At 47.9% G+C, this 46,550-nt stretch carries 35 protein-coding genes; 14 read left to right on the plus strand and 21 right to left on the minus strand.

What is annotated here, in order from left to right:
* The 3 genes from KDD36_04345 to KDD36_04355 form a co-directional block, all read right to left on the minus strand.
* Positions 1 to 686 (minus strand): DEAD/DEAH box helicase (locus KDD36_04345; protein ID MCB0395854.1); only part of this gene is annotated, 686 nt, incomplete at its 3' end.
* Positions 683 to 1,525, minus strand: a complete 843-nt coding sequence (locus KDD36_04350) for a DUF1837 domain-containing protein (GenBank protein MCB0395855.1) — start codon at positions 1,523 to 1,525, stop codon at positions 683 to 685. The genes KDD36_04350 and KDD36_04345, both read right to left, overlap by 4 nt.
* A gap of 151 nt (positions 1,526 to 1,676) precedes the next feature.
* Positions 1,677 to 1,943, minus strand: coding sequence for a hypothetical protein (locus KDD36_04355; protein MCB0395856.1), 267 nt, complete (start codon positions 1,941 to 1,943; stop codon positions 1,677 to 1,679).
* A gap of 215 nt (positions 1,944 to 2,158) precedes the next feature.
* Here KDD36_04355 and KDD36_04360 point away from each other — a divergent pair, with 215 nt between their 5' ends.
* Complete coding sequence (locus tag KDD36_04360; GenBank protein MCB0395857.1) at positions 2,159 to 2,476, plus strand: hypothetical protein; 318 nt, start codon at positions 2,159 to 2,161, stop codon at positions 2,474 to 2,476.
* Here KDD36_04360 and KDD36_04365 read toward each other — a convergent pair.
* The 5 genes from KDD36_04365 to KDD36_04385 are packed head-to-tail and all read right to left on the minus strand — an operon-like array spanning position 2,473 to position 5,052.
* The gene (locus tag KDD36_04365) at positions 2,473 to 3,780 is read right to left on the minus strand and encodes a hypothetical protein (protein MCB0395858.1); all 1,308 of its coding nucleotides are present in this window, start codon (positions 3,778 to 3,780) and stop codon (positions 2,473 to 2,475) included. The genes KDD36_04360 and KDD36_04365 overlap by 4 nt on opposite strands.
* A complete protein-coding gene (locus KDD36_04370) occupies positions 3,743 to 4,255 on the minus strand; it encodes a hypothetical protein (protein ID MCB0395859.1) in 513 nt (170 codons plus the stop codon). The genes KDD36_04365 and KDD36_04370 overlap by 38 nt, the downstream gene beginning before the upstream one ends.
* Positions 4,255 to 4,455, minus strand: a complete 201-nt coding sequence (locus KDD36_04375) for a hypothetical protein (protein ID MCB0395860.1) — start codon at positions 4,453 to 4,455, stop codon at positions 4,255 to 4,257. The genes KDD36_04370 and KDD36_04375 overlap by 1 nt, the downstream gene beginning before the upstream one ends.
* Positions 4,455 to 4,751, minus strand: a complete 297-nt coding sequence (locus KDD36_04380; GenBank protein MCB0395861.1) for a helix-turn-helix domain-containing protein — start codon at positions 4,749 to 4,751, stop codon at positions 4,455 to 4,457. The genes KDD36_04375 and KDD36_04380 overlap by 1 nt, the downstream gene beginning before the upstream one ends.
* A gap of 10 nt (positions 4,752 to 4,761) precedes the next feature.
* Entirely contained in the window at positions 4,762 to 5,052 is a 291-nt protein-coding gene (locus tag KDD36_04385) for a hypothetical protein (protein ID MCB0395862.1), read from the minus strand.
* A 145-nt stretch (positions 5,053 to 5,197) separates the two neighbouring features.
* Here KDD36_04385 and KDD36_04390 point away from each other — a divergent pair, with 145 nt between their 5' ends.
* Together KDD36_04390 and KDD36_04395 are read left to right on the plus strand one after the other, a co-directional pair.
* Complete coding sequence (locus KDD36_04390) at positions 5,198 to 5,989, plus strand: LexA family transcriptional regulator (GenBank protein MCB0395863.1); 792 nt, start codon at positions 5,198 to 5,200, stop codon at positions 5,987 to 5,989.
* 14 nt (positions 5,990 to 6,003) lie between these two features.
* A complete protein-coding gene (locus KDD36_04395) occupies positions 6,004 to 7,842 on the plus strand; it encodes a hypothetical protein (protein MCB0395864.1) in 1,839 nt (612 codons plus the stop codon).
* A gap of 7 nt (positions 7,843 to 7,849) precedes the next feature.
* On the opposite strand, the gene KDD36_04400 is transcribed toward KDD36_04395, so the two are convergent.
* The gene (locus KDD36_04400) at positions 7,850 to 8,572 is read right to left on the minus strand and encodes a hypothetical protein (protein MCB0395865.1); all 723 of its coding nucleotides are present in this window, start codon (positions 8,570 to 8,572) and stop codon (positions 7,850 to 7,852) included.
* A gap of 713 nt (positions 8,573 to 9,285) precedes the next feature.
* Between KDD36_04400 and KDD36_04405 the strand changes: the two genes are divergently transcribed.
* The gene (locus tag KDD36_04405) at positions 9,286 to 10,137 is read left to right on the plus strand and encodes a universal stress protein (protein MCB0395866.1); all 852 of its coding nucleotides are present in this window, start codon (positions 9,286 to 9,288) and stop codon (positions 10,135 to 10,137) included.
* 69 nt (positions 10,138 to 10,206) lie between these two features.
* Here KDD36_04405 and KDD36_04410 read toward each other — a convergent pair whose 3' ends face one another.
* The 4 genes from KDD36_04410 to KDD36_04425 form a co-directional block, all read right to left on the minus strand.
* Positions 10,207 to 11,244, minus strand: a complete 1,038-nt coding sequence (locus KDD36_04410) for an aldo/keto reductase (GenBank protein ID MCB0395867.1) — start codon at positions 11,242 to 11,244, stop codon at positions 10,207 to 10,209.
* A gap of 5 nt (positions 11,245 to 11,249) precedes the next feature.
* Positions 11,250 to 12,209, minus strand: a complete 960-nt coding sequence (locus KDD36_04415) for a type IX secretion system membrane protein PorP/SprF (GenBank protein ID MCB0395868.1) — start codon at positions 12,207 to 12,209, stop codon at positions 11,250 to 11,252.
* 37 nt (positions 12,210 to 12,246) lie between these two features.
* Positions 12,247 to 13,545 (minus strand): gliding motility-associated C-terminal domain-containing protein, encoded by a 1,299-nt coding sequence (locus KDD36_04420; protein ID MCB0395869.1) that lies wholly within the window; start codon positions 13,543 to 13,545, stop codon positions 12,247 to 12,249.
* A 428-nt stretch (positions 13,546 to 13,973) separates the two neighbouring features.
* A complete protein-coding gene (locus KDD36_04425) occupies positions 13,974 to 15,551 on the minus strand; it encodes a mechanosensitive ion channel family protein (GenBank protein ID MCB0395870.1) in 1,578 nt (525 codons plus the stop codon).
* 181 nt (positions 15,552 to 15,732) lie between these two features.
* On the opposite strand from KDD36_04425, the gene KDD36_04430 reads away from it, so the two are divergent.
* Entirely contained in the window at positions 15,733 to 16,674 is a 942-nt protein-coding gene (locus KDD36_04430; GenBank protein ID MCB0395871.1) for a T9SS type A sorting domain-containing protein, read from the plus strand.
* A 191-nt stretch (positions 16,675 to 16,865) separates the two neighbouring features.
* Here the strand turns inward: KDD36_04430 and KDD36_04435 are convergent, their stop codons facing one another.
* On the minus strand, positions 16,866 to 17,723 hold the full coding sequence (locus tag KDD36_04435) for a DUF2911 domain-containing protein (GenBank protein ID MCB0395872.1): 858 nt from the start codon (positions 17,721 to 17,723) through the stop codon (positions 16,866 to 16,868).
* Positions 17,724 to 18,261: 538 nt separating this feature from the next.
* Between KDD36_04435 and KDD36_04440 the strand changes: the two genes are divergently transcribed.
* The 3 genes from KDD36_04440 (at position 18,262) to KDD36_04450 (ending at position 25,494) form a co-directional block, all read left to right on the plus strand.
* Complete coding sequence (locus KDD36_04440; protein ID MCB0395873.1) at positions 18,262 to 20,127, plus strand: T9SS type A sorting domain-containing protein; 1,866 nt, start codon at positions 18,262 to 18,264, stop codon at positions 20,125 to 20,127.
* 154 nt (positions 20,128 to 20,281) lie between these two features.
* The gene (locus tag KDD36_04445) at positions 20,282 to 23,611 is read left to right on the plus strand and encodes a SpoIIE family protein phosphatase (protein MCB0395874.1); all 3,330 of its coding nucleotides are present in this window, start codon (positions 20,282 to 20,284) and stop codon (positions 23,609 to 23,611) included.
* 5 nt (positions 23,612 to 23,616) lie between these two features.
* Positions 23,617 to 25,494, plus strand: coding sequence for a tetratricopeptide repeat protein (locus tag KDD36_04450; protein ID MCB0395875.1), 1,878 nt, complete (start codon positions 23,617 to 23,619; stop codon positions 25,492 to 25,494).
* 1 nt (position 25,495) lies between these two features.
* On the opposite strand, the gene KDD36_04455 is transcribed toward KDD36_04450, so the two are convergent.
* The 4 genes from KDD36_04455 to KDD36_04470 form a co-directional block, all read right to left on the minus strand.
* Complete coding sequence (locus KDD36_04455) at positions 25,496 to 26,161, minus strand: outer membrane lipoprotein carrier protein LolA (GenBank protein ID MCB0395876.1); 666 nt, start codon at positions 26,159 to 26,161, stop codon at positions 25,496 to 25,498.
* Positions 26,162 to 26,178: 17 nt separating this feature from the next.
* Positions 26,179 to 28,602 carry a DNA translocase FtsK 4TM domain-containing protein gene (locus KDD36_04460; protein ID MCB0395877.1) on the minus strand — a complete coding sequence of 808 codons (2,424 nt, stop codon included), beginning with the start codon at positions 28,600 to 28,602 and terminating at the stop codon, positions 26,179 to 26,181.
* 98 nt (positions 28,603 to 28,700) lie between these two features.
* The gene (locus KDD36_04465; protein MCB0395878.1) at positions 28,701 to 29,390 is read right to left on the minus strand and encodes a hypothetical protein; all 690 of its coding nucleotides are present in this window, start codon (positions 29,388 to 29,390) and stop codon (positions 28,701 to 28,703) included.
* Positions 29,391 to 29,514: 124 nt separating this feature from the next.
* The gene (locus KDD36_04470) at positions 29,515 to 30,906 is read right to left on the minus strand and encodes an arginine decarboxylase (GenBank protein MCB0395879.1); all 1,392 of its coding nucleotides are present in this window, start codon (positions 30,904 to 30,906) and stop codon (positions 29,515 to 29,517) included.
* A gap of 142 nt (positions 30,907 to 31,048) precedes the next feature.
* Between KDD36_04470 and KDD36_04475 the strand changes: the two genes are divergently transcribed.
* From KDD36_04475 to KDD36_04495, 5 genes are all read left to right on the plus strand, one after another.
* A complete protein-coding gene (locus tag KDD36_04475) occupies positions 31,049 to 32,002 on the plus strand; it encodes an arginase (GenBank protein MCB0395880.1) in 954 nt (317 codons plus the stop codon).
* The gene (locus KDD36_04480; GenBank protein MCB0395881.1) at positions 31,992 to 33,776 is read left to right on the plus strand and encodes an arginine--tRNA ligase; all 1,785 of its coding nucleotides are present in this window, start codon (positions 31,992 to 31,994) and stop codon (positions 33,774 to 33,776) included. The genes KDD36_04475 and KDD36_04480 overlap by 11 nt, the downstream gene beginning before the upstream one ends.
* A 44-nt stretch (positions 33,777 to 33,820) precedes the next feature.
* Positions 33,821 to 35,149: a signal recognition particle protein gene (gene ffh / locus KDD36_04485; protein MCB0395882.1), complete on the plus strand. Its 1,329-nt coding sequence runs from the start codon at positions 33,821 to 33,823 to the stop codon at positions 35,147 to 35,149.
* Between the two features lie 11 nt (positions 35,150 to 35,160).
* Positions 35,161 to 36,063: a bifunctional methylenetetrahydrofolate dehydrogenase/methenyltetrahydrofolate cyclohydrolase FolD gene (gene folD / locus KDD36_04490; GenBank protein MCB0395883.1), complete on the plus strand. Its 903-nt coding sequence runs from the start codon at positions 35,161 to 35,163 to the stop codon at positions 36,061 to 36,063.
* 71 nt (positions 36,064 to 36,134) lie between these two features.
* Positions 36,135 to 38,117, plus strand: coding sequence for a PD40 domain-containing protein (locus KDD36_04495; protein MCB0395884.1), 1,983 nt, complete (start codon positions 36,135 to 36,137; stop codon positions 38,115 to 38,117).
* On the opposite strand, the gene kdsA is transcribed toward KDD36_04495, so the two are convergent.
* Genes kdsA through KDD36_04510 form a run of 3 tightly spaced genes read right to left on the minus strand, consistent with a single transcriptional unit; the run spans position 38,118 to position 42,307 of the window.
* Entirely contained in the window at positions 38,118 to 38,936 is an 819-nt protein-coding gene (gene kdsA, locus KDD36_04500) for a 3-deoxy-8-phosphooctulonate synthase (protein MCB0395885.1), read from the minus strand.
* A 2-nt stretch (positions 38,937 to 38,938) separates the two neighbouring features.
* The gene (locus tag KDD36_04505; protein MCB0395886.1) at positions 38,939 to 40,201 is read right to left on the minus strand and encodes a hypothetical protein; all 1,263 of its coding nucleotides are present in this window, start codon (positions 40,199 to 40,201) and stop codon (positions 38,939 to 38,941) included.
* A 30-nt stretch (positions 40,202 to 40,231) separates the two neighbouring features.
* Positions 40,232 to 42,307 (minus strand): hypothetical protein, encoded by a 2,076-nt coding sequence (locus tag KDD36_04510; protein ID MCB0395887.1) that lies wholly within the window; start codon positions 42,305 to 42,307, stop codon positions 40,232 to 40,234.
* A 211-nt stretch (positions 42,308 to 42,518) separates the two neighbouring features.
* On the opposite strand from KDD36_04510, the gene KDD36_04515 reads away from it, so the two are divergent.
* Positions 42,519 to 46,355, plus strand: a complete 3,837-nt coding sequence (locus KDD36_04515; protein ID MCB0395888.1) for a S8 family serine peptidase — start codon at positions 42,519 to 42,521, stop codon at positions 46,353 to 46,355.
* Positions 46,356 to 46,550 lie beyond the last annotated feature (195 nt).

The raw sequence follows: 46,550 nt of genomic DNA on the forward strand, positions 1-46,550 counted from the left end.
AATATGACGGCACGCTCGTCATCTCTGTCCGGACTGAGTTTGTAAAACTCATCTATAACAAAAAAGTCAACAGTATTAAAATGTTTGTATTCAACAACCCGTTCACCTGTAAACAGAAATACATTGCCATCGGTCTCACTTGGTTCATGTGATGTGGACAGGATGATTTTGTATTTATCCCCATATTTTCTCAGCTTCTTACGGGTTTCATCAAGTAATGCTAAAGTAGGTTGTACAATTACAATGTTTTTGTATTTGCCACTTGCTACTATTTCCTGTATCAAAAGGCTTTTTCCAAAACTTGTCGGTGCACTCAGTACAACGCTCTCTTCCGAAAGCAGATTCATTGAAATTTGGTGTTGTTCTTCGTGGAGGAAGTAATCCTTTAAGAAGGGGGATCGATGTAATTCATAGCGTAACAACCCGGCTCCTTTGATAAATTCATCATTTACGTACGGGTAGAGGCCACTTGCCTCAATGAGGTCATTCCACATTGGTTTTGTTGCAGTATCAATTTTATCCCAAGCATCCAGAACTCGTATTATCAACTCTCTACCATTATCTTCAAGTGTTTTGTCTCTTAGCAAGCCTGCGCAATACTTGGCAAGTTCAAAGCTTTCACTGTGCTGTATCAGTTGAGCATTTTGCAGAAGCGAAACGGCTTCAGAAAAGCTTGAATAGCTCATATTTCCTGCATGTTTGTTAACCGTTTGTGTAATTCATCAACAAGTTCCGGCTTACTCTTGACGGGGAGTAGCAATAGAATAATATCAATATCTGTGGTGGTAACTTCGTTGTCGAATTCTTCCTTGAGTTGCTTGCATTCTTTTTCAAATTCAGCAAAGTATTCGGGAACCTCGCTATCGTACTTATTTATGGCATCACTTGAATATGTGCAAACAACAGGAATAGTAATACCTCGATATATGGTATCAAGTTTCTGATTGCCGTCCATTAGGTCGAGCCATTTCTGTCGTTCAGGGAAGTCTTGCGGCACTTTCCTGGAAATAAGTGTGAACTCCCTTCTTAGATAATCCTCTTTCAAATGTTGTCTGATATCTCCTGCAAGGGCCTTGACACCTGCTTTACCACTATCGTACAGTTTCGATTCTCCGAGCCATAGTTTAGCCTCGGCGCCATTTTCTACGACGTGTACACCATCAAACCCATGAACTGTGACATTGGCGGTATCTTTGAAGTATATCTTTGAGATCAAAGGCGTACTTCCATAAAAATCCCTCAGCAACAAATGAAGAATTAATTCTCCGAACTCACCACGTCGGCTATACTTATCAGTATTATAGATTGTCCTTGCAGCCTCCAGTAGTCTTTTTCTTATTTCTGTAATTGGGATGCTACCACCGGTGTGATGTCCCAATGCAAATTCAGGAATAACCTCTGCAATGACATTGGCTAATGGTTGCAGGCGAAATCGGTTCTGGTCATAGCCAACATGATAGGCACGTAAAGTGGCGTCGGATATTTGTTCCTCAATTACTTTCTCTGATTTGAATGGTCTGCTCAAAGCCGTGATTTTTATGCAAAATACGGAATTTCAGAGCGTTTATAGGACTGCTTACGGTTCTCCTACCTGCTGGTAAATAATCCGTACTTGATTGATTGTAAATACTTTGCCTCTGTAATCGCCGACTTCCTTACGAAATGGCTTTAGCCAACTATTCAACGTCTTCAAGCTCACACCATACGCCGCCGCCAACTGGCTTTTTGACTGTGCTTTTATTTTTGTTCTTGGCTCCATGACTGTCATACAAAACAACATTAGGAGCTGGGGAGCTGCAAGGAATTACCGGGGAAAGATCAACCGTTGTAAAAATCTCAACAACGGTTGTGTTAAATCTTACAACGGTTGTAAGTGAGACACGCTCAAACCTGTGATTTTTAGTCTGTCTTTTGTCCATCATTTGTGAAAATTTGTGAATCATCAGTGCGGGTTTTGTGCACATTTGTCTGATTTCACGTTTTTAACTTCCCGTTTTTTCAAATACTACCCGACTACGCTACTACAACTACTACTGCTACTACGGCGGGTTTTAGCTTAGTCTCTTATTATCAGTTATTTATATCTATGTAGTAGTGTAGTAGTTGTAGTATTTAAGTCTGTGCATGTCTGTTTTTTTATCTTTACAGACCCAAATCCATGAGCCAGGACACAGCCATATTGACCAGCGAACAACAGGATGCCATGCAGCTTGCCATTGAAGCACAGGTGAACCTGCTGAACATTGAGTTCAGAAAGTTCTACGACGGCCAGTATAATTATGAGTTCGAGAAAAGGGTGGGCGTGATCGAGGACGGACTGATCGAGCGATTTGTCAGCATCTGGGGCATGGAGGCCTCCGGCAATGGAGAGAAGCAATTCAACGAAATTGCCGGATACGACAGCCTGCAAAAGGCCATCAAGGAGTTTGTGAAAGGGAAGCTGAACGCTTACCGGGACAGCAAGAAGTCCGGTTAGTTGTTGAGCAAGTCCTTGACGTATGCCGGCACTTCCTCAGCGGCCTGTCCGAATGATCTCCTGACTTCATCCTGGTACTTGTCCTCATCCGAATCCGTCCGTTCTATCACCGCATAGACTTTCCTGGGACTACCGTTCACCCGTTTGGATACCGGGCTGCCAAAGCCTAACCGTTCCATTGCATAGGACAGCTTCTTGATCGAGAGCCGCATCCCGGAGAAAGCATTGATCCGGGTCAGCATTTCGGACGGCATAAGGAACCTGGCGTGGGCGTTGGTGGGTTCACACGGCTCGTACATCTTCATCAGCCATTCTTCCTCCGGTGGAACCTGCCGGTAGATTTCATTCACCTGGTTCAACTGGATCATTTCTTCCTGGGTGAACCAGTAGTTGTACTTGTTCTCAAGCAGGTGCAAGGCCTGCGCCCAGACCTTGCCCATATCAAGGTCGTGGTTGAAGGAAATGTCTTTGGTCGTAAACACCAGGTAACGGCGGTTCTCGTTATCGGTCAGGAACTTTGGGTTGTTCACGCTGCCCATGAACGAACAGATGCGTTGCCGCTTCCGGGCGAACCTGTGCCAGGTTTTCCGGTTGGTCACGAACGGGGCGGTGATGATGGCCTTCATGGAGTTGAAGTCCTTGCCGAAGATCGTTTCAAGCTGGTCGTCCACGTTCACGAACCATTTTTCAGCCAGGAAATTGGCCGTGTTCACGTCCGTAAGGGAAGGGTTGATGTGGGAGCATACCAGGAACTCGCGCATACTGGCCGGGCAAAGGTTGTTCAACCAGGTCGTCTTGCCGATGCCCTGGCCACCGACCAGGATGAGGCAAAGGTGGTTCACGCCTTGGCCAAGGGCAGTCGCTACGCTGGCCACCATCCATTTCTCCAGGTATGGCCGCCACAATTCGGTCAGCTTGACCTTTCCCACCTTGATGTCGGCAATGGTCACCGTCTCGGCGAGCTGGCCGATGTAGTCGGTTTGCCCGTCGTACTGCGGGAGTTTGTCAAAGTAGATTTGGAGCGGGTTGTACTCGTCGGTGAGCTTTGAGTTCAGGATTTTGGTCAGTACCGTATCGGATACCTTGAAGCCATCCAGTTGCAGGTCGATCCACAGGCTGTTTAGGTAGGCTTCATCCAGGACAACGAAATCGCCCTTGTCAATCGCCCGTATCTCGATCTCCAGGGTAAGCTGGTTGCGCCGGAATTCGTACTTGAAGTCCAGGTAATCCTTGATCTCCAGCAACGTGTGCTTCTTCTTTGGTTTCTTACCGGACTTCTTGATATTCTTTCGCTGTAATGTCATGCTTTCGGTTCTCGTCGTATTTCTTCCACAGCAACCGCATCATTATTTCGCGGTCAGTGGGATCCATTTCATTGATGTACGATGTAAGTCTTGACGGCAACTGGATAGTGTGCTGGCGGTTATTCTTGATCGTTTCGCTGATGAGGTAACGTTTGCCTTTTACCATCCATGCAGGAAGGTCCATGACGCCGTGAATAAAGCAAACCGCTTCCAGGCAGACCTTTTCATCGCGTAGCCTGGTGATCTGTTTCAATCTCCCGGAAGCCAGTTCCATGTTCTCCATTTCCAGCCCGGAGATGTAATGCTCGGTTTCATGGTGGTAGTCCACCAGGCAGTTGATGATCTCGTTTTGCATGGCCACGAACTTATCGCTCACCTTGCCCTGATCGGCCAGGTATTGCAGGTTGTCCTGCAATAAGGTGACGGCATGCACAAACCTGTCGTTGATCCGGTCGAAATCATAGGCAACCGGCATCAGCGGGAATTATTTCTATGCCTTTTTCGCCGGTCATACTCACCGGAAACGACGGCATAGATGGTTCGCTCTTTCAGGAAATAAGTTTGGGAAAGCTGGGCAAGGATGTAGTCGTTGCTGTATCCCTGGCTGCTCAGTTTGTTGTACTGCTCGGATATGGCCTTGTTCCGGGATTGGAACAATTCTTTGTCGGTAGGCATCAGACGGTGGTGTTTCGTTCCAGGAACTCATAGAGGCTGGGTTTGTAATAGCGTATTTTTCTTCCGTGCTGGCTGGATTTGACCTCATTGTTGTTGCGAAGCATCCGCAGCTTGTCCTGCTTCACATCCAGGATTTTCTGGGCCTCCTTGCCGGATACCCACAATTCTCCGTTGCTCCCCTGCTTCATGGATTTGGTGAGTTCCGTATTGGCATCCCGGATGCCTTGTCTGACTGTATGCTTGATCTCAGCAAGCATTTTATAGTAGGCCTCTTTTTCAAAGACGATGATCTCCATAGGTGCTGATTTATTCGGTTGCGGAAACTCGGTTGCCGTCCTTTCCTCCATTGTAGCTTTCTTGGTCCTCATTCAGGATCAACTGGCATTTGGCTTTTAATGTACCGGCTGTGATTTGCGCTTGCTCTACCAGAAGCAGGGCACTTTCAAAAATCCGTTGTGCACAATACGTCCGCACCTTACCACCATTGAAAAATTTATAAATGGTGGACCGGGAGATACCCGTCTGTTCCGAAATGTCGTATGCAGCCCTTGTCGGCAGTGCCTTTTTAAGGTTTTGGATTTCTTGCTCACTGAACATCTTTTGGGAATTTACCAGTGTAAATACTTATTTTGAGTACAAAATGTTTAATTTAGCACCAAAAATATACCTATAAAAAGTATATTCAAAGATTATATTTACTTTATTTGGTTAAATTTTAGTCAACTTTTAGTCTAACAAACCCATGAGTAAAGCGAAAAAGCAGATAAGTCAACGCTTCCTGGAAACTGTTGAATTGTTGAAAAAAAACGGACAAGTGAAAACGTACACCGAATTCTGCCAGGCGATCAACGTGCGCCAGCAGAATTTCAACGACATCAAATCCGGCAGACGCTATGTAACAACCGGCATGTTGCAGGATATGGCTGCCAGGTATCCCGTCAGCCTGGACTACATCATCACCGGAAAGAAATCCCCGGAAAGCAAACAGGAGATCGTCAAACCGGTTGTGGTTACCCTGGATCAATCCGGTCAGGATAATATCGCAATGGTGGACGCGAAAGCCGCAGCCGGTTACCTGGCCGGGCATACCGACCCGGAGTTCTTCCATGAATTACCGGTCTTTAACCTGCCGGATGCCAGATTCCGCAACGGTACGTTCCGATGCTTCCAGGTGGAGGGAGACAGTATGAACGATACCATCTATCACAATGATTGGGTGATCGCCCGGTATGTGGATGATCCCCGGAACACCAGGGATGGTTTCGTCCATGTGATTGTTACCAATGACGGCATTGTCGTGAAGCGGCTGTTCAATACGCTGACCAAAAATAGGAAGCTTACCCTGGTTAGCGACAACGATGAATTCCCGCCCTATGAAGTGCATGGCAAGGATGTAAAGGAAATATGGTACGTTGTGGCGAAACTGAGTTATTATCTTCCGACCAAGCCGAATGACCTCAAGGAGCAGGTGGAGGCGTTGCAGGCCAGCTTGGGTAAGTTGTCGGATGAGGTTAGGAAGTTGAAAAAGAAGTAATTTGCCACTTACTTATGAAAGCACTGATAAATAGAACTCTTTCTCACATTATTAAGAACCAAATCAAGTATGTTCCGATTCTTATTGGAACAATTTTTTTCTTTCTTTTTTACATTCCTTTGGGATGGCTCCCTGATTATGCTGGTTTAAGTAAAACTGAAGACCCTGGAAAGATAGCCGAGGTTATTATTTCTGTTCTTAGTTCTATTCTGGGGGTATCTATCGCGCTGGTTTTGATCGGTTTTGAGCTTTTCAGGACAAGGCTTGGCATAACAGGTGTTAGGCATTTCTTACGAAATCCCGAAGTGGTTTTCATCCTTGCTTTTCAGGTCAGTATCCTCTGCTACTCTTTTGTTTTTTTAATATTGAAAGGAGATGTAGTTGACTACGCGGAGTTAACAGCATTATATTTTCTCTGTTTCCTTTTTATATTTGGCATAGTCCTGCTTTGGCCTATCTCCAAAAGAGTGATTTCAGCGCCAGGATCACACAAAGCAATTCTGGCAGTTATAGCAGAGGAATGCAATAAGATAACAACTGATAATATTGCAACCCTCATTGGTTATAGTCATGGAATGCTGAATTACGACGATTTGGAAAAGCTTGATAATTCTCCGTTTCTGATACTCCGCGACTTGGGTGTTCGATATGCGCAGGAAGGGAATCAGCATATTCCTGCGCTCATTATTCAGGAATCTACCAAGAAATTTATTCCATTCGTGACCAATGATGTAGACAGGAGAGCACTTCGGGAAGGATACAATGTCTTATTTATAATTTGGAATGGCATCGTCAATGCGTCATTAAAGAATGAGGGATATATCGCATTGAAAAAAATATGGGGTGCTATTGAAGAAATTCATAAACACCACGCAAATAACTCGATAGAGCTGATAAGAACAGAATCTTTGGATGACTATTATGTCGATTTTGTTGAGCGCCTTTTAGCAAACGATCAGGATGAGATTATTTTCCAAGGAATGTTCGCGATAGAGAGAATATTTGGGCTGCACCTTGAAAAAAGCTTGCCTGAAGAAGATACAATTGATGACCTGAAGTTCATGTTTGGCCTTAAAGCAAACACCAGACATGACATAGATGCTGCCTTGCAGTGGAATTTTATTGTTCACAACATACCTTATATGCTCACTACCCTAATTGATAAAGCTATAGACCATAAGAAAGTCAGGGTGGTTGATTATGCATGTTCATCTTTGCAGCAATTGATTTCCACTGTTATCGGTACCGACATGGGTAAATACCAAGAAAATTATCTGGTAGTCGACTTATTCGGGTCTGTCCTTTACTCAATAAAGAGAGGAACAAAGGCGGGTGTGTTAGAAAGTGAGTCAACCTTCAGGATTATTGATTCAATGGTTCTTTCGGACATAATCCGTAAGAAGCCTCCTTATTTGAGTATTATTCTTCGATATGTAATCGATCATCTGAAGAACCTACATAGCCAAGGTAAGTTGATCTTGTTTGGATCAATGGCAAGATCGTTAGGTGGTCAGTTCAGATTAGTAATGCAGATTCATGAGAAAGGTGATGCTGAGACTGTAATGGTGGTAAATGACCTGCTTAAGTTTATTGACTGGCTACGAAGCCAATATGAGAAGGAAATCGAATCCAATTCTAAGAATTATATAGCTCTTTATGACATTGTCGAATCCCTTGCAAGCGATCATAAAAACACTCCTGAAATAGGAACTGTTAACGGCGTGATGGAGCGTGTTCCAAAGGAACAAGACAAAATCTCAAGCGAGCTACTCACTTCCTTGTCATCAACCCTAAATTCCTTTAAAAAGTTGACCGAAGCTAAAACTGTTGCAAAATCCGATCAGATATTCTGATAAGAACCTAATCTTCTTTTGTTCTTTCGGGCTGCGGAGTTGGCCTTGGTGCTACTGGTTCTGCACCTTCGGTTTGAATTTCATTGGGTGGTGGTGGTGGTGGTGGCGGTGGTTCGACAGGCTTGGAATCTTGGGAACCGCCATTTTGTTGATCTTCTTCCGGTGTCATTATCTCTGAGTTATGTGATTCGTTCGGCGCTTGAAAGAAGTTGCTAAGATAAACAATTGAGGTTGCCATTGTCAAGTAAACTGCAATAACAAGTCCTTGTTTTGCTCTAAATAGGTATTTGAATTTCAAATCATTGATTAATCGGTTCTTGTCAATACTTTCGGTGAATTTGTTTAGTACCCCTTGCTTGAAGGCTTCATTGATATCACTTATCGTTCCATTTCGCTCATTGTAATATTGCATAAGATCGCCATACCAATCCTGCAACTTCTTGGCACCAGCTACATAGGAATAATCATACCCAGTCCAGATACCTGTATATGATCGTGTGATGTGGATTATGCTAAACAGCAGGACTAATGCCGTTCCAATGCTCAGAATAACGAAGATAGCATTGAGACAATAACTATCCTTGCCATAGCTGAAGGTGGTAACGAAATAAAATAGAATTGAAACGATGGCAGTCACTGTAATGATTGGGATATTGAGTGCGTTTTGTAACTCAAGTTTCCTATCATTCTCTTTAAAATATAACTCTTTGAAGAACTCAAAAAGATTCATCCGGTAATTATTTATCTTCCTCAAGATGATAATGGTAGCGCGGGGGAGATTTGAACTCCCGACCTCCGGGTTCACCTAATCCATAATTTTCATTACGGGGCGGACTATATCACCGCCGTCAGCATAACCTGTTACGGCGGGGGGCGTTCGATGCTGGTTATTAAGGGGACTAAACCCCTCCAGTAGTCTCTGCACCTTCCGGGAGTGTACTCCCGGCTTGGCTCATGATTGCCATATCCATTTTCAGGATGAAGGTTTCCATGAGTTAACCCCCTGCTCACCATGCAGTTTCCCGCATGGGGCACAAGCTTAATTGCCTATGAATCCGACGCTCTAACCAACTGAGCTACCGCGCCATTTAATACGATGTGAAAGAACACTGTGTAAACTATGTGTAAACCAGTCGCACAATATACGGCCTAATTTACTATCCCTTAATTACTTCCGGCGGAGGCTATCCAGAGTTATGAATCCGACGCTCTAACCAACTGAGCTACCGCGCCATTTTTTTGTTAGTAGATAGTAGTTAGTAGATAGTCGCTAGTACTAACTACTAACTACTATCTACTAACTACTATCTACTATCTTCAAAACAGGTTGGCAAAAATAGTAAACTTTCGCTTATATGAAACATCCGGACATCAGGCATTTACGGTGATATGCATCATGTTTTTTTCCAGGATCGGATCATAACTTCGGAAAAAGACTGAATTATGAAGAAAATTCTGATCGCCATTGACGATGCACTGCTGCCGGAAAAGGCCGTGGATTGTGCACGATCTCTATCCCTGCCGGAGGAGGTGAGCCTCACGGGTATCTATGTTCCTAAGCTAAAGAAGATCCACGTTCTGGTCAAAGAACCGGAGAAAGTACTGGCCGGTACGTATCCCATTTCCTTTGCCTCCGAATCATCGGTTGACTATGAGGTTATCACCGGGGAAATTCCCAGTGAGCACAAAGAAAGGTTTGAAGAAAAATGCCGGCAGGAGGGAATCAACTTCGCCATGCATACCGATGATGGTGATCTTTCCGATGAGCTGATCAGGGAAAGTCTTTTTGCTGATCTATTGATTATTGGTGTGGATACCTATCAAGGACATATTGGCGGTAAAACACAGTCCCGGTTTCTGGCTCCGATTCTGAGAGCAGCGGCCTGTCCGGCATTGGTGACTCCCGGAGATTATACCGGTATCGAAAATGTGGTCGTAACCTATGACGGACGAAAAGAGTCGGTGTTTGCTATGAAACAGTTTACGCAAATGTTCCCGGACCTGGCGGCAAAGACCCATGTACACATTATTGAGGTAAACCCATCTTCAAAAAATCATATAGAGGACATCACCCTACTGGAAGAGTTTGCCAAACATCATTTTAGGAAGTACGATACCTACCACCGCGATGGAGACCCGGCACAAAAAATCATCTCCTTTGCATCCCAATGGTCTCAACCCCTTATCGTCATGGGGGCATTCGGGAAAAAGCCGTTCGGTGGATTTTTTCATCAAAGTGTCGGAATGGAAGTGATTGCGGAAGGTAGCTTTCCCGTATTCGTCGCCCACAGATGATAATGGTTGCAGGTTTAAGGTTTAAGGTTGACGAACTGCCTCCTGCCTACTATCTCCTGCCTCATACAACTACGGCGCCGGCTCCGGGAACATCGCATTGATCTTGCCAATTTCTTTGAGTACTTCATTGGATAGGGTCACATTCGCACTGCCAATGTTTTCCCTTAATTGATCCATCGTTGTGGCACCAATAATATTGCTCGTTACAAATGGCTGATGGTTTACAAAGGCCAGGGCCATTTGTGCGGGTGTGAGATCTGATGCTTCGGCAAGTTGAACATATTCTGCTACCGCCTCCCCGCATCGGGGACCATGATAACGCAGGAATTGTTTGAACTGGTTGAGCCTGTCCTCGGGCTTGTCCGTCTTTTTGTAATATTTTCCGGATAACAGCCCAAAACCCAATGGTGAATACGCAAGCAGACCAACATCTTCCCTGATGGATATTTCCGAAAGCCCATATTCAAACGTGCGGTTTAAAAGGCTGTAGGCATTTTGAATGCTTACCATCCGGGGGCGGTCAGCACTGCTTTCTCCCAGAAAACGCATGACACCCCAAGGGGTTTCGTTGGACAATCCCACATGGCGGATCTTCCCTTCTTTGATAAATCCCTGAAGGGTATCCAAAACGGATGCGAAGTTGTCTTTCCACTCACTGTTTTTGGTAGCAGGGAAATACCGGATGCCGAAGCGGTTATTCGGACGTTCCGGCCAGTGCAACTGGTACAGGTCTATGTAGTCTGTCTGCAGGCGTTTCAGACTTTTATCCAGGGCATCTTTTAACTGAACGGGGCCAAACCCCATTGGGTTACGGATGTGTAGCAGCGTGTCGTCAGGGCCTGCGATCTTGGTGGCAAGGACTACCTTATTGCGGTTGTTGCGTGCTTTCAGCCAGGTGCCGATATATTTCTCCGTGCTACCTTGCGTATCCGGATCACGTGGTACCGGGTACATTTCTGCGGTGTCGATGAAGTTTACCCCGTGATCAAGGGCATAATCCAGTTGTTCGTGGGCTTCTGCTTCCGTGTTTTGCTGGCCATAGGTCATGGTGCCCAGGCAAATCACACTGACATCTATGTCGGTTCTTCCAAGTTTACGATATTCCATTCGTTTTAATCTGTTGGCGCTATGGGCGCCACAATGTCGTCTTCTTTCTTTTTCCTCACTTTTCCTTGTCCACAAAGGGGAATGCGATACCGAAGCAGAATCTCATGGCTGCCGCCGCTGTTTTCACCTATGGTAGAAAGGGTATAATCATAGCTGTAGCCGATGCTATAAGGGCCGTGGTCCAGGCCAAACTGCATGAGCAATGCTTCTCCTTTGTCTTTCGCTGTGCTGGCCCGTCCTCCGAGTCCCAGCCATGCCGTTTCCTTATACACGCCACGAAGGGTGAGATCACCTTGTGCCGGGGCGCCGGGCGTGTAACGTCCGATAGCCAACGGGTTAAACCTCCAGGTGGCGTTCAGGGTATCGCTGTAAGAGGCGGTGAGGATGAAATGACGTGGCAACCGTTCGGTGGCAAGTGCGTCTCCGAAGAATACTTCACTTCTCAAAAGATTTGGTATGGAGAATCCTACAGCGATTTTTTCATCATAAAAATATACGCCAGCCAATACGTCGGCGGAAATGCTTTTCTCATTGACGCCAGTGAGTAAAGGATCTCCAGCCTGGTCGGTGGTGAGTTTCGATTTATCCAGGCTGAATTGATACAAGGCAGGTGCCAATCCGAAAGACAGTGTACGTGTATCTGTGAGTTTTACCTTCCATGCATAGGAAAGCTGTATGGAAAATGTTCCCGCCGGACCTGTCTGATCATTGATCATGGTAAGGCCAAGTCCCGCTTTTTTGGTGGCAGGACCGTGCACGGTAAATACTTGTGTTGAAGGAGCCCCTTCCAGTCCAACCCACTGGCTGCGATGGGTGAGTGCCAGAGGGATATGATCCTGCGTGCCGGCAATGGCTGGATTAAGTCCCAGTAACTGATTCCTGAATAAGGTGTGCTGAAAAGTTTGCTGCGCGATGGCGGCCTGACCGGTAATCACACTGAGAATGATGATCATTACACGTGTCATGCGAGTATGGGATAAGATGTTTTTCATAGACGTCATGTTAATAGATCACAGTTACATTTCCCTGAAACTCCTGACCGCTTTCCATCCGGATAAAGTAATAGTAGACACCGGGTGGCACCTTTGTATCACCGTAGCGTCCGTCCCATGGTTTGCTGTATCCGGTGGATCTGAATACCAATGACCCCCATCGGTTATATATTGCTACATTCACATCGGGGAATTCCTGGATACCGCGAATACGCCAGACATCGTTGATCCCATCTTCATTAGGCGTGAAGGCGGTGGGAAAGTTCAGGCAAGAGAGTTGGCTGACGGTGCTGAGTACAGTATCGGATGCCGTACGCACTTGTCCGTATGCATCTGTTACCGTTACAGAATATATGCCCTCACCAAGATCATAGATGGCAGGTGTTGTAGCACCGTTGGACCATTGATATGAATAAGGTGATTTTCCTGAACGGGCAATGACCTCGGCACTGCCATTCTCCTCGTAAGGACATGTGCGGTATGCATCTACTTCCACCTGGAATTCCATATATGAACTGTCCTGATAGATGACGTCAGTTACGGTTTGTATGCCACCACCCAGCAGTGATTCCGTTGTGTTAATCTGAAGTATGGGTACCTTTCCGCCCTTGGCAAGCCACTTGTATTCATGAACGATGGGCAACGGGATGTTGAATCCGAAGCCGAGGGTATCCAGAAATATGGAGTCAGTAACATACAGTGTAGAATGAACACGTACCGTCTCGAAAGTGCCGAAAGGAAGTTGAAGTGTACCCCATCCATCCACCTGGTTAACCCTCTTCTGTTTTTTTCCAAAATACCCCATGTTTGGTAATGACAGGGTGTAGCCGGAATTGGCGGAATCTTTGTTCCCGTAATTCAACGGGAACAGATAAACAAAATCAGGGGAGTTATAAAAAACGGGAAGTGCCTGTCCGCTTACGGTCAACCCTTCACCTACTACCTGAAAAGTGCTGGCATTCTCGCGGAAGAAGTAGTAGGCATTTTCAGGTGGTGTACCCAGTAGTGAAAACGGAAGGTCATCCGGATTGTAATTCCGCGTGCCATAATCGGAGATAAATGTAAAATAGAAGTAGGGGGTTGACGCAGCCAGGGGAAAGGTCTGATACCTCTGAGAGTCTGGCACCAGCGTGGTGTAATCCCACGTCATGCCTGCTCCTGTCAATTGCGGATTAAATCCTGACAGTTGTGTTTGAACACTTAACGTGACCTTATCGCCCGCATTGGGCATGTCATCTCGCGTAATCGTTATCTGTGCGACTGCTGAGCTTGCAATCAGCAAAGCCACTGCCGATAATAGTTTCTTCATGGGAGGACGATGTTAAGGCTCGGGCTCCATGCATTTCGCCCGGCATCCCGCAAGTTGTGGTTTTTTTTGTTGTGATGCAACCGAATGTTTGGTAGGCAGGAGGTAGTAGGCAGGTGGCAGTAGGCGACGCGTTGGGTTGCCGGGTAAAGGTTTGCATTTGGGTACGCGGGTGTGATGTATGATGTATGATGTATGATGTGTGATGTGTGATGTGTGATGTGAAAATTCACCAATTTGAAAACCTGCCAGCCGAAGCTTAGGACAGTGCAGGTTGGTGTGATGATAGAATTCCTGTCAGGAACTCCTAGCGTCCGGTTTCTCAAAGCCATTCCATCCATTAACAACCCTGACCAGTGACTTTTGTCCTATAACTAATTGCTTCGATATGTCACCGGGATCACGACTGCCTCCTGCCTCCTGCCTCCTGCCTACTTACCAACCTTCTCCCTATACGCCTTCAAATACCTCACCGCCTTATCCCGTATCTCGTCCGGGTTGGTCATGTATTTGGGGGAAAGAGATTCTTTGCCGGGGAAATTTTCCACGTGAAGGGTTTGGGTGGGGAAGGCGAATTGCACACCGAGGGTATCCGCCAGTTCTATGATGCCCAGTATGATCTCGTGACGGGCCTTGAGTTCTTCCGACCATGTGGGTACGTCGAAGAAAATGTAGAAAAGTATGTTGAGCGATGATCCGGCGAAGTCATTCAGGTGGATCTCCACATAGTCCTTTCGCGTACCCGGATGATTGGCCACGAGTTGTTTAAGTCCATCTGTGAATGCCTGAATCAGGGCAGGAGGTGTGTCATAGGTTACGCCGATGGTCGTCTTGAAACGCCGGTATACCCTGCGTCCCAGGTTATCTACCGTGCTATCTGCAATTTGTCCGTTTGGCACATACACCAGAGAATTAGCGAAGGTGCGCACACGCGTTGAGCGGAAACCTACTTCCTCTACGGTTCCATCTATGTCACCTGACTTGATCCAGTCGCCGATCTGAAACGGCCGGTCCAGGAAGATCATCAACGAGCCGAACAGGTTCTTGATGGTGTCCTGCGCTGCGAGCGCAAAGGCAAGTCCACCGATGGACAGTCCTGCCAGGATCGTGGTCACATTGAAGTTCAGCTGCTGAAGCACGAACAGCGATCCGGTGAGGATGATGAAGATCTTCAGCGACTTCTTGATAAGAGGGATCAGCTGATCATCAAGCGTGTTTTCCGTACGCTCTGCCATCTTCTCAAAATAGACAGCGACAAGATCCACCAGGCGGTACAGGAAAATGGTTCCGAAGAGGGGTGTCAGTGCATTGATGATGACCACCACGTACTTGTTCAGGGCAATGGGTAGTTGAAGAACCGGTACAAGAAATACCAGTAGCAGCGTAATCACCAGAAGACTTAGCGGACGCGCCGCAACCAGCGCCATTTTGAGATTCGTCTCGAGGTGATATGTTTTTCTTGCCACACGCACCAGAATGGCACGAATGAATAGGCTGAGCAGTTTATGGATAACCACACAAAGAATGATGAGCAAGAGGATTCCCAGGTGTTGCCAAACCTTCAGGCCCAGATAAACCTTATGGCTATGGTCGGGAAACAAGCGCATCAGGAAATCACTTCCGAAAGGATAGATACTCTTATGCAGTCCGGGTATCACTTCTACAGTACGCTGGCTATACAACCATTGGCCGTTCACTTTCTCTACAAAAATATCCGGATGCTCTTTGAAAAGTACATACCTGGAGAGTCCGGTAATGGAGTCAACATAATTAGGGTTTTTGGGAATCCGGTCAGGATCTACCCATAAGCCTTCGCCATCCAGCACTTGCTTGAGTTGAACGGCCAATCGTTCGGCATCAACCCCCTGGTCTGTATTAAGGGCCTTGGCTGCCAGGTTGGGTTGGTAGTTCTCCGGCTGAAGATAGGTCAGGTGGGTCAGGATGGTCTTGTACGGACTGGAAGTTTCCACCCTGGGTTCCGGCGACTGGGCATTTGTCGTATGAACCATTAGCAAGAGCAACCAGATGCATCCTTGCCATGTGATATGTTTAATTATTTTCACGAGGGTGCAAAAATAATGGTTTTGGCTGACACAGCGAATGACTTGTGCTTTGACCGATGTTTGTTACCTTTATAGGGTGTTGTTGATGTGAAGGAGAAGTTCGTTTGTACCAGAAAACCCCAATAGTATGCGCGATTATACCCGTAGAATTTTTGTGGCAGGATGTATCTCAGCCCTTTCATTCACATCCTTTGCTCAAAGCCAACCGCCTGCACCGGAATTATGCCTTGTGACGGTGGACCTGACCAACACCTGTATCGTGGTTTGGGAGAAGACCCCGGGCCTGGGCATAGACCGTTATGTGATTTGGAAGGACGACGGACAGGGTGTTTTTTCCAGGCTGGATTCCGTGGATTACGCAGAATACAGTGAGTACCGGGACCTCAAATCCACTCCCGACAAAGGCCCGGTATCTTATAAGTTGTCCTATATTGATAGTCTCGGGAATGAATCGGCGCAAAGTGCTGTTCATTCCACCATGCATCTGTCACTAAGCATTGGCACCAGCAATCAGATGCAATGCATGTGGATGCCATATGTAGGATTTAATTTTGAATTTTTCAGGCTTTGGGAAGGATCTACCTTGAATCCTATGGCGGTGTCAAAAGATTCAATTGATAGCAAAGACAGGATGATCGAGGACTGGACCCTGGATATGAATTCAACCATCCTGTATTATATGGTCGAGGTAGACCACCCGGTGGGATGCACCATTGAAAAGGGGAAGACAAAGAATTACAACAACTCCAGGTCTAATAAGAGCGGCATCGCCACACCACCGGATCCACCACAAGGGATATACGAATGGGAGGTAAATCAGCCAAGACTTTTTCCAAACCCGATCACCGGAACTACCATTAATCTGCAGGTTTCCGATGTGACTTATGCGCCGGAAACCGTCCGCATATTTGATCTGGAAGGAAAGACATTGGCCGTTTTTCGTCCGGCCGCCGGAACGCTAACGCAAACATTTGAGCTTCCGGAACAACTTCCGGCAGGTACGTACTTTATTATCATGGAAACGCCCGCCGGAGCCTTTACGGAGAAGGTTGCGGTTTCTAGTTTCTAGTTTCTAGTCTCTGGTTTCTAGTCTCTGGTTTCTAGTCTCTGGTTTCTAGTTTCTGGTGTCTAGTTTCTGGTGTCTGGTTTAAGGTTTAAGGTTTAAGGTTGGCATCCCGAAAGCAATTCTTCACACGATGAGCACCCCAATTTTCAAATCGTCACACCGGGATCTGTTGCTACCGTATCAACTGCCTTTCTCTACCGCCCTCTCAGCCTTGTAAGGAGTACAGTATTCAATTTGATATACTCTGTCTTTAATTCTTCCGGAGCTTTTTGAGCCTGTTCAAGCGAATGTTCTGAAGCCGCAATGGCCTCATTAACATCTCCTTTTCGTTCCAGTATCAACGCCTGCCGGTAAAGCATACCGATATGGTCAGGGTTTTCCTTGATCGCCATGGCCATCAGTTCGGCGGCCCTGTCGATACCCAGGTTATTCTCAAAGTAAAACATGGCGGCTTTGAAGTAGGGCTTTTTACCCTCCTTTTGCAGACTAACCTCCAATTGTGGAAGCACGGTCTCTTTCAGATCAACAGTGATCTTCACGGGAACCATGACATTTTCCCAGGACAATGCAAGAATGGCGCTGTTTGACATGATATCTCCGAATCCTATGGTGAAGGTCTCTACCATGTCGTGAAGAGCATTGGCTTTGACGGTTGTTCTGAGGACATCATTCTCCTGGTTGTAAGAGTAGGAACCCCACTGGGATTTGTTTTGCTGAAGGATGATGGTCCACTCATCCTTGCCTGGAATAGTGAAAAGTTCATACGTCCCTGAATTTACCTTCAACCCATTAAACCAAACACTGGTTGAAAAAGTGATTTTTGTGCTCGCATCAGATCCGGTTCGCCATACTTTACCATAAGGCACCAGATCTCCGAAAATCACACGCCCTTTGACATTGGGTCTGTTGTATGCAACTTCTATATCGGTGGCTGCCAGGCGTTGTGTAACGGTGCTGCGGCTGTTGGTAGCCGGGACTTCAAAGGTCTGTTCCTGTGCATAAACACCTTGTGCCAATGCGATTAACAGGATGAAAAGGTATCGGGTATTCATGTTGTAAGTATTGAGCTGATGTCAAGATAGGAAATAGATTGTAGAAAAGTAGACAGTAGGCGGTAGGCAGGAGGCAGTAGGCGACGCGTTGGGTTGCAGGGTAAGAGTTTGCATTTGGGTACGCGAGGGTAAGATGTATGATTTGGTGATGTGTGATTTGGTGATATGCCAGCCGAAGCTTAGGACAGTACAGTGCAGGCTGGTGTGACTATTGCGTTGACCAAACTAGCGGTATTTGACTTGCCTGGTTTTCGGGTTTAGAGATCCCGAAGCGCAGTGAGCCTGCCTCGCCGGACAGGCAGGGAATCTGGCTAAAGGCAGATTTGCCATTCGTTCAAAGCCAGTTTGGTTTCAAGCATTCTTAGGTGGTTAACGCGTTAGTGATAATTGTCTTTTGTCTTATAACTAATTGCTTCGACATGTCACCGGGATCACGACTGCCCACTGCCTACTGCCTACTGCCTACTACCTCCCGCCTCCTGAAATTTTGCATTCCCCCCGGATTGTCATAAATTGACATTTCCGTAACCCTACTGCTATGAAAAAACTCTACGCCCTCGCTACCGCTTCCTTTTTGGTGGTAGCTTCCTATGCACAGATTGGTGTGAATCTTGGCTTTCCCGAAAGGGGGGGCACATACATCGATGTGGTCAAAGAAAACTACCGCTGGACAGACCTTAACACAAACCAGGACCTTACCTCGGCCAATACCGATGCACAAGGCTGGCCGGAAGTTGATGCCCGCTACGTGATTGACTGGCGACCGGTAGCTGAATGGTCTTCATCCATTGATGACCCGGAAGTCTATCGGATTGATGTGAACGGAACCTATAAGTGTTCTTTTACCGGACAGGCTTCCGTAAATGGTACGGTGGGTGGACAGGTGCAGAACCTCGTTTATGACAGCAACAGCAATACCACGACGTTCGATTTTGTGATATCCGGCGCACAGGGAGCGAATTATGGCTTTGTTCTGATCGACTTTACCAATACCAAACGCACAGCCAGCTCCGCCACAAATACCGGTTTCACGGATTTCAAGATGTTGCGACCTGGTTATACGAATGACGATAACCTTTTCCTGGATGAGTTCCTGGCCATGTTGGATGATGTGAACTTCACATCCATTCGTTACATGAACTTTACCGGAACCAATGGCAGTGACCCGGATTATCCTGCCACTTCGGAATGGGTGGACCGCAAGCTTCCAACGGATGCTTCTCAGGTAGCGGTGTCTACCATCGGCAAACAGGTAGGGGCGTGCTGGGAGGATGTGATCCGCCTGGCTAACCGGACCCAAACGGATCCCTGGATCAATGTGCCGATTTCCGCATCTGCCGACTATATTACCAAACTGGCGCAATTGCTCAAGGATAGTCTCGACAGTGGGCTCAATATTTATGTGGAAAGCAGCAATGAAGTATGGAACACCGCACCGGGTTTCGAGCAGAGCTTATATAACCAGGCGTGGGCACAGGATCTCGGAATCGGAGAACAAGAGAATCATGCCAGACGTGCCGTTCAGCTGGCGCAGGCTTTTGAAGGTGTATTCGGTACCGGAAGTCTCAATAACCGCATCCGTGTTGTACTGTGTAGTCATGAACCCATGCTGAAGTGGTGGGTGGAGCCCATGTTGCAATACATCAATACCAACTTTGGAACACCCTCCGGTTACATTTATTCGATTGCCTGTCAAACATACTTCAGCGGCGGCGCCAATTCCGGAGAGGACACGACCAAGATCCTGGATGACTGCCACGCGAGTATCACAAGCCAGATAGATGATCAGGGGGTGAATGAAGCAGGCAGAATACAGTGGATCGCGAAAGCAGCAGCATGGAATCTTCCCGGTGGCTTCAGTTCATATGAGGGTGGCCCCGATCACGGTGGCGGGAGCACCACCAACATAGCCAATCGTATCCTGGCAGAACGGACCCTGCGCATGTGTGAGGAGATGCGCTACAATCTTGACGATGCATTTATTCAACTCGGCGGAAAACTGGCCATGCACTTTACCCTCACCAGCAGTTATAACAGGTATGGTTGCTGGGGACTGACCGATGACGTGAAGGTGCCTCACCGTAACTTCAAATACCAATGCATTAAAGATCTGCTAAATCCCACCTCGGTGGATGAAACGATAAGCCCCGACTTCCACATGGCCATCTTCCCAAATCCCGCATCCGGTGTGGTGAATATCCGACTGAGTGTTCCGGAAATGGCCTCAGTGAATCTGGTGCTCAATGACCTTGCCGGACATATCGTAAGACGGCTGACGGCTGTGCAGACTTCCGCCGGCCAACAGGTTTCCATGGATGTAAACGATCTTCCGGAGGGAATGTATTTCATCACATGTCAATCAGAAAATCAAATGGTGGTTGGTAAAATGGTAATACAACGGTAGGGCATCGGATTGGCGCACGATAAATCACCATAACATCCCCCTGGTTAAACCAGGTTACAGCAGGTAACATGAGCCCTTCGTCTAATGACCAATGACTTATGACTATGTGCTATCTACTTGCGACTAATTCTTACATTTGTTACCATTGGTCCTTATGGAAGCGTTCCGTTACAAAGAATTCATAAAGAATACGTGTTTTTTCCTCCTCCTGCTGTGCGGTTGTTTGTTGCCAACGGAGGGAAGGGCACAGTTTCACAATGAGTCCATACTCATGATCTCCAATTATTCGCCGGAGTTGATGCAGGTGGATTCTACAACAGGAACCAAATCCTACTACCCGGCGCTTGCCCAGAACCACAGTATTGTTCAGGATAATCGGGGTATCATGTATTTCGGAAATCAGGAAGGGGTACTCGAATACGATGGTTCGCGATGGAATAAAATCACTGTGGGTGATGATTACCTGGTCAAATCCCTGGCTAGGGATTCCTCCGGCCGTGTACTGGTGGGATCGTTGAGTGAGTTCGGTTACCTGAAGCCCGATGAAAAGGGCGACCTCCGGTATGAGTCGCTTCTTCCACTGCTAAAAAGCGAAGAGAAAGATTTCAGGGAAGTGTGGCGCATTATCTCCGTTAAAGAAGGCGCATGGTTTCAATCCAATGAACGGGTCTTCTTCTGGGATGGAAAAATTATCCGGTCATGGAAAGCAAACACGGAGTTCCATAAGATTTACGGCATAAAGGATCAGGTATTTGTTTATCAGGACACTCTGGGCCTTTACCAACTTACACCAAATGGCCCCGCACTTGTATGTGGCGATCCGATGGTAAAACAGAGCCTTGAAGCCATGGTGTCTCTGGATGACAAACGCATTCTGGCCGTTACCAAAACATCGGAGTTTTATTTGATCGATAAAAGCAAGTGGACCGTTAAGCCTTTTCCGTGTGAAGCATCCGGGCTGCTTAAAGACAGCCGTGTTTACAATATGATGTTGTTGAACGACCGGTACATTTCATTGGGAACCTGGGGTGATGGCATTGTTATTATTGACAAGGAAGGAAATGTTCTTAGCGTTCTCAGCAAAAAAGTGGGCTTGCAGGATGGAATTATCAACGGGCAATATCTTGGCAACAACGGCAATCTCTGGCTCGCCCTTTCAAAGGGGATCGCACGCATAGATATTAATTCACCGATCTCTGTTTTTGACGACCGCAATGGGCTGGAGGGAACCGTTCAGGATGTGACCAGATTCAGAGGCGCACTCTATGCCGGTACATTGTCTGGCGTATTCCGACTGGAGACCGCAGAGCAACAAATGTCAGGGGAAAAGCAGACTTTCAGTCAGGCACATTTTGTTCCCATCAAAGAGTTGAGAACGGAATGCTGGGGAATGATTACGCTGAATATCGATGGAAAGGAACGCATGCTGCTGGCGATGTATGATGGCATATATGAAATGGATCCGAAGGGTCAGGTTCATGTGCTGAATGAATCTGAACCCTGGAATTTCTGTCAGTCAAAATCAGATCCAAACCGGGTATTTGTCGGACTAAATGATGGTATATCATCTATCTATTGGAATGGTTCACAATGGGACGATGAGGGGCGAATCCCAGGTGTCACAGAAACCGTATTCAATATCTCGGTAGATAATAAAGGCAACCTGTGGCTGGGTACTATGGGGAGCGGGGTGATACGGATGAAGGATACAAAACCGTCATCCGTGACGGAATCAGAAATCTCACGTTTTGGGGTGAAGAACGGACTCGAGTATACCGGCGATCCATTTTATATCGAGGAGTTGAACGGCAGGATGTTATTCGGAACTTACTCCGGGTTGTTTGAGTTCAATGAAGCTTCGGAAATTTTTACGCGTTCAGAGACCCTGGGAATGCAGTTCTTCAAGCCATTGCATGGAGATACCATGGGTGTTCACCGGATGAAGATGGACCCTTTGAATAACATGTGGGTGGTGAGCGTGTATAAAAACAAAGCAAAAATTGAGATGGGCTTTGTGATTCCACGGGATGGTAAAAATGCCCAGTGGGTGAGCGGTCCGTTCAAATCCATTTCCAAGAAAATTAATCACGCTATTTACCACGACCCATACGGCGTTACCTGGATAGGGGGAGAGGGTGGACTTTACCGGTTCGATGGCAAGATGGAGAAGGATTACCATAGGCCATACTCGGCTTTCGTGCGGAAAGTATCCCTGATCAGCGGAGGTAATATTTTTCTGGGAGCCAACTATGATGAGGATGGACATGTGATCACGCAGCAACCCGAAGACCTGGTGCCGGTGCTGACTCCTGATCGTAATTCTTTGAAGTTCGAGTTTTCTGCGGCACAATTTGAGCAGGAGGAAGGACTTATGTTCAGTTACAAGCTGGATGGAATGGATAGTAAGTGGTCCGACTGGGTGACGGATCCATCCAAAGAGTATACATACATCCGGGAGGGGACATATACGTTCAGGGTCAAGGCGCGAAATATTTATGAGCAGGAAAGTGCAGAAGCGGTTTATAAATTTGAGATACTTCCGCCATGGTATCGCACGACCTGGGCATATACCGGATACGTTCTGGCATTCATTGCATTTGTTTATGGCGCCGTGACCGTCTCCACCAGAAGCCTGAAATCAGTGATCAGGGAGCGCACCGCGGAAGTTGTCAAGCAAAAGGAACTGGTGGAAGAAAAGAACCGCGATATCCTGGATAGCATTCGTTATGCGAAGAGAATACAGGAAGCTATTCTTCCGCCTCAGGATTGGGTGGCACGAAACATACCGGATACCTTTATACTCTACAAGCCGAAGGATATTGTCAGTGGAGATTTTTACTACATGAGAAAGGTGACCATGCGCGAAGCAGCCGGAGATAAGGATGTCTTCATGATTGCTGCCGTGGATTGTACCGGTCATGGGGTTCCCGGTGCATTTATGAGCATCGTCGGACACAACAGTCTGAACCAGGCGATTTCAGTGAAAGGAATTCACCGCCCGGCGGATGTGCTTGACTATATCAATCACTTCGTAACGGAATCCCTCAGTCAGGAGCGGGGAGAATCTACAGTACGCGATGGTATGGATATATCCCTCTGTATGCTGGACCTGAAGAACCGCCGGATGGAGTTTGCCGGCGCATTTAACCCGATCTATATTATCAGAAACGGAGAGCTGTTGGAGACCAAAGGAGATAAGCACCCGGTTGGAGGGTACGTGGATGATATGATGATGCACTTCACAAACCATTCCTTTGAATTGAAGAAGGGTGATTGCATTTACATTTTCTCGGACGGTTACGCCGATCAGTTTGGCGGCCCTGAGGGAAAGAAGTTCAAATACAAGGCGTTCAAAGAACTACTGCTCGATATCCGGGATCGCCCCATGCCGGAACAAGGAAAGGTGCTTGACGGGGTCATTACAGACTGGATGGGCGATCTGGAGCAGGTGGATGATATTTGCGTCATCGGCATCAGGGTCTGACAATTATGCAAAAGTACCGTATCGCACTTATCTTCCTGGCAGCTGTCATTCCGTATTTTATTACTTTATGGAATGGCTACGTACTCGATGACGATCTCTTTATTCTGAAGAACCGTTATGTGCAGCAGGGTGTCACATCCATCCCGGATCTTCTGACCACAAACTTCAGTCATGGTGCTGACGGTTTCAACGATGGACTGTACCGGCCACTGGCACCGATCACCTGGGCCATTGATCATTCAATCGCAGGAAACAATGCGTGGTTCGGACACGCCATGAATATCCTGATTTATGGCACCATTTGCGTGTTGCTTTATCTTCTTTTAGGGGAGATGATGGGAGATCGGAATACTCAGATGACCATGATCGTTGCTCTTTTATACGCTGTTCATCCCATTCATACGGAAGCGGTAGCCAATATCAAAGGGCGTGACGAGTTGCTGGCCATGCTGTTTTTTCTGATGGCTTCACGGGCCGCATTACAATATGCTACGAGCAGTCGTTGGACGACATTGCTGCTATGTGTCGGCTATTTTGGTTTAGCCTTTTTGTCGAAGGAAAGTGCAGTGACTGCCATAGCCGTGATCCCATTGTTGGTATTTGTCTCAAAGCCGGTGTCGCCAATAAGGACATGGCGTTTAACTTTCGCATTAACGTTAGCTGGAGTATTACTCTTTCTTTGGCGGTTCCATGTAATTCATTCTATGGACAGGACGGTGGATGGTGGTATTGTAAGCTTGTTGAATAACTCGGTCGTCGGAGCTGATGGCCTCAGTGGCCGTCTGGCATCTGCAATGTGGTTGCAATGTCACTACATCGGGTTGCTGATTTGGCCCTTTAACCTCAGCCATGACTATTCATACAATCAGATTCCGGCGGTGGATTGGGGGTTCTGGCCCCTGTGGCTCGCCGCACCCGTGCTGGCCACTTTGATTGGTTGGGCAGTTCTTGATATGAGGAAAAGGGGAGTGGGAGGGTATGCCATCCTGTTCTACTTTGTCACCATCTCCGTAGTTGCCAATCTCTTCTTCCTGATTGGTGCAACCCTGGCCGAGAGGTTCTTGTTCATGCCTTCGCTGGGCTTTTGTTTGCTTGTTGGATGGTTGGTCTCCCGGAAACCAAATATACCGGCGCCGTTAAGAGCATTGGGTGTATTGGTGCTGGTGGTATGGGGTGTGCAAACCGGTATGCGTGCACAAACATGGAAGGATAACATGACTTTGTTTGGCACCGATGTAAAACATACACCGGAGAGTGCAAGGGTGCAATACAATTATGGTACGGAACTTTACAGAGTGGGTGTGCAACATCAGGGGGAAGAGGTGTTAAAGTATAACCGCGATGCCGTTGAACATCTTTCTCACGCAGTAAATATCTATCCGGCCTACCTGGATGCCTGGAGTAACCTGGGAATATCTTATATGATGCTTTCTGAATTTGACTCCTCCCTGGCGTGTTTTCAGAAGGTGTTGGGTATTGAGGCGGGATACCGCAAAGCGTGGTATAATACGGCACTTGTTTATTTTCAAACGCGTCGTTACAAAGAAGCCATTCCGTGGTTGAGTCGTTATGTAGCGGATAAAGAGGATCCTCAGGCGCTGCATTACCTTGGACTGTCTTACGGTTACCTGGGAGATCCGGGGAGCGGATTGCCTTACCTGATGAGGTCATTGAATGTGCAACCCGTCAATGCGTCATTGTTAAAGGATATCGGTGTGGCCTATGGTTATTTGCAGGACTATCCCAGGGCATTGGAATATTCATTGAAGGCCTGGGCTTTGGATAACACCGATAAAAACCTGGCGATGAACATTGGCCTGACCTACCGTGCGCTTGGAGATCAGGCCAATGCTGAGAAATTCTTCAGGCTATCAGGAAAATGATCTATTCATCCGTCAGGTCAATGACATCCACACCGGGATGCGCAGCCGGGTCGAAAGAAAACACTTTGTCGGATATCTCCTGATCCGTTTTTATTTCTTTTAATTCATAAGTGTAGTAGGTGCCGTCCTTGCCAAAGAATCTGGCCATGACCACATGGTTCTTGGCTGCATCAATACTCAGTCTGACCCTCGAGAAATTCTTACCCGCATCCTTTGGTACCAGGTCAATGAGGTCTACGGATATCCCGTTTTCGGTGGTCTTCTTGATGTATTTGAATTTCCATCCTTCTTCATAGGACTTGAACATATCCACCGGGCTCATCGCATCCGGATCCGGAATGCTCTTTTGTACTTCGTCACTGGCCTTGAGGTAGGTCCACACGTACTTTCCGTCGTAAATGATCTCCTGTCCGGCGATCTTCAATACGTACTTATCTCCCTTGATACGAATATCCCCGTCCTGACTATCCTTAATGTCGTCAGATTTATTTTCCAGGGTATAGGTGAATTTAGCTGAGATGGTCTTGTATTTCTTTGTTTCAGCGCTTACCTGATCCAGTAGTTTTTTCGCTTTCGGGTCTCTTACGTCCGTATCATCATCCTGCGCCATGGCGCCACCTGTATAAAGAATGGCGAAGAAAGAGAGTGCTATGCTGAATTTTTTCATGATTCCGATGTATTAGATTATTGGTCTCCCTGTGGTGGATTCAAAAACTGTTCCAAAGCTGTTTCGTCGGGAATGAGAACCTGTCGTGCCTTGCTTCCCTCAAACGGTCCGATGATGCCGGCAGCCTCCAGTTGATCAATGATCCGACCTGCCCGGTTATAGCCAAGTTTTAATCTTCTTTGCAGGAGCGAGGCAGAACCTTGCTGGTGGATAACCACAATGCGTGCGGCATCTTCAAACATGGCATCCCGTTCGTCCGGAGAGATGCTTCCGGGGCCTTCGGCGGACTCATCTACAAACTCGGGAAGCAGGTGTGCATCGGCATATCCACGCTGGTTGCCGATGAACTCCGTGACATTCTCTACCTCCGGGGTGTCCAGGAAGGCACATTGTATCCTCAGGAGTTCACTGCCGGTGGAAAGCAGCATGTCCCCGCGTCCAATTAATTGCTCCGCTCCGCCATTGTCCAGGATGGTTCGGGAATCTATTTTGGAAGTGACCCGGAAAGCGATCCGTGATGGGAAGTTGGCTTTGATGGTACCCGTGATGATGTTCACCGAAGGGCGTTGTGTTGCGATGATCAGGTGAATTCCGATGGCCCGTGCTAATTGAGCAAGACGGGAAATGGGTGTTTCTATTTCCTTGCCGGCGGTCATAATGAGGTCCGCAAACTCATCAATTACCAAAACGATGTATGGAAGATAGCGATGACCTTCATTCGGATTCAGTTTCCGGGCAATGAACTTGGCATTGTATTCTTTGATCGTTCTTGCTCCGGCATTTTTAAGGAGGTCATAACGCTGGTCCATTTCTATGGTCATGGACTTAACCGTATGTATTACCTTGTTGGTGTCTGTGATGATGGCTTCTTCGGCATCGGGAAGTTTGGCCAGGAAGTGACGTTCAATTTTCCGGAACAAAGTCAGCTCCACTTTTTTGGGATCCACCAGCACAAATTTAACCTGAGACGGATGCTTCTTATATAGCAGCGAAGCAAGCATGGCATTGAGTCCGACTGACTTTCCCTGACCGGTAGCGCCGGCAACAAGCACGTGAGGCATTTTGGTCAGGTCCGCAATGTATATCTCATTGGAGATGGTGCGTCCGAGAACCATGGGCAGATCCATCTTTGTATTCCTGAACTTTTCAGATTCGATCAGCGATCGCATGGAAACCACCTGAGGGTTTTGGTTGGGAACCTCGATACCGATCGTACCCCGGCCCGGAATGGGCGCAATGATACGGATACCCAGGGCAGAAAGACTCAGTGCGATATCATCTTCAAGGTTCTTGATCTTGGAAATCCGCACACCGGCTTCCGGAATGATCTCATATAATGTAACGGTTGGCCCGATGGTTGCTTTGATCTTCGCGATCTTGATGTTGTAGTTGCCCAGTGTTTCTACGATCCGGTTTTTGTTGGCTTCGAGTTCTCCCTTGTCTACACTGATTTCACCTTGTCCGTGCTCTTCCAGCAGGTCTGCCGTTGGGAACTTATAACTGGACAGGTCCAGGGTCGGATCATATTCTTCCATGGGAGGATCGTCTCCGGCAATATCCTCTTCTCCATGTCCGTCCGAAGGCGGGGCTTCTTCGATCGAGAAATCGACACCTTCATCACCATTGTCTGATTCATCAAAACCTTCCGCCGGGATATCTGATTCAGTATCGAGTTCGATGGGGCCGGCCTGATCGGGATCAACCGTTGGCACACTTTCCTCAGTAACTTCTTCTTCCTCCTGATTCAGGACTGTATTTTTAAGTATAAGATCGTCGGTTTCTTCCGATATCTCTTCTTCCTCTGTTTTACTGCGAACGAAGGAGGGGAGCCGAAATGATAAATTATATGCCCCAACCAGGAAGCCCAGCATGGTAAACAAAAGCAACAGGTAAGTGCCGATCACACCAAGGAAGGCCTGGAGCCATTTGCCCAGGAAATAGCCAAAGCCGCCTCCCATGAACAAATACTGAGATTGAAAAATGCATCCCAGTGTAATGGAAAACCAGAATAGTCCGAATAAGCCGTAAAGTAAGCTACGTCTCAGCGGAAGCAGACTGACGTGAAACAACGCACGGACACCAAGCAGAATACTTATGAAAACAAAGTAGAAGGAAGCGATACCAAACCACCGGTGAATAAATACATAAGACAGGACAGCGCCGAATTTACCGATGCGGTTGTTAACCGGTTCGGTGATATCCCCTGATAAGTCGGACCATCCACCGGCGACCTTGTCTTGGTCTGCTTTCCATGTAAACAGAAAACTGGTAAACGCAATGAGCATATACAACCCGGCAAGCAACAGCACCAATCCTGTGATCTTGCGCACACGTTCATCCCTTACGAACCGCAGGCATTTGTCGTATGTCCTTCGGATCATTCCGGGCTTCCTGCTCTTTTTGCTATCGCTGTTTTTCAGTTTGTTTCCCTGGACGGCCATGGGCTGTCTGCATTATAAACTCGAAAATTAGTGGATTTTCTTCCTTGAAAAACGCGGGAAAGGCTAATTTATTAACAGGAAGGCGTGGATGAATGCAGTTAATCCAACTCGTTGAACGTGTCGGAAATCTCCTGCATTTTGGAGAGCACCTCTGCTTTGTTCACCGCTTTGTAATCGGATGGGATCCGGAAATCCTCGTCATTCACTTTGCTCATTAGAACTTTTTCAGCCACGAAGCGCATGTGAATGCCATTCTGAATAATCTCATATTGAAGAAGAACCCCGGGAATATCGTTGAATGGTGTTGCCCAATTGGGCGCTTCTATGTTGATATCGTCCGTGTAATATAGGGTGGCCTCTGGAATATTGGCGTCGGCAAATACCACCTTTACCTTGTTACACTTATAACCTGCAATTACCTTGCTTCCCTGCTCCCTGGTAACTTCAACCTTCCCCAGGTGATCATACAGTTCCGCAGCTTCATTTCCTTCAAAGGTGGAAGCGATACGGTCGTTAAAGAACTTTACAGCCACCTGCAACTCCTGGCTCTCATTGTCTGAGATGATGTATGTTTTCATTACACCCATCGACTTAAGCTCGGAGACTGTCAGATTATCTTTGAATGTATAGCGCATCTGGGTTGGCAGCAAATGGGCAAAAGCATGCTGTTTGGACATGGTCGGATAGGTGACCGAATAAAGAATAACACCTTCGGAGATACCTTCCTCCGTGGTAGAAGGAGTACAGGTCGACAGAGCCAACATAGCCGCCACACAAATACCTGTCAAGCGAAAGGTGATACGGTGGAAGCAGGAGAATGTCATTGCGGTAATGAAGGTCAATAGATCGCTTTATTCTGGTCGCGGGGCACGGCACGTCATCTTTCGCAATATACGAAAATGAATTGATGCCTCAATAACCTAACAATTTTAGCATGGTGTCCGGTTGTTGTTCGCCGGAAAAAAGCCATGATGTTAATTTTCCATTTTCATCCTTCTCTACAACCACATGTTGTGGGTTCGGGATCAGGCAATGCTGGATGCCGCCGTATCCGCCCAGCGATTCCTGGTATGCACCGGTATGAAAAAATCCGACATACAAAGATTCTCCCTCGCTGATCTTGGGGAGGAACACCTGGTTGTTATGAGATTCGGAATCATAATAGTCCAGGCTATCGCATGTTAATCCGCCCATGTTAACACTTCTGTATTCACTGCCCCAGTGATTTACGGCAAGCAATATAAAGCGTTGGTTTATGCCCCATGTGTCGGGTAGGGTTGTGATTAATGAGCTATCAATCATGTACCAAAGCTCCCTGTCGTTCTGTTGCTTTTGGTCCAGAACGGAATAGATCATCGCACCCGTTTCACCTACCGTATAGGATCCGAATTCGGAATACAGATTGGGTTCGTCGATACCCAGTTCATCGCACCGGCCCTTGATCTGATTCACGATCTCTTCCGCCATATAGGCATAATCATAGCTGAAATTAAGCGAAGTTTTGATGGGGAATCCACCGCCTATGCTTAATGAATCCAGGGAAGGGCAAACCTTTTTAAGTTCGCAATAGACATTGATGCATTTGCGGAGTTCGTTCCAGTAATAGCTATTGTCTTTTATACCTGTATTGATATGAAAATTCAACATCTTTAATTCAAAGAGATCGTGGGATTCGATTTCCTGTTTGTAAAATTTAACGATGTCTGTGTAACGGATGCCTAGCCTGGATGTGTAGAAAGAAAATGTAGGCTCTTCTTCCGTGGCAATCCGGATGCCCAGCTTGCATTTTTCCTTGACATGTTCCTTGTAATAAGTGATTTCACTCATGTTATCGAGCGAAGGCACCAGGTTTGTAAAACCATCATTGATCAGATCGCAGATCCATTCCTTATAAAGCTCCCTTTTGTATCCGTTGCAGTTTATAAAGGTGTCTTTGCTGATCTTTCCTTTATCATAAAGACTTTTTACGATCTGGATATCATAAGCCGAAGAAGTTTCCAAATGCACACCGTGTTTCAGGGCTTCTTCTATAACAAAAGAAAAATGTGAACTTTTTGTGCAATATGTATAGGTATAGTTACCTTTGTAGCCTGTTTTTTGAAAAGCCTGATTAAACATCTTTCGGGCCTTGGCAATCTGACTACCGATCTTAGGCAGGTAGGTGATTTTGAGTGGGGTTCCGTATTGTTCAATGAGATCCATCAGGGGGATATCATTAAATACCAATTCATCATTTTCAACTTTAAACTCTTCCTGAGGGAAATCGAAAGTTTGTTCGATCAGGTCAAGATAACGGTTTTTCATCCCTGCGGTACGTGGTTATGCCGACTTATCGTTGGCGTTAATATCATGTTTGAATTGTTTGGGTGTACTTTTTCTCACCTGGCAAGCTTCGGCTGAGGGCCGTAAAGGTAAAAATTTGCAGAAATTTCTGACGTAAATATTTATGAATCATATAGAAGGGTATGCACTCATTGAAGTTCGTTCTGATGTGGGTGCAGGTACGGAAGGTGCAGCGCTTGGCGCACAAGCCATCCGAGCGGTTGCCGAACAAAAGGGGGATACCCGTTTTTTGAATCTTGATCGTGTATCCCTGGAGTTTCCGAATGGCTCACCGCTTGAAGAAAACCAAACACCGTGGGCAAAACACATTGTTCCCCTCCTGAAGTTTCAGGAGAAGGTTGCAGATGAAGTCTATTCCGCGGTTCATCAGGGAAAGTTCCCGGTGCTCCTTACCGGTGATCATAGCAGTGCCATTGGAATAATCTCAGGATTCAAGAAGGCTTTTGCTGATAAGAACATAGGCGTGGTGTGGATCGACGCGCATGCCGATCTCCATTCGCCTTACACCACACCATCCGGAAATTTACACGGTATGCCCCTTGCCGCGTTGATCGGGGAGGATAATCTCGAGCATCAGATTCATCAGCCCAGTGAAACCACAGAGGTGTGCTGGAAACAAATGAAGAATCTGGCATTTCCCGCTCCGAAGTTCACAGGCAAAGACCTGGTCTTCGTTGGGGTGCGGAGCACAGAGACACCCGAAGATAAACTGATCGCCAGACACGGCATTCGGAAAATCACCGTAGATGACGTTCGCAAAAGCAACGGAGCATCCATTGCCCAGGAGGTTCTGGAAACGTTGTCTCACTGCGACGCCATCTTTGTTTCTTTTGATGTGGACAGCCTTGATCCTTCTATTTCTGCTGCTACAGGAACACCGGTTGACCACGGCCTGAATCTGGAAGAAGTTCATGATATGATGCGGGTATTACTTAAAGATTCCCGGGTGAAAGGCCTGGAAGTAACAGAGGTGAATCCCACCTTTGAAGAAGACCGGACCATGGCTACCGCTGCTTACGATGTGCTCCTAACTGCCCTGACCAACCATGAGCATTGAATCAATACTAGAAACCAAGGGCCGGGAGGCCCTGGTAAACCTCTTCGGTGAATCCGATACCCTCCCCGGCATTCAACTTCAACATACCCGCAGGGAGTTTGAAGGAGACTGGACCATTGTGGTCTTTCCTTTTCTTAAACTTTCCGGAAAAGGTCCGGAAGAAACAGCCCGCATGTTGGGGGATCAATTGGTTGAGATGACCAATGAGATCGCATCTTACAATGTTGTGAAAGGCTTCCTTAATCTTAGCCTTAAGGATGAGTTCTGGATCAATGAGGCCGGACATCTTGCTAATGCAGACTGGTGGCGGGGAACAAAGAAAAGTAAGTCCGTAATGGTGGAGTACTCTTCTCCCAATACCAACAAACCGCTGCACCTGGGGCATATCCGGAACAACCTTCTGGGATGGTCGGTTGCTGAAATTCTCAAAGCCAACGGCTACGATGTGAAAAAGGTGAACCTGGTCAATGACCGCGGAATCCATATATGTAAATCCATGCTGGCCTGGCAGCGATGGGGAAATAACGAAACGCCGGATTCAGTAAATCTTAAAGGAGATAAGCTGGTTGGTAATTACTACGTTCGCTTTGACCAGGAACTGAAGAAGGAGGTGGCAGACCGTATTGCCAGGGGAATAGAAGAAAAAGAAGCGGAACAGGAAGCGCCCCTGATGCAGGAAGCGAGAGAAATGTTGCGCAAATGGGAAGCGGGTGACGAAGAGGTTCGCAAACTGTGGGCAACCATGAATCAATGGGTATACGATGGCTTCGAGATCACCTACCAAAAGATGGGGGTTGATTTTGATGATACCTATTATGAGTCAAATACCTATCTCCTGGGAAAACAAAAGGTGGAAGAGGCATTGAAACGTGGAGAGCTTTATCAAAAGGAGGATGGATCCGTTTGGGTGGATCTTGAAGCCGATGGCCTTGATCAAAAGTTGTTGTTGCGGTCCGACGGTACTTCGGTATATATGACCCAGGATATCGGGACGGCCATTCAGCGTTTCGAATCCGGGCATCTGGATCAACACATATATGTGGTGGGAAATGAACAGGATTACCACTTCAAAGCACTTTCACTCATCCTGAAAAAGATGGGCTATGCCTGGGCAGAGAACCTCTATCACCTGTCTTACGGCATGGTGGACCTGCCCTCGGGCAAGATGAAGTCCAGGGAGGGAACAGTGGTTGATGCCGATGACCTGATTGCCGAAGTGGTGGATACCGCCAGGCAGAAAACAATGGAATTGGGAAAGGTGGAAGGACTGGAAGATGATGAGGCCGACCAGCTATTCTACCGGATCGGAATGGGAGCCCTGAAATATTTTATCCTGAAGGTGGATCCGAAAAAGAAGATGCTTTTCAACCCGGAAGAGTCAATCGATTTCAATGGACATACGGGACCTTTCATTCAATATACCCATGCCCGGATCGCCTCGGTGTTGCGTAAAGGGAATGAAGAAGGCCTGAAGCCCTGGGACGCATCCGGACTTCCTTCGGCGCTCGAAGAACGGGAGCGTAGCCTGCTCAAGATATTGTTTCAATTTCGTGACATCGTGCATGAAGCCGGCAAACTGTTAAGCCCGGCCATGGTTGCCAATTATGTTTACGACCTGGCCAAGGAGTTTAACCAGTTTTACCATGAATGCCCCATACTGAAGGCCGAGGATCGGCAGCAGGTGTTGTGGCGACTGTCATTGGCAGATGCGGTACGAAATACCATTAACGATGGTATGCATCTTCTAGGAATTGAAGTGCCCGACAGGATGTAGTATATTTGCGATCCAGCAAACAATGTATAAGGAGTCAGATAGTCATGTTTGAGAATTTATCGGAGAAATTAGAGAAAGCATTTAAGGTCCTTAAAGGGCAGGGCCAGATTACCGAAATCAACGTAGCTGAGACCCTGAAGGAAGTCCGGCGTGCCCTGCTCGATGCCGACGTAAACTATAAAATCGCCAAGGAGTTTTCGGAGACCGTAAAAACCAAAGCGCTGGGGGAACAAGTATTGACTGCAGTTTCTCCGAGCCAGCTGTTGGTAAAGATCACCCATGATGAATTGGCTTCCCTGATGGGTGGCCAGGCTGTGGATGTGAATACCAAAGGCAGTCCTGCCATTATCCTGATCGCCGGACTGCAAGGTTCCGGTAAAACGACATTCTCTGCAAAGCTTGCCAATCATCTGAAAAGTAAGAAATCCCTGAAGCCTTTGCTGGTCGCGTGCGACGTGTACCGCCCTGCTGCAATCAACCAGTTAAAAGTGCTGGGTGAGCAGATCGGAGTATCCGTCTATGCCGAAGAAGGCAATCAGGACCCTGTACAGATTGCAAAAAAAGGTATTGACTTCGCAAAGGCCAATCAATGTAACCTGGTGATTGTGGATACCGCCGGGCGCCTGGCCATTGACGAGGAAATGATGAAGGAGATCGCGGAGGTCAAGAAAGCCATCAAGCCTTCAGAGACCTTGTTTGTCGTGGATTCCATGACAGGTCAGGATGCAGTGAACACAGCCAAAGCATTTAACGAAAGACTGGATTATGACGGTGTGGTGCTTACCAAATTGGATGGTGATACACGCGGTGGAGCAGCACTTTCTATTCGCTATGTGGTGGATAAGCCGATCAAGTTTGTAGGTACCGGTGAGAAGATGGATGCCCTGGATGTCTTTTATCCGCAACGGATGGCCGACCGTATTCTGGGGATGGGTGATATCGTTTCCCTGGTAGAGAAGGCACAGGAGCAATACGATGAAGCCGAAGCGAAAAAGTTGCAGAAGAAAATCGCCAGGGATCAGTTTGATCTCAATGATTTTCTTGATCAGATACAGCAGGTGAAGAAGATGGGCAATGTGAAAGACCTGATGGGTATGATCCCCGGTGTGGGCAAGGCCATGAAGAATGTAGACATCGATGACGATGCATTCAAAGGCATCGAGGCCATTATCCGTTCTATGACACCTGCCGAACGGAGTGACCCGTCCATGTTGAACGGCAGCAGGAGGGAACGCATTGCCACAGGAAGCGGAACGAGTATTCAGGAGGTGAACCGGCTGATGAAGCAGTTCACAGAGATGCGAAAGATGATGAAGATGATGTCAAATAAATCGCAGATGGCCCGCATGATGGCCAGAATGCCTAAACGTTAATATTACATCCCATGACCACGATCAGTCCGACCACCACCGTTATCAACGGAAAGCAAACCGCCCAGGAGATACGGACAGAGCTGGCCGCTGAAGTGGAGCGCATCAAGAAGGCAGGAGGAAAAATCCCCCACCTGGCAGCAATCCTGGTTGGCAACGATGGCGCCAGTGAAACCTATGTGGCAGGAAAGGTAAAGGCATGCGAGAAGGCCGGCTTTCAGTCTACCCTGATACGCCTTCCGGATACCACATCGGAAAAAGAACTGCTGGATCATGTGAATAACCTGAACAATAATAAGGATATTGACGGGTTCATCGTTCAACTGCCGTTGCCAAAGCATATCAATGAACATCTGATTACCGAAGCCGTTGCACCCGAAAAAGATGTGGATGGCTTTCACCCCGTTAATCTGGGGCGATTGGTGCTGGGCTTACCGGCCTATATTTCAGCCACACCATTCGGAATTATCCAGTTAATAGAACGGTATGGGATTTCCACCCAGGGGAAACACGCAGTGATTGTGGGACGTAGCCATATCGTGGGTCGCCCTATGAGTATTCTGCTGTCACAACCTACCTCAACGGGGAACTGCACCGTTACACTTTGTCATAGCCGAACCAAAGATCTTGCAGGCATTTGCCGCCAGGCGGATATCCTTGTTGCTGCCCTGGGTAAGCCGGAGTTCATCCGTGCGGATATGGTTAAAGAGGGTGCTGTAGTGATTGATGTGGGCATTACCCGTGTACCGGATGAAAGTCAACCCAAAGGCTATGTGATCAAAGGCGATGTCAAATTTGACGAGGTTGCGCCACGGTGCAGCTTCATTACTCCGGTTCCGGGTGGCGTAGGCCCCATGACCATCGCCTCTTTGCTCAAGAATACATTGCTGGCATCCCAAAAAGCAATTTACGCCTGAAGCAGCCTTTTGCTATATTTGTTCGTATGCCAATAACCCTGGCCCGGTTTTCGTTGCAATTTAGGGTTGGTATGAATAGAAGGATCCTCCATATGATGTTGATGTGCCTGCTCGTTGCTCCGGTAACATTACGTGCACAAAACCGCGATTATTCAACCAAGAACAAACGGGCTATTGAACGTTATGAAGCCGCTGGTGTATTCTACATGAACTGGCGCCGGTCCTACCAGAATGAATTTGCCCTGAAGACCATCAATGAACTTAAGCAAAGCCTGCAGATCGATTCAAACTTTGTAGAAGCATGGGCGCTCTTAGGTGATGTGAATATGGAGATCCGCGATTGGAAGGAAGCCATTTATGCCTACAAAAAAACCATTGCTATTGATCCCGGCTTTCATCCTGATATGTACTTTAATCTGGGTAAGGTTGAAATGGCGGATGGCGACTATACAGCCGCAAAGAACTACCTCGAACGTTTTGTAAATCTTCCCAAAGCCCATCCACCAAGTAAGCACGAGGCCGAAGGGTTGCTGCGTTCATGTGCTTTTGCAGAGAATGCCATCAAAAACCCCGTGCCATTTTCCCCGGTCAATATGGGGCCGAATATCAATACGGACAACGACGAGTATTCACCTACCATCACCGTTGATGGTAAGAAGTTCATCTACACGATGCGTCGTTATGACCCGATCTACGATCAGAACGGGGTAAAGGTAAAGGAACGCGTACAGGAAGATTTTTATATAAGCTATTGGAAAGATGGGGAATGGTCACCACTGCGTAACATGGGCCCACCCATCAATACGCCGGACAACGAAGGCGCACAATGTATATCAGCGGACGGCCAGTATATATTTTATACGGCATGCAACAAACGCGGCGGTATGGGAAGTTGCGATATATACGGTGCCCGCAAACGGGGCAATGGCTGGGGCAATCCGATCAATATGGGGCAAACGGTTAACTCTCCTGCATGGGAATCGCATCCTTGTTTTGCATCGGATGGGAAGACATTATACTATACCAGCACCAGAGAAGGGGGTACAGGAAAGGGTACTTCCGATATATGGTATTCCGTGAAAGGTGATGACGGCATCTGGAAAGGGCCGTTCAATATGGGCCCTACCATCAACACTGAAATGAATGAAATGTTCCCCTTCCTTCATCCGGACGGGAAAACCATGTACTTCGTGTCCGACGGTCATCCTGGTATGGGTGGCCGCGACATCTTCATTACAAGGCGGGATGCCAACGGTGAATGGACCACGCCGGTGAACCTGGGATATCCGATCAATACTTATTCGGATGAGACCAGTTTTATTGTAAGTCCTGATGGCCGTATCGCCTACTTTGCATCCGAACGCCCGGGGGAAGGGCAGGGTAGAATTGACCTGTATTGGTTCCCGTTGTATGAAGGTGTAAGGCCGGACCCTGTGACGTTTGTGAACGGGCATGTATTTAACAAGAAGACCAAAGCACCACTAGGGTCAAAGTTCGAACTGATAGACCTGGATAGCGGACTGCCGGTCATTGAGTCCTATTCTTCTGAAGAGGATGGGGAATTCCTGGTAAGCCTGCCCGCCAATGGGAACTATGCCCTGAACGTATCCAGGGATGGCTTTCTCTTTTACTCTGAGAATTTCTCTCTGAAGGATAAGGACGGAGACAAGCCGTTCAACATGGAAGTGCCCATGCAGCCCATCGAACCCGGGAGCTATGGCATCCTGAAAAACGTATTCTTCGAGTCCGGTTCCTATACCTTAAGGGAAGAGTCCAAGGCGGAGTTGCAGAAGCTGGCGGATTTTCTCAATGAGCACCGCACCATGACCATTGAGCTATCCGGTCATACAGACAACGTAGGACAGAAGGCAGATAATCAACTTTTGTCTGAACGCAGGGCCAAGGCTGTAGTGGATTTCCTGGTGGAGAAAGGGATCGCTGTAAACAGGCTTACACCCAAAGGCTACGGGGACAGCAAGCCGATTGACTCCAATGACACCGAAGAGGGAAGGGCCCGCAACCGTCGCACGGAATACAAAGTGCTTACGATCTGATCAAAGGGCTTTTCTGATCCTGACCAGTTTTTCCAGCAGATCTTTCATTTGATCCAGAGGCAACATGTTGGCTCCATCCGACAAAGCTTTGGACGGGTCAGGATGGGTTTCCATAAACAGTCCATCCACACCCGCTGCAATACCGGCCTTTGACATCACACCAATGAGGTGAGGTAGTCCACCGGTAACACCGCTGTCCTGATTCGGCTGTTGCAATGAATGTGTCGCATCCAGGATCACCGGTACATTCAGTTGCTGCATGATGGGGATGCCGCGGTAGTCCACCACCAGATCTCCATATCCGAAGGTAGTGCCTCGCTCGGTAACCATGACCCGGTTGTTGCCGGAATCCCTGACCTTGTCAACGGCGAACTTCATGGCTCCGGGCGACAGGAACTGTCCTTTCTTGATGTTGACAACCTTTCCGGTTTTTGCAGCAGCAACAAGAAGGTCTGTTTGCCTGCACAAAAAAGCAGGGATTTGTAATACATCAACTACCTCTGCCGCAAACGTTGCATCTGCCTCGCTGTGGATATCAGTCACGACAGGTACCCTGTAGGTTTCCCTGATCGTATTAAGAATTCCGAGAGCTTCTTCGTTGCCTATGCCGGTAAAAGAGTCGAGTCGGGACCTGTTGGCCTTTTTAAAGGAAGCTTTGAATATGTATGGGATCTGAAGCTTGTCGGTGATTTCCAGCATTTGCTCCGCGACCTGCCTGCACAGTGGTTCGCTTTCTACCACACAGGGGCCTGCCATGAGCAGAAAGTTTCCGGCATCGGTATGTTTTAAATGCTCCAGTTTGAGCGTAGCGTAATCCATGTTTAGAATGATTTGGACAAACTGAAATGCAGATCCTGTCCGGTCGCATATTTGGGCGACAGGTGTCCCAGAAACTGGTGGCTTTGCACCCTGGCGATGAACCCACCGCCAAAGTCAATACCGAAGGCAAGTCCTACCTGAAGCTGACCATAGCCTCCATAAGCAAGCCGTGCTCCGGCTTTAAAAGATTCGTCTACCTTATACTCCCAACCCATATAGGCATAAGGCAGGTAGTTGGCATTGTTGAAATAATGGAGACCCAGGGTCATGGTCGTGCCTTCCAATTTTTTAAGGTATTTGGTATGATAAAGGTGAATGCTGGCAGGCAGCCAGGAAATGTAGGCGCCTTTTTCTTTGTCGGGCTTCCAGGCATTCACCAGGCTGTCTGTTTCCGCTGCGCCGTCGAAGATCGAGTCTTTCAAGGTGAAGAGGTCATTCACTTCCCATCCTTTCCACTCGTATAGTGAGTCGATGTCGTAGCTGCCGGCGGCACCACCCACCCAGCGGATCATGCCGAGGTCACCAACTTCCAATCGCCATATGTTGCCTGCCTCCGATCTTTTTTCGAAAAAGAGGTCCATGCTTCCGCCTACACCATTCACCGAGAAAAAGTCAGGGGCTGTGGTGTCAGATTCATGGTAGGTCATGGCCAGGTCCAGATCAATCTGTTCCCCGTCTGCATGGGTAAAGAAATCAGCACGCTCTGTATTGGCATTCATGTGCTGAAGACCTTTCAGTAGAGAGAGATTGATTCCGAAGCTGCTCTTTCCGGAATTCTTTGCAAGACCGAATGACAGTGACTGGAATGCAAAATAGTTCACCGAAAACCGATGCATGTCCACCGTGTTCCCGGCGTGGCTTTTGTTTCCGTACATCACCGTTTCAAAAAGCCCGTCTGTAAAACCGGCATTGGCAATAACGCGGTATTGGGCCCGTATCATCCCGCCAAGACCCGCTTTCCCGAAGAGGCTGTCTTTTTGCAGGTATGCCAATCCACCTGCAAAGTTCCCGCCCAACCGGTTGGCATCCGCCAACCGGTCTTTTACACGATCCTTCAGTGTGGAGTCAATATATTCACCGTTGATGAAGGCCATGCCGAACTGTGTGGTAATGGCGTTGGACGACAATTGATACCCAACATCACCCAGAACCACATGATTGCCTTTGTGGTCAATCACATCAGGAAAATAGGAGGGTGCCTGAGAGAAGGAATGGGTTGTAAACGCAAATGCTACGAGGAAGAGAATCCCTTTTCTTCTTGCCATTTTATTAGAAAAGATGGGGTGGGTCATTGTTTATAGCCGGTAATTAAAATCACCGACCAGGGTAAAGTCGATGCGGTAGGTGCTGTAAATCTTTACCTTGTTTGGCTGCCCAGCAGTGGTGAATGCCACCTTAATGAAAAGTTGGGTAGCATCATAGAGGTTATCCATTCTGCTTTCGCTGACGGGCAATACCAGTTTGGTACGGCGGCTGTCACTGACCCGCAGGCTGGCATCCAGGAGGCCGGAATTTACAGGACTTCCTTTAAACAATGTATCGATCACATTTCCGCCCGCATCGGCCAGTTCTACGGTGAGTGCCGCATCAAAAGGAAAGCTGTTATCCACGAGCAGGGTGAAGATGCCGTCTTTGATCTTTTTTGTTTCCGTGCCCTTGTCTCCCAGATCGAAATCACTTGTGTCTGAAAGGGTGAGACCGTTTGCCGACAAGCTAAGGGGCATCTCAATATTCATGCTGGCTTCTATGCCGTGATCATTGTATATGAAGTCGGTGCCTGCGCCGAGTGCCGGCTTGGGTGTGTTCGGGTTGATGCGCAGCCGCATCTGGTACTCCATTTCATCGGGCAGGTTCTCAATCAATGTTTCGAGTCCATTCACATTGATATTCTTGATCACCGGCGTTAACGGGTGATCGCTGGCGCGACCTATGGTGACCAGGCTGTCGATGATGCCGGCACTGAGGGCAACTTCATTTCCGGTACGGGTATTTCTTGATTTCAATGATTTCAGCACCACGTCGGCTTCCATACCCACACTGTTCTTCACTTCCATATTCACCTTGATCTTTTCCAGGTCGATGGTTCCGGCAGTGACTTTATCAAAAAGATCCACCTCGGTGATGGCAGGACCTACGTCAAAGACATCCTGGCCCAGGTAACCGTATCCGTATTCAGGTATGACACCGATCAGACCGGCATCCACATAAAAGCTATCGTTCAGGGACAAGGTGGTGGAATTGCCGGTGGAATCTATCCGCCCTATCAATGACTGATACCATGTATTCACCGTATCGCCGTTTTGACCTGTGAGGTCCAGGCGATAACCCTTGAAGTCATACAGTCGTGAGAACCTGGACGTATCTCCCGGAGGGGCAGGTGGAATCTTATTCTGGACTTTAAAAGGGACGCCCTGGAATGTGGCGCTGGGAATCTGGTAGTCGAAACGCAGGGTATCCTGCAATGTGCTCACCACATCAATTTTTACAAACCCTTCCCTGATGATCAGGTAATTCAGTTCAACGCCATTGGCGGTTTCGAGGACCATGTTCTGGGTTTCATTTACTATGTCCTGATCGGGGAAAACCGCAGTGGCGGAATAGGGGTTCAGATCCCGGACAAGGATTGTTGCAATCAAGGCATCATTGGTGTCGATGGGTACAGGAACGCCATTGCTGCCTGGGCTGTCCATGTTGACGATCTTTCCGAAAAGGTCTCCATACACCGTTTTGCCTGCGAGGTCCACCGAGTCCTTGACGACTTGTCCGGCCGGAACTAGCGGGAATGTTTTCAAAGCGATCACCGTACCGTTGGCCTGGTTCTTTAATTCAAAGGTGAGATTGGTGATGTCGATCGGAAGCTGGTTGTCCAGAATGATATCCATCCATCCGTCGATCAGGGTGACTGATTCGAATATGGAATTGGCGTCGATGGCGATGTCTCCCGATGATATTCCTGTGATCGGGGGGACGGCAAGGTTGTTTCCGTGGGATGCCAGGATCACCGCGCCTGTGGTACCTCCTGTCTCACGGGCGATCTGACCGAGTGTAATCGGGTACTGAAGGGAACGGTCACCCATCTCAATGCTTTGCAGCTTGACATTGTAGGTAAAGGTGGTGTCCTTCATCCGGAACATCGAGTCCATCACAAAATTATAGAGGTGCGACTCATATACCAGTGATATGGTCTGATCGGGATTTTCCTGCAACAGGGTATCCGTCAGCAGATCTTCAATGCTCAGGCTGGACTTCACCAGGGGGGCCAGCACATCTACATCCCACGACGTCTTGTCTAGATCCGGGCGGCACGCGCTGAACATAAATGCCAGTGCGATCACCAGGTATTTGCCATGAATCAGTTTCAGGTTTCTCACGGAAGGTTTCCTCCTTATAAGAAGGCAATATACGCATTGATCCCCGCAAATGCGAATCTATGGAGCGGGAGGCAGGTTTGGTTTTGCTGATAAGAAAAATTATATTTGTTAATAGGGGTGTGCGTGGAATGGCCGTTCACAAACACCCAATCTCCCATAATTAGCTTATCCCGTTTTTAATCGGCGACCTGTCGCAATAACACTTGTTGTCATGAAATCGATACGTGCGATGTCGCGGCTGATTATGGTCGTTCTTTTTTGTCTGGGTGCAACCATGCCCCTGTTCTCTCAGTCGGATTACCGGTTGTTGTTTGATGCGGAAACCTTTACTCCGCCTGTCAGTGCAAACTTTTCAAAAGGAAGGTTGAATGAGGCATCATCCAATCTGATTGCCGGGAAGACAGTGAAGATCGTTCAGTTTTATACACTTCCCACCGATGTTCAGCTGCAAACACTAAGGGCAAAGGGTGTGGATGTGATCAACTATATCCCCAACATGGCTTATTATATGGCCATACCGCAGGGCTTTGAGTGGTCTTCCCTGGACAATGTTTCCGTTCGTGCTGTTCTCGACGTAGCGCCTCATCTTAAAATACACAAGGATATTACCCTTGGGTCCGTGCCTCCTCATGCCGAACGTCCGGATGGCCGAGCCGCTTTGCAACTCGGTTATTTCGCGAATCTCAGTTACGATATCGTTGCGACATATCTCACATCAAAGGGTGTGCGGATTATTGATGCGGATAAAGCGGCTTCTTTGATAGAGATTGAGGCGGATATTTCAAGGATATATGAGATCGCTTCCTGGCCATGTACCGCCTACCTGGAATCTGTTCCCGCGCCGCCTGTGCTGGAAAATATGACAGGCACAACCCTGCATAGGGTGAATGGCCTTCAACAGTTATGGAGTGGAGGAAGATACTATGATGGCAGCGGGGTAACCGTGAATGTAGGTGACGGAGGCTACATGGATGCACAGCATATCGACTTTGAAGGCAGGTTAACGGGCGCAAGCAGTTCCGGCGAAACGCATGGCACCCATGTGGGAGGGATCATAGGCAGTGCCGGAAACCTGGATCCGGAAGGGCGTGGACAGGCCCCCGGGGTAGACATACGTTCATCCAGCGGTCACGGCGATGTGAGCAGCAATCTTTCATCTTTATACAATACTTACGGCGTACGGGTGACCAACCATTCCCTGGGCCAGACCTGCGGTGCGGGGTATGACGGTAGTGCGCGAACTGCAGATCTTGCAGTGAATAGTTATGCCGCCATCTACCATGTGTTCTCAGCGGGAAATAGCGGAACCAGCGATTGTGGACTCGGTGCGGGTTCAGGATGGGGCAATATTACCGGTGGCTATAAGGCCGCTAAGAATACCATTGCGGTGGGCAACCTCAGCCGGACCGATGGAATTGCAAGTTCATCCAGTCGCGGCCCCACACCGGACGGCCGCATCAAACCGGATATCTGTGCAAAGGGCTCCAGCGTTTTTTCTACCTATCCGGATAATACGTATTCTACCATCAGTGGTACCTCCATGGCCAGTCCGGGGGTAGCAGGTTGCACAGCTGCGTTGATATCTGCATTTCGTTCATTAAACAGCAACCAGGATCCCAAGCTTGGATTGCTCAAAGGGGTGATGTTGAATACCGCAGATGATCTGGGCAACCCCGGTCCCGATTACATTTACGGATGGGGACGTATCAATGCGCTGCGCGCGGTTCGTGTGTTGGAAAACAATCAGTATGCAAGTGGTACGGTATCAACAGGACAAAGTCCTACCCATCAGATCACCGTTCCTTCCGGAGTGGGGCAGGTAAAGGTGATGGTATATTGGAAGGACCCGGCTGCCGCTTCCGGCGTGAGTGTGGCGCTGATCAACGATATTGATATGACCTTGAAAACACCGGGAGGGACGAGTTATGACCCCTGGACATTGTCAACAAATACCAACAGTGCTTCCGCTCTTGATGCGGATGCGACCCGGGGGAAGGACCGCAGGAATAATATGGAGCAGGTGACCCTGGATAACCCGGCTGCAGGAACATATACTGTAACGGTAAATGGTTATCAGATTCCATCCGGTCCACAAGAGTACTTCGTATCATGGACCTTCCTCGAAGACAATATTGAAGTAACCTATCCTAACGGGAATGACCCTCTGGTGCCCGGTGAAACAGTATATCTGAGATGGGACGCCTGGGGAACCAGCGGCAATTTTACATTAGAGTATTCCACAAACGGAGGAACCTCCTGGAGCAATATTTCTACCAGCGTGTCAGGGTCGCAGCGCTACTATGCATGGACGGTGCCATCCACCGTTACCGGAAAAATGAGGATTCGTGTTTCGAGAAGTGGTAAAAGTGATACCAGTGATCAAGATGTTTACAACATTGCTGTGCCTTCCAATCTGCGCATCAACAAACGTTGCAGCAGTGCATTTGTGTTGGAGTGGAATGCCGTGTCAGGCGCCACGGGCTATGAGGTTTTTTTATTGGGTAATAAATACATGGAGTCACAAGGCACCACGACCAATACAGAGTTTACCATCACCTCGCCATCTACAGTGGGGAATTGGGTATCGGTGAGGGCGTTGGGTCCGGACAATTGCAAGGGGCGTCGCGCTGTGGCCATTGAAAAGGTCACTGGCACCAATAGCACGGACTGCATCAACACCCAGCCACCCATTGCGGATTTTATCAGCAGTTCCACCTGCGGCGCCACCGTTTACTTTACGGACCAGTCTGAAAATGAAGTGACCTCATGGCTTTGGGATTTCGGGGATGGCAACAGCTCTACCACCCAGAACCCAAGTCATACCTATGCTACAGATGGCACATACACCGTTTCTTTAACGGTAAGCGGAACTTATGGAACCGATAGCATCGTGAAGAACAACGATGTGACGGTGATCATCCCGGAGGTGACCTCCGTCACCGGGGATGATGCCTGTGGGGCGTCTGCTTTAACACTTACCGCATCTGGCAAGGGAAATCTCAAATGGTATGATGCGGCTTCCGGGGGCAACCTGTTGACAACCGGAACATCATATACAACACCGGTGCTTTCTGCCACCGCCGATTATTACGTGGTGAGTTCGGTGGCGTTGGATCCCGTGAATTTCGGTCCGCCCGACAACAACCTGGTAACGGGAGGTTATTATACATCCGGATCAGCTCAGGGGATATTCTTTGATGTGAGCTCACCATTTACCCTGGCATCCGTAAAAGTGTTTGCAGGTTCGGCCGGTAACCGCACCATTGAGGTACTTGATGCTGATGGCGGCAATGTGATACACACCATTGATGTGAATGTACCGGCAGGTGAAAGCAGGGTAACGCTGAACTTTGATATGGAAGTCGGCATGGGATATTTTATGAAGATCAGCAGTACCCTTGTGGATCTTTACCGGAACAACCAGGATCCGGGATATCCGTTCACCCTTAACGGGGTGGTGGAAATCACGGCCAGCAATGCATCGACACCTACAGGATACTACTACTATTTCTATGACTGGGAGGTGATCCAGACATGCAGCAGTCAGCCAACAACGGTTACGGGGACCATCCATACCAACCCGGCTCAACCGGTGATCACGCTGGCAGGTGGTGACCTGACGACCATACCCGGTTACACGTCATACCAGTGGTACCTGAACGGCAACCCGATCGGTGGGGCCACCAATGACACATATACACCTGTTCAGAATGGTGACTACACGGTAGAGGTAACGGATGCCAACGGCTGCACAAGTGTCTCTGATCCGTTTGTAATCACAGCGGTGGATCAGTTGTCGGCGGAACAACAGAGGTTAAACATTTATCCGAACCCGGCAAACGGCGCATTCCATGTGGCCCTGCGTGGCTTTAATGGCCCTGTGCAGGTGGAGGTGTACAATGTTTTGGGAGAGATGATGTACCGCCATCCGCAGTTGATCTCGGGTGATATGACGTTGGGCTTGTCATTGGATCTCCCTCCGGGTATCTATCATTTGAAGGTATCAGGTGAGGATGGTTATTTCGTGAGGCCGGTGATGATGGAGTAGTGATTTATGACTTAAGTGAATAATAAAAAATCCCGCTGGAAGGCGGGATTTTTTGTTTTGTTAATGACGCGTTGACCACTTTGCATGGGAAGTTATATTGAGTCTGTAAATGGTAATACCGAGGTGTTGGGCGAAGGTTCCCGGATCATTGCGATACCGGGACAGGTGCACCTTCGTCCTGTTATCTTCAAAGCG

The organism is Flavobacteriales bacterium, assembly GCA_020435415.1.
GTDB lineage: Bacteria > Bacteroidota > Bacteroidia > JACJYZ01 > JACJYZ01 > JACJYZ01.

Coding starts and splice junctions, on each gene's coding strand:
- KDD36_04410 (MCB0395867.1), bottom strand. CDS start 11,244: ATGGAATATCGTAAACTTGGAAGAACCGACATAGATGTCAGTGTGATT.
- KDD36_04355 (MCB0395856.1), bottom strand. CDS start 1,943: ATGATTCACAAATTTTCACAAATGATGGACAAAAGACAGACTAAAAAT.
- KDD36_04395 (MCB0395864.1), top strand. CDS start 6,004: ATGAAAGCACTGATAAATAGAACTCTTTCTCACATTATTAAGAACCAA.
- KDD36_04450 (MCB0395875.1), top strand. CDS start 23,617: ATGCAAAAGTACCGTATCGCACTTATCTTCCTGGCAGCTGTCATTCCG.
- KDD36_04430 (MCB0395871.1), top strand. CDS start 15,733: ATGCGCGATTATACCCGTAGAATTTTTGTGGCAGGATGTATCTCAGCC.
- KDD36_04415 (MCB0395868.1), bottom strand. CDS start 12,209: ATGACACGTGTAATGATCATCATTCTCAGTGTGATTACCGGTCAGGCC.
- KDD36_04375 (MCB0395860.1), bottom strand. CDS start 4,455: ATGCCTACCGACAAAGAATTGTTCCAATCCCGGAACAAGGCCATATCC.
- KDD36_04475 (MCB0395880.1), top strand. CDS start 31,049: ATGAATCATATAGAAGGGTATGCACTCATTGAAGTTCGTTCTGATGTG.
- KDD36_04480 (MCB0395881.1), top strand. CDS start 31,992: ATGAGCATTGAATCAATACTAGAAACCAAGGGCCGGGAGGCCCTGGTA.
- KDD36_04470 (MCB0395879.1), bottom strand. CDS start 30,906: ATGAAAAACCGTTATCTTGACCTGATCGAACAAACTTTCGATTTCCCT.
- KDD36_04445 (MCB0395874.1), top strand. CDS start 20,282: ATGGAAGCGTTCCGTTACAAAGAATTCATAAAGAATACGTGTTTTTTC.
- KDD36_04370 (MCB0395859.1), bottom strand. CDS start 4,255: ATGCCGGTTGCCTATGATTTCGACCGGATCAACGACAGGTTTGTGCAT.
- KDD36_04425 (MCB0395870.1), bottom strand. CDS start 15,551: ATGGTTCATACGACAAATGCCCAGTCGCCGGAACCCAGGGTGGAAACT.
- ffh (MCB0395882.1), top strand. CDS start 33,821: ATGTTTGAGAATTTATCGGAGAAATTAGAGAAAGCATTTAAGGTCCTT.
- KDD36_04400 (MCB0395865.1), bottom strand. CDS start 8,572: ATGAATCTTTTTGAGTTCTTCAAAGAGTTATATTTTAAAGAGAATGAT.
- KDD36_04460 (MCB0395877.1), bottom strand. CDS start 28,602: ATGGCCGTCCAGGGAAACAAACTGAAAAACAGCGATAGCAAAAAGAGC.
- KDD36_04495 (MCB0395884.1), top strand. CDS start 36,135: ATGAATAGAAGGATCCTCCATATGATGTTGATGTGCCTGCTCGTTGCT.
- KDD36_04420 (MCB0395869.1), bottom strand. CDS start 13,545: ATGAAGAAACTATTATCGGCAGTGGCTTTGCTGATTGCAAGCTCAGCA.
- KDD36_04435 (MCB0395872.1), bottom strand. CDS start 17,723: ATGAATACCCGATACCTTTTCATCCTGTTAATCGCATTGGCACAAGGT.
- KDD36_04505 (MCB0395886.1), bottom strand. CDS start 40,201: ATGGCAAGAAGAAAAGGGATTCTCTTCCTCGTAGCATTTGCGTTTACA.
- KDD36_04455 (MCB0395876.1), bottom strand. CDS start 26,161: ATGAAAAAATTCAGCATAGCACTCTCTTTCTTCGCCATTCTTTATACA.
- KDD36_04385 (MCB0395862.1), bottom strand. CDS start 5,052: ATGTTCAGTGAGCAAGAAATCCAAAACCTTAAAAAGGCACTGCCGACA.
- kdsA (MCB0395885.1), bottom strand. CDS start 38,936: ATGGATTACGCTACGCTCAAACTGGAGCATTTAAAACATACCGATGCC.
- KDD36_04515 (MCB0395888.1), top strand. CDS start 42,519: ATGAAATCGATACGTGCGATGTCGCGGCTGATTATGGTCGTTCTTTTT.
- KDD36_04390 (MCB0395863.1), top strand. CDS start 5,198: ATGAGTAAAGCGAAAAAGCAGATAAGTCAACGCTTCCTGGAAACTGTT.
- KDD36_04360 (MCB0395857.1), top strand. CDS start 2,159: ATGAGCCAGGACACAGCCATATTGACCAGCGAACAACAGGATGCCATG.
- folD (MCB0395883.1), top strand. CDS start 35,161: ATGACCACGATCAGTCCGACCACCACCGTTATCAACGGAAAGCAAACC.
- KDD36_04440 (MCB0395873.1), top strand. CDS start 18,262: ATGAAAAAACTCTACGCCCTCGCTACCGCTTCCTTTTTGGTGGTAGCT.
- KDD36_04380 (MCB0395861.1), bottom strand. CDS start 4,751: ATGGAGATCATCGTCTTTGAAAAAGAGGCCTACTATAAAATGCTTGCT.
- KDD36_04365 (MCB0395858.1), bottom strand. CDS start 3,780: ATGACATTACAGCGAAAGAATATCAAGAAGTCCGGTAAGAAACCAAAG.
- KDD36_04405 (MCB0395866.1), top strand. CDS start 9,286: ATGAAGAAAATTCTGATCGCCATTGACGATGCACTGCTGCCGGAAAAG.